General features: G+C 55.6%; 59 protein-coding genes and 1 tRNA gene (2 of these 60 only partly in view). 28 read left to right on the top strand and 32 right to left on the bottom strand.

The window, feature by feature from the left end:
* Positions 1-382 carry the 5' portion of a DUF1134 domain-containing protein gene (locus ACKVOS_RS10560; protein WP_409211972.1) on the bottom strand. It extends 290 nt beyond the left edge of the window, so only the first 382 of its 672 coding nucleotides appear in the window; it begins with the start codon at positions 380-382; its stop codon lies beyond the left edge, outside the window.
* Positions 383-657: 275 nt separating this feature from the next.
* On the opposite strand from ACKVOS_RS10560, the gene ACKVOS_RS10555 reads away from it, so the two are divergent.
* Together ACKVOS_RS10555 and ACKVOS_RS10550 are read left to right on the top strand one after the other, a co-directional pair.
* Positions 658-750: transfer RNA gene (locus ACKVOS_RS10555), tRNA-Ser, on the top strand.
* A gap of 38 nt (positions 751-788) precedes the next feature.
* Positions 789-2,057, top strand: coding sequence for a hypothetical protein (locus ACKVOS_RS10550; RefSeq protein WP_409211971.1), 1,269 nt, complete (start codon positions 789-791; stop codon positions 2,055-2,057).
* A 22-nt stretch (positions 2,058-2,079) separates the two neighbouring features.
* Here ACKVOS_RS10550 and ACKVOS_RS10545 read toward each other — a convergent pair whose 3' ends face one another.
* Genes ACKVOS_RS10545 through yghU form a run of 3 tightly spaced genes read right to left on the bottom strand, consistent with a single transcriptional unit; the run spans position 2,080 to position 3,812 of the window.
* Positions 2,080-2,481 carry a cupin gene (locus tag ACKVOS_RS10545; protein ID WP_409211970.1) on the bottom strand — a complete coding sequence of 134 codons (402 nt, stop codon included), beginning with the start codon at positions 2,479-2,481 and terminating at the stop codon, positions 2,080-2,082.
* Positions 2,482-2,509: 28 nt separating this feature from the next.
* A complete protein-coding gene (locus ACKVOS_RS10540) occupies positions 2,510-2,878 on the bottom strand; it encodes a VOC family protein (RefSeq protein ID WP_409211969.1) in 369 nt (122 codons plus the stop codon).
* A 55-nt stretch (positions 2,879-2,933) separates the two neighbouring features.
* The gene (yghU, locus tag ACKVOS_RS10535) at positions 2,934-3,812 is read right to left on the bottom strand and encodes a glutathione-dependent disulfide-bond oxidoreductase (RefSeq protein WP_409211997.1); all 879 of its coding nucleotides are present in this window, start codon (positions 3,810-3,812) and stop codon (positions 2,934-2,936) included.
* Between the two features lie 127 nt (positions 3,813-3,939).
* Here yghU and ACKVOS_RS10530 point away from each other — a divergent pair, with 127 nt between their 5' ends.
* Entirely contained in the window at positions 3,940-4,620 is a 681-nt protein-coding gene (locus ACKVOS_RS10530) for a crotonase/enoyl-CoA hydratase family protein (RefSeq protein WP_409211968.1), read from the top strand.
* Positions 4,621-4,670: 50 nt separating this feature from the next.
* On the opposite strand, the gene ACKVOS_RS10525 is transcribed toward ACKVOS_RS10530, so the two are convergent.
* Entirely contained in the window at positions 4,671-6,479 is a 1,809-nt protein-coding gene (locus tag ACKVOS_RS10525; protein ID WP_409211967.1) for an aminopeptidase P family protein, read from the bottom strand.
* A 125-nt stretch (positions 6,480-6,604) separates the two neighbouring features.
* Between ACKVOS_RS10525 and ACKVOS_RS10520 the strand changes: the two genes are divergently transcribed.
* From ACKVOS_RS10520 to ACKVOS_RS10505, 4 genes are all read left to right on the top strand, one after another.
* On the top strand, positions 6,605-8,680 hold the full coding sequence (locus ACKVOS_RS10520) for a S9 family peptidase (protein WP_409211996.1): 2,076 nt from the start codon (positions 6,605-6,607) through the stop codon (positions 8,678-8,680).
* 66 nt (positions 8,681-8,746) lie between these two features.
* Positions 8,747-8,947 carry a type II toxin-antitoxin system HicA family toxin gene (locus ACKVOS_RS10515; protein WP_409211966.1) on the top strand — a complete coding sequence of 67 codons (201 nt, stop codon included), beginning with the start codon at positions 8,747-8,749 and terminating at the stop codon, positions 8,945-8,947.
* On the top strand, positions 8,944-9,336 hold the full coding sequence (locus ACKVOS_RS10510; protein ID WP_409211965.1) for a type II toxin-antitoxin system HicB family antitoxin: 393 nt from the start codon (positions 8,944-8,946) through the stop codon (positions 9,334-9,336). Before ACKVOS_RS10515 ends, ACKVOS_RS10510 begins: the two co-directional genes overlap by 4 nt.
* The gene (locus ACKVOS_RS10505; RefSeq protein ID WP_409211964.1) at positions 9,333-9,725 is read left to right on the top strand and encodes an acyl-CoA thioesterase; all 393 of its coding nucleotides are present in this window, start codon (positions 9,333-9,335) and stop codon (positions 9,723-9,725) included. The genes ACKVOS_RS10510 and ACKVOS_RS10505 overlap by 4 nt, the downstream gene beginning before the upstream one ends.
* A gap of 617 nt (positions 9,726-10,342) precedes the next feature.
* Here ACKVOS_RS10505 and ACKVOS_RS10500 read toward each other — a convergent pair.
* The 5 genes from ACKVOS_RS10500 to ACKVOS_RS10480 form a co-directional block, all read right to left on the bottom strand.
* The gene (locus ACKVOS_RS10500; protein ID WP_409211963.1) at positions 10,343-11,089 is read right to left on the bottom strand and encodes a peptidase; all 747 of its coding nucleotides are present in this window, start codon (positions 11,087-11,089) and stop codon (positions 10,343-10,345) included.
* A gap of 37 nt (positions 11,090-11,126) precedes the next feature.
* Positions 11,127-11,927, bottom strand: coding sequence for a transglutaminase domain-containing protein (locus ACKVOS_RS10495; protein ID WP_409211962.1), 801 nt, complete (start codon positions 11,925-11,927; stop codon positions 11,127-11,129).
* Positions 11,927-12,868, bottom strand: a complete 942-nt coding sequence (locus tag ACKVOS_RS10490) for an alpha-E domain-containing protein (RefSeq protein WP_160354237.1) — start codon at positions 12,866-12,868, stop codon at positions 11,927-11,929. Before ACKVOS_RS10490 ends, ACKVOS_RS10495 begins: the two co-directional genes overlap by 1 nt.
* Before the next feature lie 3 nt (positions 12,869-12,871).
* Positions 12,872-14,302: a circularly permuted type 2 ATP-grasp protein gene (locus ACKVOS_RS10485; RefSeq protein ID WP_409211961.1), complete on the bottom strand. Its 1,431-nt coding sequence runs from the start codon at positions 14,300-14,302 to the stop codon at positions 12,872-12,874.
* An 88-nt stretch (positions 14,303-14,390) separates the two neighbouring features.
* Positions 14,391-14,555 carry a DUF1674 domain-containing protein gene (locus ACKVOS_RS10480; protein ID WP_158901641.1) on the bottom strand — a complete coding sequence of 55 codons (165 nt, stop codon included), beginning with the start codon at positions 14,553-14,555 and terminating at the stop codon, positions 14,391-14,393.
* A 104-nt stretch (positions 14,556-14,659) separates the two neighbouring features.
* Between ACKVOS_RS10480 and ACKVOS_RS10475 the strand changes: the two genes are divergently transcribed.
* Genes ACKVOS_RS10475 through ACKVOS_RS10450 form a run of 6 tightly spaced genes read left to right on the top strand, consistent with a single transcriptional unit; the run spans position 14,660 to position 20,911 of the window.
* Positions 14,660-15,937: an RsmB/NOP family class I SAM-dependent RNA methyltransferase gene (locus tag ACKVOS_RS10475; RefSeq protein ID WP_409211960.1), complete on the top strand. Its 1,278-nt coding sequence runs from the start codon at positions 14,660-14,662 to the stop codon at positions 15,935-15,937.
* A 5-nt stretch (positions 15,938-15,942) separates the two neighbouring features.
* Positions 15,943-16,476, top strand: coding sequence for a GNAT family N-acetyltransferase (locus ACKVOS_RS10470; protein WP_409211959.1), 534 nt, complete (start codon positions 15,943-15,945; stop codon positions 16,474-16,476).
* Between the two features lie 60 nt (positions 16,477-16,536).
* The gene (rpe, locus tag ACKVOS_RS10465; protein ID WP_409211958.1) at positions 16,537-17,199 is read left to right on the top strand and encodes a ribulose-phosphate 3-epimerase; all 663 of its coding nucleotides are present in this window, start codon (positions 16,537-16,539) and stop codon (positions 17,197-17,199) included.
* The gene (locus ACKVOS_RS10460; RefSeq protein ID WP_409211957.1) at positions 17,196-18,914 is read left to right on the top strand and encodes a heparinase II/III family protein; all 1,719 of its coding nucleotides are present in this window, start codon (positions 17,196-17,198) and stop codon (positions 18,912-18,914) included. Before rpe ends, ACKVOS_RS10460 begins: the two co-directional genes overlap by 4 nt.
* Before the next feature lie 4 nt (positions 18,915-18,918).
* Positions 18,919-20,508, top strand: a complete 1,590-nt coding sequence (gene purH, locus ACKVOS_RS10455) for a bifunctional phosphoribosylaminoimidazolecarboxamide formyltransferase/IMP cyclohydrolase (RefSeq protein WP_409211956.1) — start codon at positions 18,919-18,921, stop codon at positions 20,506-20,508.
* A gap of 25 nt (positions 20,509-20,533) precedes the next feature.
* The gene (locus ACKVOS_RS10450; RefSeq protein ID WP_409211955.1) at positions 20,534-20,911 is read left to right on the top strand and encodes a VOC family protein; all 378 of its coding nucleotides are present in this window, start codon (positions 20,534-20,536) and stop codon (positions 20,909-20,911) included.
* A gap of 2 nt (positions 20,912-20,913) precedes the next feature.
* Here ACKVOS_RS10450 and ACKVOS_RS10445 read toward each other — a convergent pair whose 3' ends face one another.
* Positions 20,914-22,455: a DEAD/DEAH box helicase gene (locus ACKVOS_RS10445; RefSeq protein ID WP_409211954.1), complete on the bottom strand. Its 1,542-nt coding sequence runs from the start codon at positions 22,453-22,455 to the stop codon at positions 20,914-20,916.
* A gap of 388 nt (positions 22,456-22,843) precedes the next feature.
* Between ACKVOS_RS10445 and ACKVOS_RS10440 the strand changes: the two genes are divergently transcribed.
* From ACKVOS_RS10440 to ACKVOS_RS10425, 4 genes are read left to right on the top strand one after another with little or no spacing between them, the layout of a single operon-like run.
* Positions 22,844-24,436, top strand: a complete 1,593-nt coding sequence (locus ACKVOS_RS10440) for an NAD(P)/FAD-dependent oxidoreductase (protein ID WP_409211953.1) — start codon at positions 22,844-22,846, stop codon at positions 24,434-24,436.
* A gap of 17 nt (positions 24,437-24,453) precedes the next feature.
* The gene (locus tag ACKVOS_RS10435; protein WP_409211952.1) at positions 24,454-24,852 is read left to right on the top strand and encodes a GtrA family protein; all 399 of its coding nucleotides are present in this window, start codon (positions 24,454-24,456) and stop codon (positions 24,850-24,852) included.
* Positions 24,849-26,231 carry a sulfatase-like hydrolase/transferase gene (locus ACKVOS_RS10430; protein ID WP_409211951.1) on the top strand — a complete coding sequence of 461 codons (1,383 nt, stop codon included), beginning with the start codon at positions 24,849-24,851 and terminating at the stop codon, positions 26,229-26,231. Before ACKVOS_RS10435 ends, ACKVOS_RS10430 begins: the two co-directional genes overlap by 4 nt.
* A gap of 23 nt (positions 26,232-26,254) precedes the next feature.
* Positions 26,255-28,024, top strand: a complete 1,770-nt coding sequence (locus ACKVOS_RS10425) for a hypothetical protein (RefSeq protein ID WP_409211950.1) — start codon at positions 26,255-26,257, stop codon at positions 28,022-28,024.
* 26 nt (positions 28,025-28,050) lie between these two features.
* On the opposite strand, the gene ACKVOS_RS10420 is transcribed toward ACKVOS_RS10425, so the two are convergent.
* From ACKVOS_RS10420 to pyrE, 18 genes are all read right to left on the bottom strand, one after another.
* On the bottom strand, positions 28,051-28,812 hold the full coding sequence (locus ACKVOS_RS10420; RefSeq protein WP_409211949.1) for an SDR family oxidoreductase: 762 nt from the start codon (positions 28,810-28,812) through the stop codon (positions 28,051-28,053).
* Positions 28,809-29,177 carry a dihydroneopterin aldolase gene (locus ACKVOS_RS10415; RefSeq protein WP_409211948.1) on the bottom strand — a complete coding sequence of 123 codons (369 nt, stop codon included), beginning with the start codon at positions 29,175-29,177 and terminating at the stop codon, positions 28,809-28,811. The genes ACKVOS_RS10420 and ACKVOS_RS10415 overlap by 4 nt, the downstream gene beginning before the upstream one ends.
* Positions 29,178-29,185: 8 nt before the next feature.
* Complete coding sequence (locus tag ACKVOS_RS10410) at positions 29,186-30,064, bottom strand: class I SAM-dependent methyltransferase (protein ID WP_409211947.1); 879 nt, start codon at positions 30,062-30,064, stop codon at positions 29,186-29,188.
* Positions 30,065-30,094: 30 nt separating this feature from the next.
* Entirely contained in the window at positions 30,095-31,501 is a 1,407-nt protein-coding gene (thrC, locus tag ACKVOS_RS10405) for a threonine synthase (protein WP_409211946.1), read from the bottom strand.
* Positions 31,502-31,542: 41 nt separating this feature from the next.
* Positions 31,543-33,129 carry a GMC family oxidoreductase gene (locus ACKVOS_RS10400; RefSeq protein ID WP_409211945.1) on the bottom strand — a complete coding sequence of 529 codons (1,587 nt, stop codon included), beginning with the start codon at positions 33,127-33,129 and terminating at the stop codon, positions 31,543-31,545.
* A 64-nt stretch (positions 33,130-33,193) separates the two neighbouring features.
* Entirely contained in the window at positions 33,194-34,096 is a 903-nt protein-coding gene (locus ACKVOS_RS10395) for a sterol desaturase family protein (RefSeq protein ID WP_409211944.1), read from the bottom strand.
* Positions 34,093-34,503 (bottom strand): hypothetical protein, encoded by a 411-nt coding sequence (locus ACKVOS_RS10390; RefSeq protein ID WP_409211943.1) that lies wholly within the window; start codon positions 34,501-34,503, stop codon positions 34,093-34,095. Before ACKVOS_RS10390 ends, ACKVOS_RS10395 begins: the two co-directional genes overlap by 4 nt.
* Positions 34,500-34,931, bottom strand: a complete 432-nt coding sequence (locus ACKVOS_RS10385) for a TIGR01244 family sulfur transferase (RefSeq protein ID WP_409211942.1) — start codon at positions 34,929-34,931, stop codon at positions 34,500-34,502. Before ACKVOS_RS10385 ends, ACKVOS_RS10390 begins: the two co-directional genes overlap by 4 nt.
* Before the next feature lie 46 nt (positions 34,932-34,977).
* Entirely contained in the window at positions 34,978-36,756 is a 1,779-nt protein-coding gene (gene recQ / locus ACKVOS_RS10380) for a DNA helicase RecQ (RefSeq protein WP_409211995.1), read from the bottom strand.
* A gap of 190 nt (positions 36,757-36,946) precedes the next feature.
* Positions 36,947-37,720, bottom strand: coding sequence for a hypothetical protein (locus ACKVOS_RS10375; protein ID WP_409211941.1), 774 nt, complete (start codon positions 37,718-37,720; stop codon positions 36,947-36,949).
* A 138-nt stretch (positions 37,721-37,858) separates the two neighbouring features.
* Positions 37,859-38,116, bottom strand: a complete 258-nt coding sequence (locus ACKVOS_RS10370; protein ID WP_409211940.1) for a hypothetical protein — start codon at positions 38,114-38,116, stop codon at positions 37,859-37,861.
* 292 nt (positions 38,117-38,408) lie between these two features.
* Positions 38,409-40,235 carry an ABCB family ABC transporter ATP-binding protein/permease gene (locus ACKVOS_RS10365; RefSeq protein ID WP_409211939.1) on the bottom strand — a complete coding sequence of 609 codons (1,827 nt, stop codon included), beginning with the start codon at positions 40,233-40,235 and terminating at the stop codon, positions 38,409-38,411.
* 32 nt (positions 40,236-40,267) lie between these two features.
* The gene (locus ACKVOS_RS10360) at positions 40,268-40,492 is read right to left on the bottom strand and encodes a hypothetical protein (protein ID WP_409211938.1); all 225 of its coding nucleotides are present in this window, start codon (positions 40,490-40,492) and stop codon (positions 40,268-40,270) included.
* A gap of 55 nt (positions 40,493-40,547) precedes the next feature.
* A complete protein-coding gene (locus ACKVOS_RS10355) occupies positions 40,548-41,672 on the bottom strand; it encodes an AI-2E family transporter (RefSeq protein WP_409211937.1) in 1,125 nt (374 codons plus the stop codon).
* Positions 41,669-42,625 carry a signal peptidase I gene (gene lepB / locus ACKVOS_RS10350; protein WP_409211936.1) on the bottom strand — a complete coding sequence of 319 codons (957 nt, stop codon included), beginning with the start codon at positions 42,623-42,625 and terminating at the stop codon, positions 41,669-41,671. Before lepB ends, ACKVOS_RS10355 begins: the two co-directional genes overlap by 4 nt.
* Positions 42,622-43,032: a holo-ACP synthase gene (gene acpS, locus ACKVOS_RS10345; protein WP_409211935.1), complete on the bottom strand. Its 411-nt coding sequence runs from the start codon at positions 43,030-43,032 to the stop codon at positions 42,622-42,624. Before acpS ends, lepB begins: the two co-directional genes overlap by 4 nt.
* On the bottom strand, positions 43,029-43,769 hold the full coding sequence (locus tag ACKVOS_RS10340; RefSeq protein WP_409211934.1) for a pyridoxine 5'-phosphate synthase: 741 nt from the start codon (positions 43,767-43,769) through the stop codon (positions 43,029-43,031). The genes acpS and ACKVOS_RS10340 overlap by 4 nt, the downstream gene beginning before the upstream one ends.
* Positions 43,766-44,350: an orotate phosphoribosyltransferase gene (pyrE, locus tag ACKVOS_RS10335; protein WP_409211933.1), complete on the bottom strand. Its 585-nt coding sequence runs from the start codon at positions 44,348-44,350 to the stop codon at positions 43,766-43,768. Before pyrE ends, ACKVOS_RS10340 begins: the two co-directional genes overlap by 4 nt.
* A 228-nt stretch (positions 44,351-44,578) precedes the next feature.
* On the opposite strand from pyrE, the gene coxB reads away from it, so the two are divergent.
* The 9 genes from coxB (at position 44,579) to ACKVOS_RS10290 (ending at position 51,665) form a co-directional block, all read left to right on the top strand.
* Positions 44,579-45,640 (top strand): cytochrome c oxidase subunit II, encoded by a 1,062-nt coding sequence (gene coxB / locus ACKVOS_RS10330; protein ID WP_409211932.1) that lies wholly within the window; start codon positions 44,579-44,581, stop codon positions 45,638-45,640.
* A 12-nt stretch (positions 45,641-45,652) separates the two neighbouring features.
* The gene (gene ctaD / locus ACKVOS_RS10325; protein ID WP_409211931.1) at positions 45,653-47,320 is read left to right on the top strand and encodes a cytochrome c oxidase subunit I; all 1,668 of its coding nucleotides are present in this window, start codon (positions 45,653-45,655) and stop codon (positions 47,318-47,320) included.
* A 70-nt stretch (positions 47,321-47,390) separates the two neighbouring features.
* Complete coding sequence (locus tag ACKVOS_RS10320) at positions 47,391-48,299, top strand: heme o synthase (RefSeq protein ID WP_409211930.1); 909 nt, start codon at positions 47,391-47,393, stop codon at positions 48,297-48,299.
* A complete protein-coding gene (locus ACKVOS_RS10315) occupies positions 48,296-48,451 on the top strand; it encodes a hypothetical protein (RefSeq protein ID WP_409211929.1) in 156 nt (51 codons plus the stop codon). Before ACKVOS_RS10320 ends, ACKVOS_RS10315 begins: the two co-directional genes overlap by 4 nt.
* A complete protein-coding gene (locus ACKVOS_RS10310; RefSeq protein WP_409211928.1) occupies positions 48,451-49,017 on the top strand; it encodes a cytochrome c oxidase assembly protein in 567 nt (188 codons plus the stop codon). The genes ACKVOS_RS10315 and ACKVOS_RS10310 overlap by 1 nt, the downstream gene beginning before the upstream one ends.
* Before the next feature lie 37 nt (positions 49,018-49,054).
* Complete coding sequence (locus tag ACKVOS_RS10305; protein ID WP_409211927.1) at positions 49,055-49,942, top strand: cytochrome c oxidase subunit 3; 888 nt, start codon at positions 49,055-49,057, stop codon at positions 49,940-49,942.
* Between the two features lie 9 nt (positions 49,943-49,951).
* A complete protein-coding gene (locus ACKVOS_RS10300; protein ID WP_409211926.1) occupies positions 49,952-50,338 on the top strand; it encodes a DUF983 domain-containing protein in 387 nt (128 codons plus the stop codon).
* Complete coding sequence (locus tag ACKVOS_RS10295) at positions 50,335-50,913, top strand: SURF1 family cytochrome oxidase biogenesis protein (protein WP_409211925.1); 579 nt, start codon at positions 50,335-50,337, stop codon at positions 50,911-50,913. Before ACKVOS_RS10300 ends, ACKVOS_RS10295 begins: the two co-directional genes overlap by 4 nt.
* Positions 50,910-51,665 carry a sulfite exporter TauE/SafE family protein gene (locus tag ACKVOS_RS10290; protein ID WP_409211924.1) on the top strand — a complete coding sequence of 252 codons (756 nt, stop codon included), beginning with the start codon at positions 50,910-50,912 and terminating at the stop codon, positions 51,663-51,665. The genes ACKVOS_RS10295 and ACKVOS_RS10290 overlap by 4 nt, the downstream gene beginning before the upstream one ends.
* Before the next feature lie 12 nt (positions 51,666-51,677).
* On the opposite strand, the gene infC is transcribed toward ACKVOS_RS10290, so the two are convergent.
* Positions 51,678-52,196 carry a translation initiation factor IF-3 gene (gene infC / locus ACKVOS_RS10285; protein WP_158901707.1) on the bottom strand — a complete coding sequence of 173 codons (519 nt, stop codon included), beginning with the start codon at positions 52,194-52,196 and terminating at the stop codon, positions 51,678-51,680.
* On the opposite strand from infC, the gene ACKVOS_RS10280 reads away from it, so the two are divergent.
* A complete protein-coding gene (locus ACKVOS_RS10280) occupies positions 52,195-52,545 on the top strand; it encodes a hypothetical protein (RefSeq protein WP_409211923.1) in 351 nt (116 codons plus the stop codon). The two genes, infC and ACKVOS_RS10280, sit on opposite strands and share 2 nt — an antisense overlap.
* Positions 52,546-52,601: 56 nt before the next feature.
* Positions 52,602-52,961, top strand: coding sequence for a hypothetical protein (locus ACKVOS_RS10275; RefSeq protein ID WP_409211922.1), 360 nt, complete (start codon positions 52,602-52,604; stop codon positions 52,959-52,961).
* 74 nt (positions 52,962-53,035) lie between these two features.
* Here the strand turns inward: ACKVOS_RS10275 and ACKVOS_RS10270 are convergent, their stop codons facing one another.
* Together ACKVOS_RS10270 and ACKVOS_RS10265 are read right to left on the bottom strand one after the other, a co-directional pair.
* The gene (locus tag ACKVOS_RS10270) at positions 53,036-55,093 is read right to left on the bottom strand and encodes a protein-disulfide reductase DsbD family protein (protein ID WP_409211921.1); all 2,058 of its coding nucleotides are present in this window, start codon (positions 55,091-55,093) and stop codon (positions 53,036-53,038) included.
* 69 nt (positions 55,094-55,162) lie between these two features.
* Positions 55,163-56,161 carry the end of a valine--tRNA ligase gene (locus ACKVOS_RS10265; protein ID WP_409211920.1) on the bottom strand. The gene runs 1,812 nt beyond the window's last position, so 999 of the gene's 2,811 nt are visible here — the last part of the coding sequence; its start codon lies beyond the right edge, outside the window; its stop codon occupies positions 55,163-55,165.

Genomic DNA, 56,161 nt, shown 5'->3' with positions numbered 1-56,161 from the left:
CCTTATGGTTCAAAGTGCCTGAACCATAACGCAGCCCGACAACAAATGCGCCGCCACCTTCGCGTCCGACAATATATCCGTTTGGCCGACCCTGCTTTTTAAGAATGTCTTCGATCAATTTCCCCAATCCTTGGGCGCCTTTGCCAAACACCCCTTCAGCCGCGCCGATCAAATCATCTTCTTGGAATGTGGTTTGATCGGACGCCGCAGTTGGCGTGATCATCTTGTCCGAAGGCGCCGGTATCGGGTTTTCGGTAGGGATACCATCCTGCACCGTCACATTTGACTCAGACGGAGAGGCGGGTGGCGGCGTTCCTAGGTCTGCATCAATCGCTGTGTTGGGATCAACGGACGTAATTTGTGCAGTCGATGGGGTGTTCATGAAAAGGACCATTGCGACTATGAGCAAAGCCTGTTTCATGGTTTTTGCAATTCCCTGCTTATGTGCTTTCCTGTGCATCACGCACGTCTCCCATCAAATCTGACGCAAGCATATGAATCTTCAAGATGAGCGCACAATGAACGGGCGACCACCCGAGTCTTATTTGCGCCAGAGCGAATCCCGTCGGGCAATTTTCCGGCGGCTGCTCTTCTTCCATCAATAACCATTGCAGGGCTGAAGTTGCAACGCTATAGGCCCCCGATGCCAAGCGCGCAGGAGACGTGGGTGAGTGGCTGAAACCAACGGTTTGCTAAACCGTCGTACTGGTAAATCCGGTACCGAGGGTTCGAATCCCTCCGTCTCCGCCAATCTGTGGGTCTTTCAATAGGCGAATTCGCGCGAAATTATGTCCAGAAAACGAAAAGCCCCGCCGCGATTTTCCGCCCTTCGGGCCAAGCCGCCTTTGTTTTGGGTGAAACTACTCGGAATAATGTCGGTTACCGGTTATCTTGCTTGGCTTTCGTTCATACATGCGGTGGCCAATATAACGTGGCAGCAAAATCCCGACATGGCGTTGCGATTCGTGCCGGATCATCCCCTCGCCCTTTCACGGAAAGCCGATGAGCTTTTTGCGGCAAAGCAGGATCCGGCGACGCTTACAAAAGTAGAGGCTATGGCAAAGCAATCGTTACGCGGCGGTGCGTTGAATCCCGTTGCGATACGGCTATTGGGATATGTTGCCGATGTTCGCGGGGATCGTAAACGGGCGCGTCAATTGATGCTGCTTTCACAAAAGGTTTCGCGCCGCGACTTCGGTACGCAATTATGGCTGATCGAGGATGCTGTCGCGCGCAATGACAAGAAACAGGCGCTGTATCATTATGATATCGCAATGCGAACGACGCCCAGCAGTTTCCCTGTGCTTTTTCCGACGCTGGCAGGTGCCTTGAGCGATCCGGAGGTTCGAACGGGTCTGGTGCCTTTTGTTAAGCAGGCGCCGGAATGGCTGCTCTCATTTTTACCTTATGCAATCGGTACAATGGAAAGCCATGAATATTTGGTCGATCTTTTGTTGCTGTCTGGTTCGCTACCAGATCGTCCAGAATATAAAGGGCAATCAAATTATTTGCTGAACACGTTAGCTGCTAAAAACAATTTTTCTTCGTTTGAACGTTATTATCTCAGCCTTCGAAATGCATCCCCTTTGGCATTGTCGACAGCTTCGATGACTAAAGACACGGTTAGCATTGCTTACCCCGCCGCCGGTTGGCAATTAACCGAAAGCCCGTCGATCGGCGGTGGATTTTCTGAACCAAATAAAAATGGTAGATTTACCCTCTCTGCTTTTGCCGGCTCTGGTGAGCGCGGCGAAGTGATGCGAAAATATCTTTTCCTGAAACCGGGAAATTATCGTTTTTCGGCACAATATGAAGCGCAGCAAAGTGCGGCGGATTCAGACATTAGGTGGGATCTTATTTGCGCGTCGCAAAAAACGCCCATCTCCAAATGGTTTACCAACAAAGCCGTAAAATCCGGACGGAGCGGTGACACAAAAGCTTTCACTCTCACCCCGGATTGTCCACACCAGTTGCTCTTGCTCCAGGTCGCCGGAGGAAGCGGCCAATTGGGGGCAGAGTTTGTCCTGCGTTCAGTGGATATCGTTCGCACGCCCTAAAACATAGTTTGTGTAGCCGTTGTTAACGTGGCTTATGCTTCGTGCCTGCACCAGCTGTGATAAACAAGGCCACCGTCTCCTCTTCCACATCCGCCGTGTGCCATGTACCGGGCGGATTGACGGCATATTCGTAAGGGGAAAGCGTCACAGTTGCCGTCGAGCCATTGGAATGCTCTTGATGCAGAATCATTTGTCCGCTGAGGCAGAGCACAACTTCGTCGCCGCACGGATGCATTTCCCAACTGTCCCAGTTTTTGAAGAAGCGATACATCGAGACCAATCGCCCTTCGCCTCCGTCCGGCGCGGTGCGCACGGCATAGCTTTCATACCACTCCATGTTGGTAAAAGGCGGTTGCGGAAGCGCCTGTGCACCCAGCCCAAGATGCAGGGGGTATATCTCTAGGCTATATCCATCTTGGGCCAAGGCGCTTTCCTCCAAGTAGAGGATGAATTCAGGTCATGATAAAGGCGTTAAGCTTGTTGCCATCGGGATCACGGAAATAGCCAGCGTAAAATGAATCGCCGCGTGGACCGGGAGGGCCTTCGCAGGTTCCGCCATTGGCCAGCGCGATATCATAAAGCCTTTGAACCTGATCCTTGTCCTTGGCGGCAAGCGCGACCATTACGCCATTGCCAACGCTGGCTGCATTGCCGTCAAAGGGTTTGGTAAGTCCGATGCCGGCCGCGTCGCCGGGCTTGCCCCAAGCAATAAAGCCGTCAAATTCCATCATGCGCGGTGTGCCCAATTCGGCCGCAACTGCATCATAAAATACTGCCGCCCTTGCAAGGTCATTTGTACCTAATGTTACGTAACCAATCATCGAAATTCTCCTCATTTGAGAATAGAACATTGCATGAACAAACGTGCGTTGTCAATTACGTTGCGGTAGTAAGCTTATCTTGCGTTTTTGTTTCGAAATCGCTGGCATCGTGCCGCTCGTGCAACTGACTGGCGGGGTCGCCCATCACGCGATTGACCATTCGCCCGCGTTTTACTGCTGGCCGTTCCGCAATCTGGTCCGTCCAGCGAATCACATTTTTATAGTCGTGGACACTCAGAAATTCGCCGGCTTCATAAATCAGGCCTTTGACTAACGCGCCGTACCAGGGCCAAATGGCAATATCGGCGATGCTATATTCGTCACCCGCCATGTACTCCCGCGTGGACAAATTGCGGTCAAGTACATCCAATTGACGCTTCACTTCCATCGCAAAGCGATCGATCGCATATTCGATCTTGAAGGGGGCATATGCGTAAAAGTGCCCGAAACCGCCACCTAAATAGGGGGCGCTACCCATTTGCCACATTAACCAATTGATTGCTTCGGTGCGCTTATGATGCTCGTTCGGCAAAAACGCCCCAAATTTTTCAGCCAGATAAAGCAGGATCGACCCAGATTCGAATACGCGAGTAGGTTCGGCGGTAGTCTGGTCGAACAGGGCAGGAATTTTCGAATTGGGGTTAGCGTCGACAAAGCCGCTCGAAAACTGGTTGCCGTCACGAATGTTGACGAGCCATGCATCATATTCGGCACCAACATGCCCCATCGCGAGCAACTCTTCGAGCATGACGGTTACTTTTACACCATTGGGCGTGGCGAGTGAGTAAAGTTGGAGCGGATGTTTTCCGATTGGGCGTTCCTTGTCATGGGTGGCGCCGGCAATAGGCCGATTTATGGCGGCGAATTGGCCGCCATTTTCGGTATTCCATTCCCATACCGTTGCTGGCGAATATTCGGAAAATGTCTGGGTCATCATGCTCTCCTGATTCTATCTCGAATCCCAACATAGTCGAGCGCGACGGCCCCGCCACCGGAAATAGTAATTGACGTTTACGTAAAGCACTGCTTTAATCGCATGATTAAATCAAGGGAGAGCAAATATGTCCGCCACCGTCGAAATCGCCAATGACATTGCCCTGATCCGCATGGATGACGGAAAGGCCAACGCCATCAACTGCGAGATGATTGCCGCGCTGAACACGGCGCTCGACACGGCCGAGGCCGAGGCGAAGGCGATTGTGCTGTCGGGGCGCGAAGGGCGGTTTTCAGGCGGGTTCGACTTGAATGCTTTCGCCACATTGGGTGCCGATGGAGCATATAAGCTGTTAGACGCAGGCGCAGAATTGTTGTTGCGACTTTATGGAGGGCCATTGCCCGTCGTCGCAGCTTGCACAGGCCACGCCATCGCAATGGGTGTGTTCATTTTGCACGCCTGCGACACGCGAGTGGGCGCATCGGGCGAATATAAAATTGGCGCGAATGAAGCGATAACCGGGATGCAACTGCCAATATTCGCCATGGAACTGGCAAGGGACCGGTTAAGCCCCGCCCATCTTACGCGCGCTATGATCCAAGGTTTCATCTATAATCCGCAAAGCGCTTTAGAAGCGGGATATTTTGATATGCTGGCCGATCTGGACCAGGTTGAAACAAAGGCAATCGCTGTTGCAGGACAATTGGCGCAGCTTCCCGGCAAAACCTATGCATGGAACAAAAAGGCAATCCGCAAGGCGACACTAGATCGGATCAGGGCGAGCTTAGGGGCGCATCATAAGGTTTGAAAAATCTCCTCTCCTTTGGGAGAGGCGGTATTTTTGCCTTCTTGGAGGCCTTACCCCTTCGCCAAAGGTGCACAAGCCTCCGTCACCCAAGCCAGCGCATCGCCGTCCAGTTGCGGGCCGACTATTTCAAGCACCTGGGCGTGATAGTCATCCCACCAACGTAATTCGTCTCGGGTTAATAGGCTTGTATCGACCAATGCCTTGTCAATCGGCGCGAAGGTGAGGGTTTCGAACCCGAAATAGCGCCCTTCCGCGCCCGTAATCGCGCGCTCCTCAACCAGAATCAAATTCTCGATCCGGATGCCATATTCGCCTTGCTTGTAATAGCCGGGCTCGTTCGACAAAATCATGCCTGCATGCAACGGCTCGTCTGCGCCGGCTTGCCCGCCCGAAAATTTCGCGATGCGCTGTGGACCTTCGTGCACAGCCAAAAAACTGCCCACGCCATGCCCGGTGCCATGGGCGTAATCGACCCCGGCCTGCCAGAGCGCGGCGCGCGCCAATGTGTCGAGTTGTGCCCCGCGGGTGCCTTCTGGGAATACGGCAAGCGCGAGCGCTATATGGCCCTTGAGAACGCGGGTGTAGCGGTCCTTCATTTCTGCTGTCGGCTCGCCCGGCCCGACCCAGATGGTGCGGGTGACGTCGGTGGTCCCGTCGAGATACTGGCCGCCGCTGTCGACCAGATAGATGCTGTTGGGGTCAATACGCCGGTTCGATTCCTCGTCGACCTTATAATGCGGGCTGGCCCCATTTGGCCCGGCGGCCGAGATGGTATCGAAGCTCAGATCCTTCAGCATGCCGGTCGCCTCGCGGAAGGCGCGCAGCTGGGCGGCTGCCGACAATTCCGTCAGTTCGCCCTTATGCGCCTCCTGGGCAAGCCAGTGCAGATAGCGGCTCAAGGCTGCGCCATCGCGCGCCTGCGCTGCGCGATGTCCTGCCTGTTCGACAGGGTTTTTGATGGCCTTGGGCAAGATGGTAGGGTCGCGCGCCTCCACAATTGTTGCGCCGCCATCTGTCAGCGCGCCGAATATGGCGGCAACAGCGCGATCGGGGTCGACGGCAATACGCTTGCCATTCATGGCCTTGAGCGCGGGAACAAATTCCTTCGGTGTCCGCAACCGGACCGCGTTGCCCAGATGGGCCTGCACAGCCTCGTCCACTTTTTCCGGCGCGACAAACAGGTCCGCTGTGCCGTCGGCATGTGCGAGCACAAAGCTCAGCGCGACAGGTGTGTTCGACACGTCCGACCCGCGCACATTCAGCAGCCACGCGACCGAATCCAGCGCCGAGATCACCGTGCTATCCACGTCATTGTCGGCCAACCACTCCGCCACCGCCGCGCGCTTTTCGGCGCTGTTCTGGCCGGCGTAGCGGTCTTCATGCACCATCAGCTTGGCGTCGCTTTTCTCCGGCTGGTCGGCCCATACCGCATCAATCGGATTGCTTTTGACAGCGACCAGTTCGGCGCCTTTGGCTTTGAGTGCACGGCTGGCGCTTTCGACCCAGCCCTTGGTATGGACCCATGGGTCATAGCCGATACGAGCGCCCGCGGGTGCATGTTCCTTCAGCCAGTCCGCGATGCTGGTTTGTGGCACCCCGACATATTGCCAATTATGTCCGTCGACCTGTTCGCGCACCTGCAGCGTGTACCGGCCGTCGGTGAAGATGGCTGCTTCCTCGCTCAATACAACTGCCGATCCCGCCGACCCGCCAAAGCCCGTGAGCCATCCAAGGCGCTGTGCATATTCACCGACATATTCGGACATATGCTCATCACAAATCGGAACGACAAAGCCGTCCAGCCGGTCTTTCTTCAATTGTTCGCGCAATGCGCTTAGGCGGGCTTCATAGGTGGACATATCGGACTTCCGTTCATATGGTTTGAATATCCTATAAGCGAGGAAATGTTCTCATGAAAGCATTGCTCCCCCTATTTGTCGTGATCGGTGCCCTTTCTTCGCCCGCTTTTGCCCAGAAAGACATTATGACCGAAAAATCCGCCGCCGATATTGAGCCGCCTGTCGCGGCCAAGCGTCCACACAGCGCGACCTATCATGGTGTGACGCTGATCGATGAATATCACTGGCTGAAAGATCAAAGCTATCCCAAGATCGATGACACCGAGATTTTGGACCATCTGAAAGCGGAAAACGCCTATTTCGAAGGGCAGATGGCCCCGCAGGCCGCCCTATCCGAAACGATTTTTCAGGAGATGAAAGGCCGCGTCAAAGAGGACGATAGCTCGGTGCCGCAAAAGGATGGCGATTATATCTACTGGTCCAAATTCGAAGAAGGTGCGCAGTATCGCAAACATTATCGCAAGCCCGTGGCGGGTGGACCGGACCAGTTGATCCTGGACGAAAATATGCTTGCCAAAGGCAAGGATTATTTCCGTCTTGGTGCCGCAGAGGTCAGCCCCGACGGCACGATTTTGGCCTATGCCTATGACGACAATGGATCGGAACGGTTCGACCTGCACTTCCGGAATCTGGCGACCGGCGAAAATCTGAAGGATGTGATTCCCGGCACCTTGTCGGGTATCGTCTGGTCATCCGATAGCAAGGGTGTGGTCTATGGCCTCGCCAATGAAAACTGGCGCACGGATAATGCCTGGTATCACCGCTTGGGCGAAGAACTGACGGCGGCCAAGCTGCTCTACAAGGAACAGGATATTGGCTTTGGCGTTGGCGTCGGACTGACCGCACAGGAAGACTGGATCGTTATCGCAACGGGCGACAATGTGACCAGTGAAGTTCGTCTGGTTCCCGCCAACAACCCCACGGCGACGCCGATCATGGTGAGCCCGCGCAAAGTCGGGCGCGAGTACAGCGTCGACGTCCGCGACGGCATGCTCTACATCCATACCAATGATAACCATGTGAATTTCCGAATTGCAACGGCAAGCCTGAAATCGCCGGGGGAATGGAGCACGCTGATCGCTGGGTCGGATCGGCATTATCTGACCGGCCTTGCGCTGTTCAAGAATTTCTATGTCACCGAAGGACGGATCGATGGCCTCGATCAGGTCGAAATCCGGGATTATGCGGATGCAAAAAAGATACAGCCGATCACCTTTCCGGAGGCGAGCTATGAAGCAGGACTCGGCGATAATCCTGAATATGACGTGACAAAATTGCGCCTCGGTTATGAATCGATGGTCACGCCGGGCACGGTTTTTGATTATCACATCGCTGAAAAACGGCTCGAAATTCTGAAGGTTCAGGAAATCCCCAGCGGTTATGATCCGGCCCAATATGTAACCGAGCGGGTCTTGATCGCCGCCCGCGACGGTACGAAGGTTCCGGTGTCGGTGCTGTACAAGAAAGGTTTCAAAAAAGACGGCAGCCAGCCGCTGCATCTCTATGCCTATGGCGCTTACGGCTATGCCGTGCCGCCCGGGTTTAGCGCGAACCGCCTGAGTATGGTGGATCGCGGATTTGCCTACGCCATCGCGCATATCCGCGGCGGCGATGATCTGGGCTACCAATGGTATCTCGACGGAAAGCTGACCAAGCGGACCAACACCTTCAACGATTTTGTGGATGCGGCAAAGGGCCTGATCCAGTTGGGCTTCACCGGCAAGGGCAAGGTAACCGCCAGCGGCGGTTCGGCTGGCGGTGAATTGATGGGTGCGGTGGTCAATCAGGCGCCTGAATTATTTGGCGCGGTGGTCAGCCATGTTGCCTTTGTCGACGTGCTCAACACGATGCTCGACAAGGACCTGCCGCTGACGCCGGGCGAGTGGCCCGAATGGGGCAATCCGATCACCGACAAGGCCGCGTTTGACTATATCCGCAGCTATTCGCCTTATGACAATGTCGCAGCCAAGGCCTACCCGCCGATGTTGTGGACCGCAGGCCTCAATGACCCGCGCGTGACCTATTGGGAGCCTGCGAAAATGGTCGCCAAGCTGCGGGCGATGAAGACCGACGACAATGTGCTTTTGCTCAAGACCAATATGGGCGCAGGGCATGGCGGCAAGTCGGGGCGCTTTGAACGCTTACGTGAAAATGCCGAGGAAGCGGCGTTTATTCTTTGGCAGATGGGGATGGCGGAGTGAGATTTAATGTGTAGATATATACACACAATAATTGACTCTGCCCTGTAAATCTGCCATTCACTGAAGATGGAACGCGATAGTAAGCGCATTGTCAAACGGTTGCTGGCCGACGGCTTTGAGCGAGTTGCGGTAAAGGGATCGCATCACAAGTTTCGCAAAGGCGGGCGTGTAGTGGTGGTACCTCACCCGAAGAAAGATCTGCCGTTCCCGACAGCGCGCAGCATTGCGCGGATGGCGGGGTGGCTCGACAAGGAACCCGACTTATGATTGTCTATCATGCCATCGTTCACAAGGAAGATGATAGCGCTTGGGGTGTGCAATTCCCCGATCTGCCTGGCTGTTTTTCGGCGGCGGACGAATTGGACGACGTGCTTGCCAACGCGAGCGAAGCGGTCAGCCTGTATCTGGAGGGGGCGTCTCCCCCCAAGCCTTCGTTGATCGAGTCCATCCGCCAATTGGCGGCGGAAGATTTGGCGCAAGGAGCGTTCCTGCTCGCGGTCCCCTATTTGTCGACATACAATCGACCGCAACGGATCAATATTTCGATTGATCAGGGTATGTTGGCCGCTATTGACAGTGCCGCGTCCGAGCGCAAGCTTACCCGCAGCGCATTTCTTGCCGAAGCCGCACGTAATGAAATCGAGGGACGGCATTGAAGCAGTTTGAACGAACCTTCACCGCTACACCCGCCGACATTGACGAGCTTTGCCACGTCAACAATGCGGTGTGGGTCCAATGGATTCAAGAAATGGCGACCTCGCACTGGCAAGCGGTTGCCGCGCCCGAGCATATCGCGGCCTATATATGGGTCGTGACGCGGCACGAGATTGATTATCGCGGAAATATCGCGGCGGGTGAAAGAGTCACGGGCCGGACGTGGATAGAGAGTGTGCCCAAAGGCGCGCAGTTTGACCGTCGGGTCGATTTTGTCGATGCCGCCGGCAAGGTTATCGTGCGCGCGAACACGACCTGGGCAATGATCGATAAAGCGAGCGGGCGGCTGGCACGGGTGCGGCCGGAAATTTCCGGACCATTTATCATTTAGCCGTAACTAAATCAGACTTTTGTTCGAATATCTTTTGAACTAAACAATCAGGCATGAAGAGCGGCATGGCACATCGGCTGAGACTGATTTTAATAATGGCATTTGCCATCGCCCAGTTTGGAATGGTCAATGGGACGCCTTCTTATGCCTCGCCTATGGATATGATGGGAAATTGCAGTGCGTTGGGCGATCAATGCTGTGATCTGATTGTGCTGGACCATTGCACCAGTTGTGCTAACTGTGTTGGAGACATCAGTCGGCCAAGTCGCTTGCTGGAGCGAAAGAATGTTCAATTCTACGGAGTGTTCGCGCCGATAATTCTGTCTCCGATTGTCTGGAGCATCGATCCGCCTCCTCCACGATATTGAGCGTGAATTCCGCATCATGCGGAGAATTTCTTACATCATTATATGGAGTTAAACTATGATTCGTATAGCAAAAATGGCCTTTGTAAGCCTGTCTTTCACTGCAACATCCGCTTACGCGGCTGCGCCCGCTACATTTGCGGCCGCATGCTGCGCCATCGGTGCGTGCTGTGGCCTAGGCATGGGTTGCTGCCCCTAAAAAAGACCTAAGTTAAGGGAGGCGCGCTCGGGCTTTTGCTTGAGCGCGCCTTTTTAAGCGTCCAGCTCATAATCCGGCAACGAGTGGAACGCATCGCGCAGTGCCTGACTCCACCCTTGTGAAATGCTGTCGAAATAGGGGTCGTCGTCGGTGATACGGCGTTCGTGGAACGGTGCAAAATCGTCGTTGCGGTAGAGCATCAGGTCGAGCGGCAGACCCACCGACAGGTTTGCCTTCAGCGTGGAATCGAACGAGACCATCAGCAGCTTGGTGATGTCGGCAAAGGACATGTGCGATTCAAAACCGCGCACCAATATGGGCCGGCCATATTTGGTTTCGCCGATCTGGAAAAAGGGCGTTTCGGGGCTCGCCTCGATGAAGTTGCCCTCGGGGTAGATGAGGTAGAGGCGCGGCTCCATGCCTGCGATCTGGCCGCCCAATATTACGCTGGCGTTGAAATTGGGGGCGGGGCTGGCCGCGACGGGTCCGGTGAGGGCGCGCGCAGCGATCGTGTCGCGCAGGGTGGTGCCGATGATATTGGCCACCTGGAACATGGTCGGCGCTTCCAATATCGACGGCTTGCGCTCGCTCGGGGCCTTGGTGCGTTCCTCCAGCTGGCTGATCAGCGCCTGTGTGGTGGCGAGGTTGCCCGCGGTCATCATGGTGATGAAACGTTCACCGGGGACGGACCAGCTGAACATCTTGCGGAAGGTCGATATGTTGTCGACACCTGAATTGGTGCGCGTGTCGGACATGAACGCCATGCCCTTATCCAGCAACATTCCCACGCAATATGTCATTATTCGGAAAGTCCCCCGACCCTTGATACTGATTCGCTTACTGTTCCACCCGCAAGCTGACAACCATGCTTTTATCCCGCGCGCCAAAGGACATGCCCGAAATTGGCGCGGCGTCGCGATAGTCGAAGCCGGTGGCGACGCGGACATAGCGGCCATCGGGGCTGATGCCGTTCGAGATATCGAACCCGACCCAGCCAATCGCATCGACATGCGCCTCGGCCCAGGCATGGCTTGCGGATTGTTCCACTTGCCCGTCCATCATCAGATATCCCGACACATAGCGGGCGGGAATACCCATGGACCGGCAAGCGGCGATGAAGATATGGGCGTGGTCCTGGCACACCCCTGCCCCTGCGGCGATGGCATTTTCCGCGCTGCTGTCAACGCCCGTCGCCCCGCCCTGATAGGTGACCGAGCCTAGAATATGCGCGGATAACTGATGCAGCAAAGCGAGTTTGTCTGACTGTTCGCGGTCGATGCCGGTGATCAGTTTCTGCACACCCCGCCCCGCCGTGGTCAGCTTTGTAGGCCGGCAATAGGCCCAGAGCGGCACATGGCTGCGGTGGCGGCCCAATATGCCGTGGTTGTCGGTGGTTTCGACCTGGCCATGGCAGCTGATGGTGATGGACGTTCGGCCTTCTTCCACCGAAATCAGCGTCACATGATTATTGTGCGGATCATCATGCTCGGCCTCGACCTTGCCGCCGTCTACGGTCAGGGTCCAATCGATGATCTGCTGCCCCGCCCCATCTTTGGGACGCAGCTTCAGCCGTTGCAGCGCGTAATGGACCGGCTGGTCAAACTGATATTCGGTGAGGTGGTGGATGGACAAAAGCATCAGGAGTTGAACCTATATTCCTGCTCCACCATCGCCGCCAGCCTGCGGTTCTGCGTCAGAAAATCGACCAGAAATTCGTGCAGTCCGTCCTCCAGTATCGATGCGGCCGTCATCGACGCGAACCCTGCATAGATGCGCTCGGCTTCGGTCAGGCTGTCCGACTGGACACCATAGGACATGGCAAGGTGGCGCAGATTGTCGGTCAGCTTGCCATAGCAGAAGGCAAGACTGCGCGGGAAACGGCGGTCGAGAATGAGAAAATCGGCAATGCCGAGCGCACTTGCCCGGCCGGGATAGAGCCAACGATAGGCGCTATAGGCCGATGTTGACCGCAGGATCGTTTCCCACTGGATATTGTCGAGCGAGGAACCGACAAAGGATACCGACGGCAAAAGCACATAATATTTGACGTCAAGCAGTCGCGCCATGCTGTCCGCACGCTCGATAAAGTTGCCGACGCGGCTGAAATTATACCCGTCGTTGCGCAGCATCGTATTTTCTAGCGCACCGCGCACCTGCGCCGTCTGCCGTTCGATCAGATCGATGGTGGCTGGAAGTTCGGCCTCGCGCACTTGCCGTTTCAGGGCATCATTGACGCAGATCCAGCATTCGTTGACGGCTTCCCACAATTCACGGGTTATCGCGGTGCGGGTGGTCCGCGCATTTTGCCGCGCGCTGTCGATCAGGTTGCGCAAATTGCCGGGGTTGGCCTTGTCGCGCAGCAGATAGTCGACGACCTGCGCCGCGTTATATTCCTCATGATTGGCGCGATAGGTGGCATCCATGCCCAGCGCCGAGAGAATCGAACGCCATTCGTCCTGCCGCCCGCGGTTGCGGGTTAGGGTGAAGCGGTGTCCGGTCTCGATCAGCCGTGCAATATTCTCCGCCCGCTCCAGATAGCGGAACATCCAGAATATACCGGAAGCGGTCTTGCCTAGCATGGCTCAATCATCCTCGATCACCCAGCTATCCTTGGTGCCGCCGCCCTGGCTTGAATTGACCACCAGCGATCCCTTGCGCGAGGCCACGCGGGTCAGGCCACCGGGCGTGATGTCGATCTTGTCGGGTGATACCAGCACGAAAGGCCGCAGGTCCACATGGCGGGGGGCAAGGCCGCTGTTTGCGAAAATGGGGATGGTCGACAAAGCGAGCGTCGGTTGCGCAATATAATTGGCCGGTTTGGCTTTCAGCTTCGCCGTAAAGGCAGCCAGTTCCTTCTTGCTGGCGGCCGGCCCGATCAACATTCCGTAGCCGCCCGATCCATGCACTTCCTTGACGACCAGTTCGGACAGATGGTCGAGTACATAGGCGAGGGAATCGGGCTCTGAACACCGCCAGGTATCGACATTTTTCAAAATGGGTTTTTCGCCGGTATAAAATTCGACGATGTCGGGCATGTAGCTGTAAATCGCCTTGTCGTCGGCAATCCCTGTGCCGGGAGCATTGGCGATAGTGATCTTGCCCGCCCGGTAAAGGTCGAAAACACCCGGAATGCCAAGCACCGAATCCGGCTTGAAAATCAATGGATCGAGATAGTCATCATCCAGCCGCCGGTAGAGCACATCAATCGGCTGGTAACCGCGGGTCGTCCGCATGGCGACCCGGCCATTGACGATACGAATGTCATGGCCTTCGACCAGTTCGGCGCCCATCTGGTCGGCCAGAAAGGCATGTTCGAAATAGGCGCTGTTATGGATACCGGGCGTCAGCACCGCGACAACAGGATCGCCGGTGCAGGCCGGCGGCGCGACGCGGCTGAGCGAGGCGCGCAGGTTTTTGGGGTAATCGCTGACGTTACGGACGCGGATGGTGCTGAACAGTTCGGGAAACATGTTCATCATCGTTTCGCGGTTTTCGAGCATGTAGGACACGCCCGACGGGGTGCGGGCGTTGTCTTCCAGCACCATGAATTCATCCGGCCCGGTGCGCACAAGGTCGATGCCGACGATATGGGTGTAAACCCCGCCCGGGGGTGTGAAGCCAATCATCTGCGATACAAAGGCTTCGTTCTTGACCAGCAAATCAATCGGCAAGCGACCGGCGCGGACGATTTCCTGCCGGTGGTAGATATCCTGCAAAAAGGCGTTGATGGCGCGGACACGCTGTTCGATTCCGCGCGATAATTTGGTCCATTGCCGAGCCGTGACGATGCGCGGGATGATGTCGAACGGGATCAGCCGTTCTTCGGCCTCGTCATCGCCATAGACTGCAAAGGTGATGCCGGTGCGGCGGAAAAACTCCTCCGCATCGCGGGCCTTTTGCTTCAAATGGGTGCTGTCCTGTTCGGTGAACCATTTATGATAGGCTGCATAAGCCGCGCGCGGCGTGCCGTCCTCATTTAGCATTTCATCAAAGCAGGGCGGATTTGTTGCCATTACCTAATGTCTGCACAAAAATAATGCAGAGAACAAGTAACTTCGCATATGCACAAATTTTGGGCAGATTTCGGCCCGGCGGCGCGGTTCAGAAGTCGATAGCGACGCCTTTAAGTTCCCAATCGCCGTAGCGCACAGGGTCCGGCCGTTCCGAATCCGGCTCCGGCTCGCGTGCGACGGCTTTGGGTTCGGGCACCGGCGGGCTTTTCGACAGATAAGCGGGCGCTTTCACGTGGGGTGGGCGCTGGCCCATGGCGGATGCTCCTCAAATAAAAATAGCTTTCCCTATATCGGACTTGGAGGGCGCATTTGCAAGACGGGTGACTTTGTTCACGGATTTGCTTAAGCGACCTAGCCATGTCCAATGAAGAAGAAGTTTCCGGCCTCCCAACCCGCCGCGCTGCCTTGCGCCTGCTTGATGCGGTTATGCGCATGGGCACGCCCATGGACCAGGCGACGGCGAATGCGACCAAGGGCCTCTCGCCGCCAGACCGCGCCTTGGCAATCGCCATTGCACAGGAAAGCCTGCGCTGGTCGGTCGATCTTGATGTCCTGATCGACAGCAAGACGAAGCAGGCGCTGCCCGACGATAGCAAGGCGCGGATGGTTTTGCGGCTGGCACTGGCGCAGATTTTGCGGCTGGGCACGCCGCCCCATGCCGTGATTGCGACGGCCCTGCCACTGTTGGACAAAGGCCCACGCCGTTTGGTGCATGGCGTGCTGGGATCCTTGTTGCGGGCCAATGCGGCCCTACCCGAACTGCCGTCCTTGCCCGAATCTGTAATAATGCGGTGGCATCCGGCATGGGGCGATGACATGGTTGCAGGTGCGCAAGCCGCTCTATCGGAGCCACCACCACTGGATCTTGCGTTGCGCGATCCCGCATCGACCGCGCATTGGGCCGATATATTGGGCGGGGAAAGCCTGATGCCGGGCCATGTCCGTCTGCCGCGCGGCACGGCGGTCGAAGAATTGCAGGGCTATGATGAAGGCGCGTGGTGGGTGCAGGATCTGGCCGCCAGCCTGCCCGGGCGGCTTTTGGGCGATGGTTCGGACAAGCGGGCGCTTGATCTGTGTGCGGCACCAGGTGGCAAGACGATGCAGCTTTCGGCTGCCGGCTTTACCGTCACCGCGCTGGACAACAGCGCGCGCCGTATGGACCGGTTGATGGCCAATCTGGAACGGACACAGCTCAACGCCGATCGGGTCACGGCCGACGTGATGGAATGGGAGCCTTCGGGCACTTATGATGCCATTTTGCTCGACGCGCCGTGCAGCGCGACCGGCACCATGCGCCGCCATCCCGATGTGTTGCAGCGTATCGATATCAAGCAGATCAACAATCTGGCCGCGCTCCAATGCGCCATGCTCGACCGCGCGGCGGCCTGGGTGAAGCCCGGCGGCATGCTGGTCTATGCCACCTGTTCGCTGGAACCGCAGGAAGGCGAGGCGCAGGCGGAGTTGTTTCTGTCCAAACATCCCGATTTTTCGACCCTCCCCGCGACCGAAGGTGAACTACCCCAAGGGGTCACCGCCAATGCGCAGGGTGATGTCCGGACCATGCCGCACATGCTTGCGGACAAGGGCGGTATGGACGGATTTTTCATTGCGCGGTTCATTCGAAAGGGTGCCTGAAATTTATGATTGCACCAACGCTGACAACCGAACGGCTCCGCATCGAACCCATGGCGCTGTCGCATTGGGAGGCATATGCCGCCGCATGGGCCGATCCACGCATGACCGAATTTATCGGCGGCGAGCCGCGAAGCCGCAACACCAGTTGGGGGAAATTTCTGGGCGGGATCGGTTTATGGTCCCTTTTGGGCTATGGCTATTGGTCTTTTGTAGAAAGAGAGACCGGCGCCTTTGTGGGCAATGGCGGCCTAGCCCGATTTGAACGGGGCTTGACCGAGCTGGAGGATTACCCGGAAGCGGGCTGGGCATTTGTGCCGGACGCTTGGGGTAAAGGCTATGCAACCGAAGCCTTGGCCGCTATTTTATATTGGGCCGATCACGATGCCCGCGTGGGTGAAATCCGGTGCATCATTGATCGGGGCAACATTGCGTCGCACAATGTGGCGGCGAAATTGGGCTTTACGAAATTTGCCGAATCACACGATGTTATCGGTGACCTGTTCATTTACCGCCGCGAACCGAGTCCCACGTTGCGATAAGCTGTGCATAACGCACTGGCTCACCTTGCCGCTGGCGTTTTCGGCGGCTAAGCGCCTATTATGACCCGCGCCATCCGCATCGCGCCCTCCATCCTCTCAGCCGATTTTGCACGGTTGGGTGAAGACGTGCGCGCAATTGATGCAGCCGGTTGTGACTGGATCCATGTTGATGTCATGGACGGGCATTTTGTTCCCAACATCACCATCGGCCCCGCCGTCGTAAAGGCGTTGCGTCCGCACAGCAGCAAGCCATTTGATGTGCATTTGATGATTTCGCCTGTCGACCAATATGTCAAAGATTTTGCCGACGCAGGCGCTGACATCATCTCGTTCCACCCCGAAGCTGGGCCGCATCCGCACCGGACAGTACAGCTGATAAAATCGCTGGGCAAGCAGGCCGGTGTCGTTTTGAATCCCGCGACACCTGCCAAAATGCTGGACTATCTAATTGACGATGTTGACCTTGTTCTGGTGATGAGCGTCAACCCGGGATTTGGCGGACAGAGCTTTATTTCAAGCCAGTTGCGAAAAATCGAAGCGATCCGCAAGATGATAGACAAGACCGGCCGCGACATTCGGCTGGAGGTCGATGGAGGCATAACGACCGAGACCGCGCCGCTGGCGATCTCTGCCGGGGCCGATACGTTGGTTGCGGGCACGGCAACTTTCAAAGGTGGGCCAGAATTTTATGCCTCCAACATCCTTGCGTTGAGGGGTGGATGACGGACCATGAGGCACGCGGCGAGGGGATAAGGCAGGCGGCATTGATCGTCCGGCCAACGGGTGTGGGCCAGAATATTTTCGAACGCCTGTCCCTGCAATTTTACAAGCTGACTTGGCGGACGCCTCTGCACAGTGGACGATTGCGGGGCAAAGTGCCCTTGCGCCTCATCACAATTCCGCAAGACGTGCTGAAAGGTGATGTTGCCCGGGGCCAGGCCCTTAGAATGGGCAAATTCCATTACCAGGGCGCTGAACAGTCTTTCACGGGTGTCGACTATCAAAAACTGGCGCTGCCGCCGGCGATGACGGACTATATCCACCGTTTCGGCTGGCTGCGTGATCTGGCGGCGGCCACGAACAGGGGAGAAGGCGCGCCGATTGCGGCGGCGATTGCCGATGAATGGTTGATCGCAAACGGCATGAAGATCCGCGAACCAGCGTGGCGCGTGGACAATTGTGCATGGCGCTTACTTAACATGGCGGCCGGCTCACCTTTGCTGTTGAGCAGCGCCGACCCGGTTTACCGGTCCCGCGTCATCAATCATTTCGCACGGGTTGCGCGCCATCTCGATCAATCTGCTCCGCGCGCTCAGAGTCATTTCGCAAAAAGCTTGGGCTGGGCGGGTGTAGTGGCGGCTTCGTTGTTATTGCCCGAAGGCAAAGCGAGGCGTGCCGTTGGCGAAGACGGCTTGGCGGCGGCGTTGCAGGTCGCGATTTTTCCAGATGGCGGCGTCGTGTCGCGTTCTCCGGTTCAGCTTATAGAATTGATCGGCCTGCTTAGCCTTCTGAAGCAATGTTACAACGCCCGTAACGAAATGGTGCCGGCATTTTTGTCCGATGCGATTGGACGTGCCGTCCCGGCCTTACTTGGGCTGACCCACTCGGATGGCGGTTTGGGGGCGTGGCAAGGTTCGGCCAATATGACCGCCCAAAGCGTTGAGGCGCTGGTGCAGGCAAGTGAAGTGCGCGCCCGGCCGCATCGTCAAGCGCTTGATTGGGGATATCAAAGAGTATCCGCCGGTAAGTCGGTGCTTTTGCTGGATGCGGGGCCACCGCCTCTGGCGCGACAATCGGCTTCGGGCTGCGCCTCTACTTTGGCGTTTGAATTATCCCACGGTAGCCAGCGTTTGATTGTAAATTGTGGCGGCGCGGCTTTGGTCGGTGCTACAATTCCTGTGGCCTTGGCGCGTGGCTTGCGGACCACCGCGGCCCATTCGACGCTGTGTATAAACGACACCAATTCTACAGCAATTTTGCAAGGTGGCCAATTGGGCAAGGGTGTTGCCGAAGTTGGACTGGAGCGGCGCGACGTAGATCAGGCTACACGAATTGAAGCGAGCCATGACGGTTATGTGCGCGGTTTCGGCTATGTGCACTCGCGCTTGTTGATCTTGCGTTCGGACGGGCAGGAACTGCGCGGTGAAGATACGCTGTTGCCTAAAGGTAAGCCCAAGGACGGGACACCGGTGCATGTGCGGTTCCATTTGGGCCCGGATATAGAGATTATGCCGACTGACAATGGTCAAACAGCTTTGCTCCGCATGGCCGATGGCAGCAACTGGGCGTTTGCGGCTGCGGGCGGCGCATTGTCTATCGATGAAAGCCTTTGGGTCGATGAAGACGGTCGCCCGCATCCTTCCCGCCAGCTTATTATAGAAGCGCCGACCGGTAAAGGCGGCCTCACCTTCAGCTGGCAATTGCGCCATTTAGGATAAGTACATGGAAGACGTCGTAATCAAACGGGCCCTTTTGTCGGTTTCGGATAAAACCGGCCTTGTCGAATTGGGCCATGCCCTCGCGGCGCGGCATGTCGAACTGGTGTCGACAGGCGGCACGGCAAAGACCCTGCGCGAAGCCGGTCTGGCGGTGAAGGATATCAGCGAGTTGACGGGCTTTCCGGAAATGATGGACGGCCGGGTCAAAACGCTACACCCCAAGGTGCATGGCGGCCTGCTGGCCGTGCGCGACAATCCGGAACATGCGGCGTCGATGAAAGAACATGACATCGGCGCGATCGATCTGGTCGTCGTCAACCTCTACCCCTTTGCACAAACCGTCATGAAGGGCGCAAGCCGCGACGAGATTATCGAAAATATCGATATTGGCGGCCCTTCGATGGTGCGCAGCGCGGCCAAGAACCACGCCTATGTCACCATCGTCACCGACCCTGCCGACTATGACAATCTGGTAGCCGAGCTTGAGGAAAGCAACGGCAAGACCAGCTATGATTTCCGCCGCAAATGCGCGGCCAAGGCCTATTCGGCGACCGCTGCCTATGACAGCATGATCAGCCAGTGGTTCGCCTTTGCCGACCAGCAGCAGCTGTTTCCCGATATGTTGGCGGTCAACGGGAACCGCATCGAAGAATTGCGCTATGGCGAAAACCCGCATCAGCGTGCCGCGCTTTATGTGCCGGTCGGCCCCCATGGTTCCGGCATTGCGCAGGCCGAGCAGGTGCAGGGTAAAGAGCTGTCCTATAATAATTACAACGACGCCGATGCCGCGCTCGAACTTGTCAGCGAATTTCGCGATGGTCCGCCGACGGTGGTAATCGTAAAGCACGCCAACCCCTGCGGCGTTGCCAGCGGAGACACCCTGATTGACGCCTATCGTGCCGCACTGGAATGCGACAGCGTGTCGGCCTTTGGCGGGATTGTGGCGGTCAACCGTCCGCTGGACGGCGCGACAGCCGAGGCCATAACCGAGATTTTCACCGAAGTTGTTGCCGCCCCGTTTGCCGACGATGCGGCCAAGGCGGTGTTTGCGAAGAAAAAGAATCTGCGCCTTCTGCTGACAGGCGATTTGCCCGATCCCAAACGCGGAGGCCTAGCGATCAAGCCGATCACCGGTGGGTTGCTGGTCCAGTCGCGGGACAATGGCCATGTCGCGGATAGCGAATTCAAGGTGGTGACCAAGCGCACCCCGACGGCGCAGGAACTGGCCGATTGCCGCTTTGCCTGGACCGTTGCCAAGCATGTCAAATCCAACGCGATTGTCTATGCCAAGGATGGTGCGACCGCGGGCATTGGCGCAGGCCAGATGAACCGGCGCGACAGTGCGCGGATTGCGGCCATCAAGGCGCGCGAAGCTGCGCAAACCTATGGATGGGAAAGCCCACGGACCGTTGGCTCTGCGGTCGCATCGGACGCCTTTTTCCCCTTTGCAGATGGCTTGCTTGCCGCGGCTGAAGCAGGGGCCACAGCGGTGATCCAGCCGGGCGGTTCGATGCGCGACGATGAAGTGATTGCCGCCGCAGACGAAGCTGGCCTGGCGATGGTCTTTACAGGAATGCGCCATTTCAGACACTAGCTCTAGGCGCCAGCGATTGCGGCATGTGGCATTGATTGTCCGTGACTATGACGAGGCCATTCGCTTTTTTGTAGACGTGTTGAATTTCGAATTGGTTGCTGATGAGCAACTTGCCGAGCAAGGCAAGAGATGGGTTTTAGTTGCGCCACCCGGTTCGGGACCGGATGATACCACTATTTTATTGGCGCAGGCACGCAACGACGAACAAGCGATTTCAATTGGAAACCAGTCAGGCGGTCGCGTTTTTCTATTTCTTGAGACCGACGATCTCGATCGAGACTATGTCGACATGATCAAGCAAGGGATACGATTTGTTCGCGAACCCGCCACACATGCCTATGGCAAGGTGGCGGTGTTCGAAGACCTAAACGGCAATCATTGGGACTTGATCGAATATAGCTGAAATTAGCCGGCGCGCTTCACCGCACCGCGGAATTTGCCCGGGCCGGATTTTTTCGGGCCATAATTGCGTGCCGGTGCACCGGGATCGCGGCGGCTTTCCTTGCGGGCAGCAAATGCGCGATCGGCGGTCGGACGACGGTCACCCGATCCGGCATTGTCGTTGCGCGGGCGGGCATCTGCACCGCCTTCACGACTGCCATCCTTGGGACCGATGGCCGGTTGCCAGCCACCTTGGGGGGCATGGGTACGCTGGCGGGTTTCGCCATTGCGTCCGATACCGCCATTATTTCCACCCAGCTTTTTGCCAGCATAGTTGGTACGACCACCACCGGGTTGTCCGCCACCACGGCCACCACGTGACTGCTGTGGTTTCTTGTCGGCGACGGGCGGCGGCAATGCCGCAACGGCTGCGCGAAAGCCTTCGGGCAAGCCCAAGGTCATCGCGCGCACACCGGTCAAACGCTCAATATCCTTCATATAGCCGCGCTCATCGCCAGCAACGAAGCTCATCGCGACGCCTTCGCGGCCCGCACGTGCGGTCCGGCCGATGCGGTGGACATATTGTTCCGGCACATTGGGCAGTTCGAAGTTGAACACATGGCTGACACCGGGAACATCGATACCGCGTGCGGCGATGTCGGTCGCAACCAGAATCTTGATCTTGCCGTCGCGAAATGCCTGAAGCGCCGCGGTACGTTGGCCCTGGCTCTTGTTGCCGTGAATGGCAGCGGCCTGTATGCCAGCACCCGCAAGACCGCGTACGACCCGGTCGGCACCATGTTTGGTGCGCGTAAAGACCAGTGCACGGTCAATCTCTTCGCTTTGCAGCTTCAGAGTCAGCAGCGTCTGCTTTTCGCGCTGTTCGACAAAGGTTACAAACTGTTCAACGCGTTCCGCCGTGGTGGCTGCGGGGGCAACCGATACTCGGACAGGGTTGTTCAGGAAGCGGTTGCCAAGCTCGGCAATGGCCTTTGGCATCGTGGCCGAGAAAAACAGCGTCTGGCGCTGCTTCGGCAACAGCTGGTCAATCCGCTTGAGCGCGTGAATGAAACCAAGATCCATCATCTGGTCGGCTTCGTCGAGAACGAAGATTTCGACATCCTTCAGGGTGATTGCGCGCTGTTCGATCAGATCGATCAAACGGCCCGGCGTCGCAACGAGGATATCAACACCGCCTGCAAGGCGCTTTTTCTGGCTGAAAATCGGCATTCCGCCAAAGACACAATCGATCTTGAGACCAAGGAATTTGCCATAGGTGCGGAAGCTGTCGGCGATCTGCGCTGCCAGTTCGCGTGTCGGCGACAACACAAGCATGCGGCAGCTATATTGCTGGCGCGCCTTGGGCTTGGTTGCAAAATGGTGGAGCGACGGTAGCGCAAACGCCGCTGTCTTGCCGGTACCGGTTTGTGCGATACCACACAGATCGCGGCCTTGAAGCAGCGGCGGGATCGATTGCTGCTGGATCGGCGTGGGGGTATCATATCCAGCGGCTTCAAGCGCTTTCAGAATAGGTTGGGCAAGGCCCAGGTCTTGGAAAAAAGACATAAATTTACTTTCAATTGGGCGTCGCTGCCCAAAGCACGCACCCTTAGAACAGGGGAATGCAGGCGCAACAGCAGGTGTTCGGGAGCAGCACATGCTGACCCGTTGGAAACAACCCTGCGTGATATGGGAAGCCTCTAAGCTTTACGCATCTTGTTCGATTGGCGGAGCCGGTTCAACCAGGCCCTCACGCTGCCAATACTGCGGCGGAATTGTCCGCTCGCCTTATGCGTTCGACGCGGCTTATGCGCGCATAAACAGAAAGAAGCAAGATAATATTGCGTTGCCGCAATTTTCGAAAATCCATGAGCTACAAATAACCACTCGTTAACTATCTATTAGGGCATTTCCTTCACAGATTTCCCCGATAGATTTCTACGGGGGATTATAAGTGATTGCTCAGGGCCCAAACTCAGTTGACGTTGCAATTATCGGCGCCGGTCCGGCGGGATTGACCGCGGCTTATTTGCTGACCCAAAAGGGTTACAGCGTTACCGTGATTGAAAAAGATGAACGCTATGTCGGCGGTATCAGCCGCACTGTAGAGGTTGACGGTTACCGCTTTGACATTGGCGGTCACCGCTTCTTTTCAAAATCGAAAGAGGTTGTCGATCTTTGGAATGAAATTCTGCCCAATGACTTCATTCAACGCCCGCGAATGAGCCGCATTTATTATGAAGGCAAGTTCTACAGCTACCCTTTGCGTGCGTTCGAAGCTTTGTTCAATCTCGGGATAATCCGTTCGACCCAGTGCATGATCAGCTATGCCAAGGCTAAGCTAAACCCTAACACAAATGTCCGCAGTTTTCAGGATTGGACGATCAACCAGTTCGGCGAAAAGCTGTTTTCCATCTTTTTCAAAACCTACACGGAAAAAGTATGGGGCATGCCCTGCGACGAAATGTCGGCCGATTGGGCGGCGCAGCGGATCAAGGGATTAAGCCTTGGCGCGGCCGTGCTTGATGGCCTGAAACGTTCATTCGGATTTAACAAAAAACCCAATGACGGCATGGAAACCAAGACCTTGCTGGAAACATTCCGCTATCCCCGGTTAGGACCGGGCATGATGTGGGATGCCGCACGCGATTATGTCGTTGCCAACGGCAATCATGTGCTGATGGGCCACCGCTTCAAACAACTGGCGCAGGATAGCAATGGTAATTGGCGTTTGTCCGCCACAGCTTCCGACGGTAACGAGACCGTCATTGCTGCCAAACATGTCATAAGCAGCGCGCCGATGCGTGAATTGTCAGCACGGATCCATCCTTTGCCGCAATGCTCGATGCCCGCGATGAACCTGCGCTATCGAGATTTTCTGACGGTTGCCTTGATGATAAAATCGGATGACTTGTTTCCTGATAACTGGATTTATATCCATGATAGCAAGGTACAAGTTGGCCGCGTACAGAATTTCCGGAGCTGGTCGCCCGAAATGGTGCCTGATCCCTCGATTGCATGCGTTGGCCTCGAATATTTTTGCTTTGAAAATGACGGGCTTTGGTCATCCAGCGACGCCGATCTGATAGAGTTGGCCAAAAGCGAAATGGCGATCCTTGGCCTGTGCAAGGCCGAAGATGTCGTTGGCGGCGCAGTTGTTCGTCAGGAAAAAGCCTATCCTGTCTATGACGATGAATATGCCGCCAATGTCGAAGTGATGCGGACCGAACTGGAATCGCTCTATCCGACACTGCATATGGTCGGCCGCAATGGTATGCATCGGTATAACAATCAGGACCATGCGATGATGACCGCCATGCTCACGGTTGAAAATATCGTCGCCGGTTCCCGCGTTTATAACATCTGGAACGTAAACGAAGACGCCGAATATCATGAAGCTGGCGATGAAGGTTCCAAGCAGGCCATTTCTGCAAGGGTCAGCGAAGATCAGGCAGCTGCGCTCGAATCCGAACGCGAAGTTCCGCGCCGGATTGCCAAAGGTACGCAATCCGACGACCAAGGTCGCAAGATCGGCCGGGCTGCTTAATCAAGATGGATCGTGCCGTGACCTCCGCACTGGTGCTGTGGCACCGGTTTACAATCACGCGCTATCTGGTCGCCAGCGTCATCGCACTGGCCTTTGATGTCGCCCTGTTTTCTGCACTGGTCGCAATCGCCACTGACCCTACGCTGGCGTCAGCGACAGGATATTGCATCGGTATTGTCATTCACTGGATGGTCAGTGCCAATATTGTCTTTGCCGGCAAAACCCGTGACGGAGCGGCTTTGCAGATCCAGAGGGTGTTGTTCGCCGGTTCGGCGCTGGTCGGGCTGGGCATAACAGTTGTTACCGTTGAAATGCTGGGGCGTTTTGGCTTTGACCCGATTGCATCGAAGGCTGTGGCAATCGGGCTTAGCTTCGTGACAGTGTATGCGATGCGAAAGTGGGGTGTATTCCGGTGACCACACTGACAGCAAATGTAAATCACGCTCCCGCATGGCGGGTTGATGACGAATTGAAGAAATTCGGCAACTGGCTGCTCATTTGGGTGCTTCTTGCGAATATCGGTTTTGTCGCAATGTGGTTTTCAGGCGCCCCCCCGCGTCACATGGATATCGTATATGCAGGTTTGATCGGTCTTGTTGTTAAACGCATGCCTTTCATCGTCCGGTATTTGTCGTTCGTTGGCATTTTGACATTTTCGTCGCTGAAATTCGTGGGCGGACTGTTCAATCTCGATATGTCGTCGTTGCTGTACTCCCTGCAATTTTTTGCAGAGATCAAACCGGCCAATTCGGTTGACTATATAGCCGGGGCCATTGCCATATTGTTCGTGATGATATTGGCATGGAAGCTATTGCGCCGTGACAGTAATTTTGCGCGGCCGATGCTCATCGTCGGTGCCGCTATCATGGTGATTTCCCTTGCGGCTGTCGATATGTGGATGGGGCAAGATATGCGGGGACATTATTTCCGCGCGGCGCCGGAAGGGGCCGTTTTCGGTTCCGCGACGGGAGACAGTGGCTTTGCCGCCCGTGCGAATGGCAAAAGGCATCTGGTGCTGATTGTTGTCGAGGCTATGGGCGTCCCCAAAGATAATCCCGATATGTCTAAGCTGCTCTTTGCGCCATTGTTGGATAATCCTGCGGTTCAATCCCGTTATGAATTCAAGCGCGGCACAGCGCCTTATTACAACAGCACCACGGCGGGCGAAATCCGCGAATTGTGCGGGCGTTGGGGGGATTATTACGAACTTCTCGATCGTAAAGACGAAAAGTGCCTCCCCGCAGCTTTGGGCCGCAAAGGCTATGACACGCTCGCGATGCACAGCTTCACGGCATCCTTTTTCAAACGCGAAAAATGGTATCCCAATATCGGCTTCGCCAAGCGGGAATTTGGCCCCGACATGATGAAGGCAGGGGCGGAAAAATGCGGCGGCGTATTTCCCGGTGCCTGTGACCGGCAGATCCCCAAACAAATCGCGGCAAAGCTTAAGGCAGCGAAACAGCCTACATTCCTGTACTGGCTTACGCTAAATTCGCATCTTCCGGTGCCATCCGGTTTGAACCTGAATGTCGACAATTGTGAGCGTGTGTCGGTCCTACTCAAGACCGAGTTTCCACAGATATGCCGTCAGTTTGCAATTTACCATGATATTCAGACCGCACTTGCATCCGAAATAGCGGGCGCGGATTTTCCCGATGCCGACATTTTGCTCGTCGGTGATCATATGCCTCCATATTTTGACCGGCATCACCGCACCCAATTCGACCCGGGCCATGTGCCTTGGCTCTATTTGCGCCGCAAAGATGAAGCAGACAAAGGCGTTGCGCCGCGCTAAGTCGATCCGGCGGGGGGCGTGACATGAATTATGGGGTAAAAACAAGTCGCGAAGCGGTGCCGTTCGGGCTGCTGTTTTCATTGTGGCTGCTGGTGAGCGCGGCCCTTGTCTGGACGGGCTGGCCGAATATCGAAACTTTGGCCGGATGGGATCCGGATGATGCGCTGCGGTTGGTCCAATTGCGCGATTTCCTGAATGGACAAAGTTGGTTTGATACCACGCAATATCGCATGAACCCGCCCGAAGGTGCGCCGATGCATTGGTCGCGGCTGATCGAATTACCGCTTGCTCTTATCATCCTGATTTTACGTCCGCTATTTGGGCAACATTTTGCTGAAATAGCGGCGGGCGTGGCTGTGCCTTTGCTGCTGCTGGGCTGGATAACCTATATGATCTCGCGTATCGCAACCCATATCGCATCGCGTGAGGCCGGGGTCGCGGCCGCGTTGATAACATTGTCATCAGGGGCTTTGTTGATCCAATTGCGGCCCATGCGGATTGACCATCACGGCTGGCAATTGGCGATGGCAGTTTTGGCTTTGACGACCATTTTCTGGACTGAAATACGCCGCGCAGGAACGGTTCTGGGGTTTGCGCTGGCGATATGGCTCCATATTTCCCTGGAAGGTGCGCCCATGTCGGCAGCCTTTTTCCTCTTGCTCGGCATCAGGTGGGTCATGGATCCACGTGAAGGAACACGGCTTTTCTGGACGATAATCAGCTTCTCGCTTTGTTCAGCACTGTTGTTTTTGGGGACGCAATCTGCAGGACTCTACGCGGCAACATATTGCGATACAGTTTCTCCTCCCCATTTGGCAGCAATCGCATGTGCCGCTGCGGTCATGTTACCCGCGATCCATTTCCAATTTGAAAACAGGAATATCCGCCTGATTTTTGCCGGGATTGCGGGTGCAGGTGCGCTCATATTTCTGCTATCGATGGCGCCGCAATGTACAGGCGGGGCCTTTGGCGAGCTTGACCCCGTGGTTCGCGAATATTGGTACAGCCGGGTCACCGAAGGCTTGCCCGTCTGGCATCAGCCTTGGCGCGTTATAGTTACCTTGGGTGCCGGGCTCCTCGCTGGTGCGATCAGCTGGGGAATATTGAACGCAAGATTCGGCGGTTCAAAGCGCCAGCAACTTGCCACGATTGGCTATTTTCTATTTGTTGGAATCTTTTTGTCGGTCCTTGTCATCCGAACAATTTCTGTTGCAACCGCCTTTGCAATTCCCGTGACCGCAACGTTGGTGGCGTTGCTTTTTCGTCAATATCGTCAAGCGAAACATGCACGGCAAAGGATCGGACTTGTTGTCACGATCCTCCTTTTACTGGTTCCCGGTGCAGCGGTTTCGTCTCTCGTCCGGTTGGTGCCGGAAGTTACTGTACAGGGCAGTAAATCAACGAAGGTAGCTGGCGACAGCTGCCAATCAGCCATATCGGTCCGTGCGCTCTCCGCGCTTCCCAAAAGCACTCTATTCACAACATTTGATATGGGGCCAATGATTTTGGCGCAAACGCCGCATAAAATTCTGGCCAGCAGCCATCACCGCAATGCACCGGCTATGCGCGATCATATCCAGATATTCCGGTCAAATCCCGACATGTCGCGCCAATTGATGAAAGCCCGTGCTATTCGCTATCTGGCGTTGTGCCCTGCGGAAACGGAATTGCAATTATACGCCCGAAAAGACCCGGCGGGATTATGGGCGCAAATCGCAAAGGGTAACGTCCCGGCATGGCTTGAACCTGTCGGCGATATGGGTCAGGGTATCAAAATATGGCGGGTGCGTTAGGTTCCGAACCCGGCCAAAGCATATTTTCAAAGATGCATGAAATCGCGGTCAAAACTTTTCAAATGGGCGCCACCGTCGACGAATATGGTCTGTCCGGTCACATCTGTTGCTTGTGCAAGATAAAGTACCGCTTCGGCGACAGCTGACGGAGATGGCAGTTTTCCAAGCGGCATGATGTCGGCAAGACGCGCCTGCAGTCCGGCATCATAGTCTTCGGTCGCAATTACAAGGCCGGGGGCTACACCGTTCACGCGCGCCAATGATCCAAAAGATGTTGCCATTGTTCGCACGGATGCGGCCAGGGCCTGTTTGGACAATGTATAGCTGACTTGGTCGCAATGCGGGTTTGCGATGCGCTGGTCGAGGACGTGGACGACGGCAGGCCGCCTGACGCCCTTGGCGGCCTGAACAATTTCCTTGGCCAGCAGCAAGGGCGTAAATAAGTTCAGCCGGAAATGGGCTTCAAGGGTATGAATATCCATCGCGCGCCAATCGTCCTGCCCGAACATGGCCGCGTTGTTGACCAGCAGGTCTACGGGGCGGCCAAAATGCGATGCAACGTCGGTTATCAGCGTCGCCGCATTTGCAGGATCCGAAAGATCGCAGGTGAATGCCTTCCAGTCACTGCCCTGTTCCCCAAGAACCAATTGCAAGTCGGCATCAGGTGCCTTGTCGACATGGCTGACAAGCGCAAGGGCATAGCCCGCCTTCGCCAGTGTTTTGGCAATTTCCGCGCCCAAGCGGCGCTTGCCGCCCGTGACCAGTGCGAGCGCCGCCGGTGTTGTCACTTGCGGCTCCGTGCCATGGTAATACCGATGGCTTCACCGTCTTCGGCAATCGCCAGCTTCACGATTTTGACGCTGATATGGCTGATGCGCGCGTCATCATCGAACAGTTTTTCGATGATGTGATCGGCCACGGCCTCGATCAAGGTGAAATGGACACCTTCGGGAAGGTGCGTCGCCGACTCCTTCAACGTCATATAGTTTTTGGACGCATCAAGTGGTGTATCCGCTGTGTAGCGATCTGCAATATCGAGCGTCGCGCTGATCGAGATTTTCAGCGGCTGCGGCAAATGCGTTTCCTGACTGTAAATGCCTGTCAGGACATTGACGACAAGATCATGCACTTCAAGAATGAGGGAGTCGGCCATAATGCTCCTTATTGCGACCAGCGCGCGAATATTGCAGTGGGCAGCAACAGGCCGCGGGCCTGTTCCCGGACAGCGAGTTCCCCGAATTCGACCTTGCCACCCAAATCCGCGTAATGGGAATTCAACAAACCGCCCAGTGCCAACGCCGACATGCGTACCGCGTAGACCGTCAGGAACAGGAATCGCGAATTGTGGTCGAGCAGTTTGCGGCAATTGGCGATGAGGCCGGGCAAATCTTCCTCAAGCCGCCAGACTTCTCCTTCGGGTCCGCGTCCATATTTGGGCGGGTCCAGCAATATGCCATCATAACGCTTTTCCCGCCGGACCTCGCGTGCCACGAACTTTGCTGCATCATCGACAATCCAGCGGATCGGACGATCGCTCATACCCGACATTTCCGCATTGGCGCGGGCTTGCGCGACGGACTTCTTCGATGCATCGACATGCACCATTTGGGCACCTGCGGCGGATAATGCCAATGTTCCGACACCAGTATAGCCGAACAGATTCATCGCCACCGGATCCGCAACGCCAGCAATCTCGCCCCGCATCCAGCGCCACACAGGGTCCATATCGGGGAAGAACCCAAGGTGCCGAAAGGGCGTGCATTGTGCGTTGAAGGTGACTTCGTCATTCCACACGAGCGGCCAGCCGTCCATGGGAACAGGGCGGTTATTATACCAACGTCCGCCGCCATCTTCGTCGGAGCCGGGTACAAATTCGGCGTCCGCATTCCAGTCCTCCATCGCTGGGCCCCACATGGCCTGTGGTTCCGGACGGATGAAGCGGCGGTCGCCATAGCTTTCATATTTCCGGCCGCTACCGCTGTCGATCAGGGTATAATCGCTGCGCGGTTCACTGATCAGCGTTACGAAATGCGGTTCCATGGGGAGTCTATATGTCGTTCTGGCTAAAGATTATCTGACGGCTCTGGCCAAAACATAGTCGCGAACCGCGTCATATTCGCCCGGCAAAATGTCAAACCACTCTTCGCGCTCGAACAGATTGACGAGACGCTGGGGCAAAGTGGGGCGGATACCGGTGGCGCGTTCTACCGCATTGCGGAACTTGGCGGGATGCGCGGTGGCGAGAGTTACCACAGGTACCTCGGCGGGAATGGATCCAGCACGGGCGGCGTGCAACGCGATACCGGTATGCGGATCGAGCACTTCCCCGCAATGTTCATAAGCCCAGCGCATTGCCAGCGCCATATCATCCGCATCGGCCCGTGCGCTGACGAAAATATCCGCTCCAGCCCGCATTTCGGGACCGATCTGCATATGGCCGCTGGCTTCAAACGCCTTCATACGGGCCAATGTGGCAGCGCCATTGCGGCCTTCGAGATCGAACAGCAGGCGTTCGAAATTGCTCGACACCTGAATGTCCATGGAAGGAGCGGCGGTCGGCGTGACGCCCGAAACCGAATAATCGCCGTTGGCCAGGGCGCGGTGCAATATGTCGTTTACATTGGTGGCAACGATCAGCCGTTCGATCGGCAAACCCATTTGCGCAGCGACATAGCCCGCAAAGACGTCCCCGAAGTTTCCGGTTGGAACCGAGAAGGCAACCGTCCGGTCGGGCGAACCGAGGCGTAAGGCGGCGGCGAAATAATAGACCACTTGCGCCATCAACCGGGCCCAGTTGATCGAGTTAACCGCCGATAACGTCAGCGGCCCGTTGACGTCGCGGTCACCGAACATGCGTTTGACCATGGCCTGTGCATCGTCAAAGCTGCCTTCAATGGCGATGTTATGCACATTGGGGGCAAGGATGGTCGTCATCTGTCGCCGTTGCACATCCGATACCCTGTCGTGCGGGTGCAGCATGAAAATCTCGATCTGGTCGCGTCCGGCCACGGCATCAATGGCCGCGGAGCCGGTATCGCCCGACGTCGCCCCGACAATCGTCAGCTTCTTGTCAGTACCCGACAGGAATCGTGCGAACAATTGGCCCAGCAACTGCAGCGCAACATCCTTGAACGCCAATGTGGGGCCGTGAAAAAGTTCGAGCAGGAAATGCTGGCTATCAAGCTGTTTCAGGGGGACAATCGCGCTGTGCGCGAAACTCCCATAGGCGGCCTTGCACAGGCCCTGCAGTTCATCTTCGCTTAAGACGCCTTGGGTGAACGGGGCCATGACACGCGCGGCGAGCGCCACATAGTCCAGCCCGCGCATGGCTTTAATCTGCTCCGGCGTGAAACGTGGCCAGTGCGTTGGCACATAGAGCCCGCCGTCGCCCGCAAGGCCGGTGAGAGTGACGCCTGCGAAATCCAGGATATCCGCATTTCCGCGTGTGCTGAAATATTCTGTGCTGTTGTTGCCCATAGCGCGCCCGCAGTTAGCGGTGCGGGCGGCTTTCCGCAAGATTATTGCAAATCGGCACGGATAAATTCGGCGGTGCGCTCTCCGATCATGATGCTGGGCGCATTGGTATTGCCCGAAACCAGGCGCGGCATGATGCTGGCGTCGGCAACATAGAGACCATCGAGTCCCCGATATTTCAGCCGTGGATCAACTACGGCATCGGCATCAGGGCCCATGCGGCAGGTGCCGACGGGGTGGTAAACGGTGTCGGCGCGGCTGCGGATCAGGGTATCGAGTTCGGCATCATTATTGATATTGACGGGGTGCCTGTCCTTGCCGCCATAGGCCGAAAGTGACGGCGCGCTGAATATGCGGTGCATCTCGCGGACACCACGGCGCAAGGTTGCCATATCGCGTTCGTCGGTCAGAAACGCAGGATCGATCAATGGTGCCTTGCGCGCATCGGGCGAGGCAAGGCGCACCGTCCCGCGGCTTTCGGGGCGAAGGACACAGGCGTGGCAGCTATAGCCGTGGCCTTTTACCTTGGTGCGCCCATGGTCTTCGAGCATTGCAGGCACAAAATGATATTGGATGTCGGGAGCAGGCGCTTCGGGTGTGGAGCGCCAGAATCCGCCGGCTTCTGCAAAGCAGGTGGTCAGGATGCCGGTCCGCTTGCGCCGGTGTTCGAAAAAGGCTTTCGCCATGCGGACGGTGCCGCTCAGTGAGTCGCCGAAGAAATCCTCTTTCGACGTGGTTTCGAAACTGGATACATAATCGATATGGTCCTGCAAATCCGCACCGACCGCAGCTTTGTCGTGGACAACGTCAATGCCGAGGCGTTGCAGATGTGCCGCCGGGCCGATGCCCGAAAGTTGCAATATCTGCGGACTGCCAAAGGCACCCGCCGAAATGACCACTGCGCCGCGCGCGCGGACCGTGCGCTTGCGGCCCCAGCCTTGCGCGATGACGACGCCGGTGGCGCGACCATTTTCGACTAGGATCTTTTCAGTAAGGGCGCCTGTGATGATTTCCATCCGGTCGCGCGCCGGTTCCACATATGCGCGGGCTGCGGTCCAGCGCTCGCCGCCTTTCTGCGTCACCTGATACAGGCCGAAGCCGTCCTGGCTCGCGCCGTTAAAGTCGGAATTGCGCGGCAACTGCATTTCGGCCGCCGCCTCTACAAAGGCAAGGCTGCCCGCCTGTGGCCAATGCTGGTCCATGACAGACAGAGGTCCGCCTGCGCCATGAAAGGGGTTGGCGCCACGGGCATTGTCTTCGCACCGTTTAAAGACGGGCAGAACATCATCATAGGACCAACCGTCACAGCCGAGCTCGGCCCAATTGTCATAGTCCCATTTATGTCCGCGAATATAGACCATCGCGTTGATGGCGCTGGACCCGCCAAGGCCCCGGCCACGCGGTTGGTAACCGGTGCGTCCGTTCAGTCCCTTTTGAGGTACAGTTTCATATTTCCAGTTAGACGCGCCGCGAATGAAGGGCATGAATCCCGGCGTTTTGACCAGCATATTGTTATTGGTCCCGCCGGCTTCGATCAGGCAGACGGTGTAGCGACCCCCTTCGGACAGACGTCCCGCCGCTGCGCTACCAGCCGATCCGCCGCCAACCACGATGATGTCAAATTCGTCCATAGCATTTCCTCTTCACAAGAGGGTTTAATCGGACGATTAACTACTGGCAAGAGAGTAAATAACGCTATTCCGCAGGCTGCTCTGTTTGCCGGTCCAGCCAGCGCTGGCGAATCATATCCGATGTATCCCGGCTGTTGTCGTGGCTCCAACCCGGCGGGCGCCACGCGTAAGACAATTTGTGCTTCCACGGTGCGGACCAGATGTCGCGTGCGATGCCAACCCATTCATGGAATACCGACCACAGTAGATTGAATGTGCCGAGCTGCTTGACGATGCCGAAGCGGATTTTCTCGCCTTCGACCTCTTCGGTAAAGGTGCCGAACATCCGGTCCCAGATGATGAAAACCCCGGCATAGTTACGGTCCAGATAGCGCGGATTGGTCGCGTGGTGGACGCGGTGATGGCTGGGGGTGTTCATGATGAATTCGAACCAGCGCGGAAATTTGTAGATGGCCTCGGTGTGAATCCAAAATTGGTAGATCAGGTTGATCGCCCCCACAAACAGGATCATCGCCGGATGGAATCCGATAAAGACCAGGGGTAGGCGAAAGAGGAATGTGAAGGCGAAAAAGCCGGTCCATGTCTGCCGCAGCGCGGTCGACAGATTATAATGCTGGCTGCTGTGATGGTTGACATGCGCCGCCCAGAACCAGCGGACGCGATGCGCGGATCTGTGAAAGACATAATAGAAAAAGTCATCCAGAACAAAGCAGGCTATCCATGCCCACCAGACCCACGGGATGGTTGTGATGCGATAATCATATCCCCAATAGGCAATCGCGAGCATAGTGCCGCCAAACAGCGCACCCGCCACCGTGCTGCCCGTTCCCAGCGCGAGCGACGTCAGTGTATCGCGGGGTTCATATTTTTCGGGGGCATAGTGACGCACCCACAGCATTTCCAAAATGATCAACAGGATGAATGCAGGCACCGCATAATCGACGGGGTTGAACAGTTTTTCGGTCATATATTCAGATGCCTTAAGCCCGATGCCCAATATTGCGCCTCCTTACCCAGGTTCAAGGTAACGCGGCCAAAAGTCCGCTCGCCGGTTCCCACGGTCAGGAAATTCTGGTCCAGCCTTGTTTCACTGTGGTTGTCGAGCAATCGACCGGCAAAATGTGCGCCGTGGCGACGGATAAGAAGGTGGCGACCCTGGGCATCACGCATCAAGGCACCCATGCCAGCCCTATCGATGGCGATGCCGACCGGATCAAATCCACCAATGATTTCATCTGCGATGGCGCGTGCCTGTTCCTCGCTGCGGATACGGACATCACCGCCCAGCCCGAGCGCGCGGGTTAACCATGCCAAAAACAGGATCGCCAAAATGGAACCGCCAAGTTTTAAAAGGGTGACGATCAAAGGCGTCATGATGCGCGCCCGCGGACCAAGTCCATCATGGCGATAATTGGCGACAGGTCATAGCCGGCGTCGGCCGCCTGTTCGGCCAAAACCGCGGGATGATCGCCGCGCGATGCCCGGGCCAGTGCCCACAAAAGTGTCGAACGGGTGCCCGATCGGCAATAAGCCAGCACCTTGCCGTCTGCGGCATTGAGTGCATCCGCCATGGCCTTGACCTGCCATTCGGCAAATCCGGCGTGCGTCACCGGGATGGCTATATAAGAAAGTCCCGCCGCTTTGGCAGCGGCTTCGATGTCGGCACCGGCTGTTTGATCGGCGGACTCATCCTCCGGCCGGTTGTTGATAATAAGCGTGACGCCCAATTCTGCCGCCTCGGCAACATTGGCGCTACCGATTTGAGGGGCGACATAGATTTTATCGGTCAATTTTCTAAACATGCCATGACCCATATTTTAATCGCGCATTTAGCACAAGCGGCGCGCATTATGTGACACCCTGAAACTGGCGCACCACATCCAGAAAGGCATTGCCATAAGCATCCAGTTTGCGCGCGCCGACCCCATTGACCAGGGCCATATCGGCAAGGTTTCGCGGTTTCAGCATCGCCATGTCGCGCAACGTGGAATCGTGGAATATGACATAGGGCGGCACACCCGCTGCGTCTGCCAGTTCGCGTCGCTTCGCGCGCAGGGCGTCAAACAGGGGATCGCCGAGCGGGTTGCCGCCACCGCGTTCGCGCCGCTTGCGACCCGACGGCACCAGTGCAATCTCGACCTTTTTTTCGCCGCGCATGATCTGGCGCGCATCACCCGCCAGCTTGAGCCCGCCATGTTCATTGGCAACGAGGCTTCCACGGGCCTGAAGCGCACGCGCCAAGGGCTTGAGCGAACCTGCTTCTTGATCATCGACAATGCCGAACACAGACAATTGGTCATGCGCAAATTTCAGCACCCGCTCATCGCTTTTGCCGGTCAACACCTTTTCGAGATGGCCGACGCCGAACAACTGCCCGGTACGAAAGACTGCCGAAAGAAGCTTTTGCGCCAACTCGGTAGCGTCTTTAACTGCGGGAGCCTCCAGACAATTGTCGCAATTGCCGCAGGTCTCCGGCGGATATTCGCCAAAATGCCGCAGCAAGATCGCGCGACGGCAGCCATAGGTTTCGACGAGGCGCGACAGTGCATCGATACGCACCCGCTCCGCATCGCGCCGCTCTTCGGGCAGCTCGGCCAAGCGTTCGCGCGCGCGCGTAAAATCGCTGGCCGACCACAGCATATGTGCAACCGCCGGGTCGCCATCCCGCCCAGCCCTGCCGCTTTCCTGATAATAGGATTCGATGGATTTGGGCAGCCCTGCATGAACGACAAAGCGCACGTCGGGCTTGTCGATGCCCATGCCAAAGGCGACGGTTGCGACCATCACCATATCCTCCGATGCGACGAAATCCGCCTGTGCCTTGGCCCGCACGCGCGGCTCCATTCCAGCGTGGTAGAAACGTGCGGTTCGTCCGGTCGCCGCAATCTGTGCCGCGATCTTTTCGGTCCGGTCCCGCGTTTGCGCATAGACAATGCCCGCTCCGTTCAGGGAACGCACCAGCGACGCGACCCCGCCTTTGCCTCCGCCGTTCATGGCATAGCGAATATTGGGCCGGTCAAAGCCGGAGACGATGATCCCGTCGGGCGCAATGCCAAGCTGTTCGGCAATGTCCGCACGCGTATGGGCATCGGCGGTGGCGGTCAGGGCGAGGCGGGGGACTTTTAGAAAATCATCCATCAACGGCCGCAGTAGTCGGTAGTCGGGACGGAAATCATGCCCCCATTCGGACACGCAATGCGCCTCATCAATCGCAAAAAGCGTGATCTTGCTTTCGCGCAGGAGTCCGCGAAATTCAAAGCTATTGGCGCGTTCGGGCGCGACATAGAGCAGATCTAGCTGGCCACCACGGAACCGCTCCATTGTTTCAGCGCGATTATCGTCCGCCGATGTCAGCGTCGCTGCCCTGATGCCGACTGCATCGGCCGCCCGCATCTGGTCATGCATCAGGGCGATCAACGGAGAAATAACAATCGTTGTCCCGTCCATCATCACCGCGGGCAACTGGTAACACAGCGACTTTCCCGCGCCTGTCGGCATGACGGCCAGACTGTTCCGGCCGGCAAGTACGCGACCGACAACATCTTCCTGCACCCCGCGAAAGGCAGGGAAACCGAACACACGGTGCAATATGTCGGCGGCTTCGAGTGGTTTTGGGGCGGTGGCCATTGCGCCAGGCTCTAACCGCGATATCTCTTCCAGGATAGACCGTGCTTCAACCATGCGCGACTCCGCTGTGGATAGTTGGGTCGCGGGGGAACATTTAAGGAACAATGTTGGGCTTGTAAAGTAATCCGATCTTCAGGCTGTCAATGATTTGCCCAAAACCGGCAACATGGTTGCGTTTATCAAAGGATTATTAAAATGACAGACGGAGTGTAGCACCTGCACTGATGTCCTTACCCCATGAACCGCTGTAGCGGCCCGCATAAATGGCGACTCTTTTTCCTTTGCCAATTGCCTTACTATATTCTGTAGAGATGGATTGTTCGCGTTTTAGATAAGTTGCCCGCTTTTGGGTCGACACAAAATCTACACGAACGTCTGAGGATGAGTTCAGCCGAACATTCACGCCAGCATAAGCTTCATTAACATCTTTTCCAGGCGACCATGTCGTTTTGACGTTTACCTTCTTCGCGCCGCCCATCCAGAGGCTGAATTTTCCGATTTCTGCACGAACACCAAGATCTGCCATGAATTCAGTTCGCCCTCGTCCCAGTCCAGCCTGCACATTGCCCGTTGGAAATTCAGCTCGGACGAGCGTGTCCACAAATAGCTTCGGGTTTATTGCAAAGCTGCGCCTCGCTGTAAGGCGTATGTCTGTCACACGAGCAGCGCGGGAACCGGATTTGCCTTCGCTCAGTGTCGACACCGGCAACAATGCAACCGACGGCGTGAGCGCATTCGGTCCGCGCATTTCGCGCACAATGGAAGAATCCGCCTCCAAACTGAAGCCTGCGAGGCTGACATCTATCCGAACAGGCGTGAGTAATAGGCCGTCGACAATTCGCTCGTCGGCTTCCAAATTGGGGTGATCGGGTGAAAATACACTTTCTGACGCATTTGCCGCATTTATCCCGGCAAATGCTACAAAACACCATATAATGGCCCAAAGCACGACAAAGCGCCTCACTCCAATGCCCCCACTTCAATTATTCCAGTTGGAACGGAAAAAATCATCTTGGTCTAGCTTCCGTTAAAATCAAACGATGCGCTATTCCAATGATTCCGCGTTTGAACGCGCCGGCGGTCCGCCGGCGCTCTCAAACATTTACCGCCGACGAACGCCGTCGCGTGACTTATCCGGCACCTTGGCACTACCTGGGTCCCGCACATCACCTGACTGAGCCGTGTTACCGTTTATCGTTGTTTGGGTCGTCACTGTTGCGGTCGGCGAAGCGGGTTTGTCGCGGGCTTTGTCAGCACGCGGCAAACGACCCGGATCACGCACGTCTGCGGCAAACGAAGCAATGGGCGCAATCAGCATTGCGGCGGCTATGCCAATGCCGACAAAGTTCCTAGTTTTCATAAATATCTCCCCTTCGAACCATAATAATTGTAAATCAACGGGGCGTTCCTGTTGAGTTAGGTCGCTAATCCCGCATCAAACACTAAACTTGGGCGAAAATTGCACAATGTCCTTAACCATAAGTCGTGATGGAACGGGGCGCCCGCTTCAGCCGAGTATTAAGTTTATGTTTTCGCTGATTATTTATCATGATCCTAGCGGGCATGCCTTCAAAAGGCGGTTGTAAAGAGGAAAAGTGTCCCGAAACGGTACAGAAACGCAGACACGACACAAATAAAGTGTCCGCTATCGCTTAGTTTACTTCCACTTCAAAGGCTTGTGCGTCGCTTTCGTTCTGCTGCCGGGACCACATTTCTGCGTATAGACCTTCCTTGGCCAACAGCTCGGCATGGGTTCCCTGCTCGGCGACTTCGCCTGCCTCCAATACCAGAATGCGGTCTGCATCGACGATGGTTGATAGCCTGTGGGCAATAATGATCGTTGTCCGGCGTTCGGAGATCCGGTCGAGCGTCGACTGGATCTCTGCTTCGGTTCGGCTATCGAGTGCGCTTGTCGCTTCGTCCAGAATCAGGATTGGCGGATTTTTCAGCAGCGTTCGGGCAATGGCCACCCGTTGCTTTTCGCCACCTGATAGTTTCAACCCGCGCTCGCCAACCTTGGCGTCATAACCTTCGGGCAGGGACGTGATGAAATTGTGGATTGCCGCACCGCGCGCGGCGTCCTCGATTGCCATCTGGTCCGCACCTTCGCGGCCATAACCGATGTTATAGCCGATGGTATCGTTGAACAATACCGTGTCCTGCGGCACGATGCCGATTTGGGATCGCAAGGAACTTTGCGCGATGTGCCGGATATCTTGCCCATCAATCAAGATGCGTCCACCTGTGACATCGTAAAATCGATAGATCAGTCGCGCGATGGTCGATTTACCGGCACCCGAAGGTCCGACAACAGCAAGCCGCCCACCCGGAGGAATTTCAAAGCTGATGCCTTTCAGGATCGCACGGTTTTCATCATAGCCGAACTTCACATTTTCGAAGGCGAGGGCGCCGCCTCTGACAACAAGCGCCGGTGCGCCTGGTACGTCGACAATTTCGGGTTCGGTATCTATCAGATCGAACATTGCCGCCATATCGGTCAAGCCTTGGCGGATGGTGCGATACACCATGCCCAGCATGTCGAGCGGACGGAACAGCTGCGCCAATAAGGTATTGACGGTCACGACATGGCCGGTCGTAAACTGCCCCTGTGACCATCCCCAGACGACATAGCCCATTGCGCCTGCCATCATCAGGTTGGTGATCAATGATTGCCCGACATTGAGAATTGCCAGCGAATTTTCAGATTTGACAGCCGCGTCCGACCATTGGCTGACGACTTGGTTGTAACGGGTGGCTTCGCGCTTTTCGGCGTTGAAATATTTTACCGTTTCATAATTGAGCAGGCTGTCGACCGATTTGGCGACGGTTTGGGTATCCAGCTCATTCATTTCTTCGCGCAATTTGTTGCGCCAATTGGTAATAATGGCGGTAAAGCTGATATAGGCGACGACCATGATCCAGGTTGCGGCAACGATGCTCCAACCAAATTCGATCTGAAAATAGACGGATACCAACACCAGTTCGAGCACCGTTGGTGCGATATTGAACAGCAGGAAATAGAGCATGATATCAATGCTCTTGGTGCCGCGCTCTATGACCTTGGTCACGGCACCTGTGCGCCTGTTCATATGGAACCGCATCGACAAATTATGCAAATGGCCAAAGACATTTTCTGCAAGACGGCGGGTTGCATCCTGCCCCACCCGTTCGAATACGACATTACGCAAATTGTCGAACAGGACACCGCCAAAGCGCGCGCCGGCATAAGCCGCGACAAGTGCAATGGCGATGGCGACACCGCCTTCCATGCCCGGAACCATCCGGTCCACCGCTTGCCCATAGAGCCACGCCATGCTGAGCTGGATCAGCTTCGACAGCACAACAAGCAGGAGCGCGCAAACTATCCGGACCCGAAGGCCGAATTGGTCCTTTGGCCACAGATATGGCAAAAAGCGCCGCATTACGGCAAAATCGACACGGCTATCAATTGGGGTTTCTAAAGGCGGCACTTGCGCCATATAGGCAAGCGGCGTACAATAACAAAGGGTGTTTAGGTCTTGCCCGTGAGCAACATCCAAGTCGCAATGGCGTTCATTCCAGTATAAGCGAGATAGAATAAGCTTACCAACACCGAGCCTTCATTGGCCAGCCACAACGCACCAATCAACAAGGCCAGTTCGATCGCATAACTTCCGTAAGGCCCCAGAAATCGACCGAAATAGCGTTTGGTATCTTCAACAAATGGGTGCCGGGATTCGATGACAGCCTTGTGCATCGCAAAATTGGCTACGCCCAGGAGAAAGGAGAATATCAACAACATTTCTGGTGCGTCATGGACCCGTGTTGTGGGATCGCGCTTCGTTCCGTTCCGACTGACGCTCCAGCGCTACTTTTATCATCGCGATGATAGGATCGGCGAGCGCGAGGCCCAATATGCCAAATAATGCACCAAACAGGATTTGCGCGCCTAGGACGAGTGCTGGTGCCAAATCGACGGCGCGTTTCGCAACCATGGGAACGATCAGATATCCGTCGACCATCTGCACAACAAAATATACAAAAACTGCATATAGCCCAACATCAACTCCGGCAGAAAATCCGACGAGAATGATAAGCGCGCCCGATACAATCGCGCCAATGTTGGGCAGGAATGCGAGTAAGCCGGTTAATATACCCAGCAAAGCGGCCATAGGGACGCCGCCAAGGCTGAGCAATATCCATGTGCCAAAGCCTTCGACCGCCATGCCGAGCAGGCGACCGGCCATAAGACGGCGGAGCACATGGCCGATTTTTTCTGCAGTGCCGTAAAAATGGGTTCGTTCGGCCAAAGGCAGCATCCATGCAACGCCGCGTTCATACATCCGCGGTTCGGCGGCGATAAAGATAGCCAGAACGAGCATCATCGCCATATTGGTTACCGTACCGACGACCGAAGAAACGGCTGCTGTAACGCGTCCGACCGAATTCAGGATCTGCGAACCGAAGCCTTTGACATCATCGGCCGAGATGTTGAAACCAGAGGCGGCGATCTGGTTGCCGAATGTTTCGACCTGCGCTTCGATGATCGCCTGCAAGCTGGCGGCCTGCGCGGCGAGCTCGGAACCTGTGAAGACAAAGGTCCAGTAAATAAAGCCAAATACTGCCAGCACCACAATCGTCAAACGAAAGCCACGCGGAATGGGAAGGATTCTGCCCAAAAGGCGGGCGCCCCCGTCGAACATGGCGGCCAGCACAAGTCCTCCGATAATCAGCAATATCGGCTGCGCCAGCCAGATCAGCGCCACCACAAATGTTGCCATGCCGATCCAGACCGCTGCTTTTTTCAGTTCGCTGCGGATGATGGGATCGTAAAACTCGGTTGGTCCTACCTCTTCACGAAATATATCCGCAACTGGTTCAGCCTGTTTCCGGGAAACACGCGCCTTACGGGGCTTCGCGGCCGCGACATCATTCATTCGCTCTTCCCTTTGGGCGCGCTCATCTTTTTGGGCCGCAGACTGGTACCTGCACGATCACCGCGCAACGAACTGAACCATGTTGCAGGGTTTAATCCCGTGCTGCCGTCGACCGAGAAGGTAATGATTTCGGCCCTTCCACCCAAGCGGTCCCACGATACCGGTCCACCCAAGCCACCCAGTTCGGAGGCGACGCGGCTGTCTGAGCTATTGTCGCGGTTATCCCCCATCAGGAAAACATGACCCGCCGGAATTTTGACGGGTTCCATGTCGTCTGTGTCACGCCGGCGAGCGTCGATGGTGTCATATTGCACGCCATTCGGCAGGGTTTCACGGATGATGGGGAGATGGCACGTCAATTTGCCATCCGCGTCGCGGTTCAAAGCGCCCGGAAAGTCATAGTCATTGCAGGGGCTGTTTGCATCGACCGAAAGTATCAGATTGGGCTGTGTTTCTTGCTTTACCGGTTTGCCGTTCAGAAATATCTGCCCCTCGCGCAGTTCGATCACATCGCCGGGCAGTCCGATAACGCGCTTGATCCAATCCTGGTATTTGCCTTTTGGCGTGAGAATTACGATGTCACCACGTTCCGGTAATTTCCCCCACACCCGCGTTTCGCTTTCGGGTAACGGCACGGCAAGCGCCTCAACTTCTTCGCGCAGCACCAGCCAGCGATAGATCGCCACCGGATTCGGAATGGTTGGTGAAACATGGCTCCAGCCATAGGGATATTTCGACACAAATAGTCGGTCGCCCACCAGCAATGTGGGCATCATCGAGATGGAAGGAATGTAAAATGGCTTGGCGATAAAGCTGTGAAACGCGAGCACTGCCAACAAAAGCCAAAACATGCCCTTGATTTCGGCCCAAGCCGACGCCGCCCAACTGCGTTTTTCCGGCGCTTCTGCCGGTGGAGGGGAAGGGTTGCTGTTTTCCGTGGTCAAACTTGTCATATCTTTTGTGCTGGAAGCGCCTCAATAATTACAAATGCCTGCGCCCATGGATGATCGTCGGTGAGCGTTAGATGAATATGCGCTTCATAGCCCGAAGGAATCATCGCGTCGAGCCGCGCTTTTGCACCGCCTGTCAGAGCCAAGCCGGGGGCACCCGAGGGAGCATTCACAACCCCGATATCCTTCATGAAGACGCCACGTTTGAACCCTGTGCCGACGGCCTTGCTGAAGGCTTCTTTGGCGGCAAAGCGTTTGGCATAAGTGCCGGCGCGGGTGAATGGGCGCTTCGCAGCTTTGGCGCGTTCTTTTTCGGTGAACACGCGGTTTTCGAACCGTTCGCCGAACCGCTCCAGCGATTTCGCAATACGATCGATATTGCACAAGTCAGAACCAAGACCGATAATCAACGCGCCATATCCATCAACATGCGCATTTTACGCACACTTTCCTCAAGCCCGATGAAAATGGCTTCACCGATCAGATAATGGCCGATATTTAATTCTGCGATCTGCGGGATCGCAGCTACCGGCTGGACATTATCAAACGTCAGGCCGTGACCGGCATGCGGTTCTATTCCGTTTTTGGCCGCCAGCGCAGCTGCATCCGAAATGCGACGAAGCTCCGTTTCGGCACCTTCATGGTCGCCGTCGAGCAAAAGATGGGCGTATTTGCCGGTATGAAATTCGACGACAGGCGCCTTGAGCCGGATGGCGGCTTCAATTTGACGCGCATCTGGTTCGATAAACAGGCTCACCCTGATATTTGCATCTGCCAATTGGGAAACAATCGGGGCAAGCTGGTTGTGCAAACCTGCGGCATCCAACCCACCTTCTGTCGTCCGCTCTTTGCGTTTTTCAGGGACGATACAGGCGGCATGCGGCCGGTGGCGAAGCGCGATTGCCAGCATTTCTTCGGTTGCGGCCATTTCAAGGTTTAGCGGAAGATTGGTTGCCGCCATAATCCGTTCGATATCCGCATCGCGAATATGGCGCCTGTCTTCACGCAAATGGGCCGTAATGCCGTCGCCTCCGACATGGGCGATTATTTCGGCAGCGCGGACAGGGTCCGGATGATCGCCACCGCGTGCGTTACGGATGGTCGCGACATGATCGATGTTGACCCCAAGGCGAAGCCGCGTGGTCATTCCGCGACCCGGCTTCCCGGCTTGATCGCAGCTATTGCCGCAAGTTCGGCAGGAATATCTTCCGGGGCATAGGTTGGGAAACTCAACTCGATAAGTGGAAAGAAGGGAACGCCGATTTCAGCAGTTCCTGCCGAACGGTCAACAACCGCGCCAGCGGCGATGACCACACCGCCTGCCTCTTCAATAGCTCTTATCGCCTCTTTTGAAGACAGGCCGGTTGTCACGACATCTTCCATCATCAGAATTTTGGTGCCCGGTTCAATCGAAAAACCGCGCCGCAGGCTGAAGACACCATCGGGCCGTTCGACGAACATGGCGTCAACGCCCAAAGCACGGCCCATTTCATGCCCGATGATGATTCCGCCCATGGCTGGTGAAATCACCGCCTTGATTTCATTTCTGATCTCGCGCGGTATTTTTTGGGCAATCGCCAGTGCAATACGCGAAGCACGATCGGGGTTCATCAGCAATCGCGCGCATTGCAAATAATGCGCGCTGTGCCGACCCGACGAGAGCAAAAAATGCCCCTCTAGCAATGCTTCGACGTTACGGAATTCTGATAAAATTTCATCTTCGGTCATATCGGGAAAAACTGTCCTCGTGGAATTATGTTGTTATTTGCAACTTATGTCTAGCGGATTGCAACGCAAATAGGTGGAAACACGCGGCAAATAAATGCTAAAAATCTGCAATCGACAGCTTGAGGCTTCCGACAAGCGCGCCTATAGGTCGCGCGAGTCCGGCAGGCTTAAGCCAAGTCGGAACCGCGCGATGTTCCTGCGCCGCACCAAGAATACGGGGCCAAGTTGATGAATATGTTGAAGAAAATTCTGATTGTCCTTGCTGCGATGACAATGCCGTCATTGGGCACGGCACAGGCGGCGAATCCCGCGCCTGCGCCCCTTACCAAGGAAATTGCAGCACCAGTTGTTGCCAATCCTGCTGCAGCGGCTCCAGAGGCTGCCGCGACGGACAAGGCAGTTGCGCCGAAATCCATGGATGGTTCATTGCCGGGTTACACGCCCATGAAACCAACCCAGGGTATCGGGATGCCGAAACCCAAGGAAATCGATTTTCAGGAACAATTCAGCGATAATGGCCAATATGCAAAGTGGATAAACAATGCCATTTTGCTTCCGATCATTACAATAATCTCGCTTTTCGTTCTCGGATTGCTGCTTTGGGTGATTGTCCGGTTCAACCGCCGTGCCAATCCAGTTCCATCCAAAACAACGCACAATACCTTTATCGAAATCGTCTGGACGCTGGTTCCTGTGCTCATTCTGTTGGGCATTGCCTATCCTTCGCTCGATCTGCTCGCAAAGCAGTTCAAGCCTGCGCCGGCTGAGGCCGTGACCGTGAAGGTTACCGGCTATCAATGGTATTGGGGCTACACTTATCCCGACCATGGCGGTTTCGAAGTCGTTTCCAATATGCTCAAGGAAAAGGGCGACGTTGCCGCAGGCGAGCGCTTCCGCACTGACAATGATGGTCCTGGCCAGCTTGCTGTCGACAATCGCATGGTTGTACCTGCAGGTGTTCCGTTGCGGATCCAGACGACGGCTGCCGATGTTATTCACGCATTCGCTGTGCCGTCATTATGGTTCAAGCTCGATGCCGTACCGGGCCGTTTGAACGAGAAATCACTGACGATTACAAAGCCGGGTGTTTATTTCGGCCAATGTTCCGAGCTTTGCGGCGCGCGCCATGGTTTCATGCCCATCGCTGTCGAGGCATTGCCGCCCGAGAAATTCGCGGCATGGGTCAAAGCGCAAGGCGGCAAAATGCCCGGCGACGTGTCTGCTGAAGCTGCCCCTGCGGCCGCACCTGCTCCAACCACTGCTGCGCCTGCCGCAGCTGCAACCAAGTAAAAGGCCAGACTGATGACAAGCATTGCTGCTACGGGCGCCGACCTTCACGCACATGACCATCATGATGCGGATCACAAGCCAGCATTTTTTGCGCGCTGGTTCATGTCCACCAACCATAAAGATATCGGTACACTCTACCTGATCTTCGCTATCTTTGCGGGGATAATCGGCGGGGCGATATCCGGGTTGATGCGTCTCGAACTCGCAGAACCCGGCATTCAGTATCTGCAAAGCTGGGCATCGATGATGGCCGGCAAAGAAGCTTCGATGGACGAAGCTTACCATATGTGGAACGTGCTGATTACCGCGCATGGCCTGATCATGGTGTTTTTCATGGTCATGCCCGCGATCATTGGCGGTTTCGGCAACTGGTTTGTACCGTTGATGATCGGTGCGCCTGATATGGCGTTTCCGCGTATGAACAATATCAGCTTCTGGCTGACTGTGGTGGCATTCATCATGTTACTTGGTTCAAGCTTTGTGCCGGGCGGTACGGGTCTGGGGGCCGGGACAGGCTGGACGGTGTATGCGCCGCTTTCGACCTCGGGTTCCGTTGGTCCGGCGGTCGACATGGCGATCTTCTCGCTTCACCTTGCCGGTGCTGCGTCGATTTTGGGTGCTATCAATTTTATCACCACCATTTTCAACATGCGCGCGCCGGGAATGACCCTTCACAAAATGCCGCTGTTCGTATGGTCGGTGCTGGTCACTGCATTCCTGCTTCTTCTGGCATTGCCGGTATTGGCCGCTGCTATCACCATGTTGCTGGTTGACCGTAACTTTGGCGGTGCATTTTTTGATGCCGCGGCTGGCGGAGATCCTGTTCTGTATCAGCATCTTTTCTGGTTCTTCGGCCATCCCGAAGTGTATATTATGATCTTGCCGGGCTTTGGCATCATCAGCCAGATCGTTGCAACTTTCAGCCGCAAGCCTGTGTTTGGTTATCTTGGCATGGCATATGCGATGGTCGCCATTGGCGTTGTCGGTTTCGTAGTATGGGCGCACCACATGTTCACCACGGGCATGAGCGTTGATATGAAGATGTATTTTACGGCAGCGACCATGGTTATTGCGGTGCCAACCGGCATCAAGATATTCAGCTGGATCGCAACCATGTGGGGCGGTTCGGTCAGCTTCAAAACCCCGATGGTTTGGGCAATGGGCTTCATTTTCATGTTCACTGTGGGTGGCGTAACGGGCGTTGTGTTGGCCAATGGCGGTCTGGATGACAATTTGCACGACACATATTATGTGGTTGCCCACTTCCATTATGTGCTGTCGCTAGGCGCGGTATTCTCGCTCTTTGCCGGCTTCTATTACTGGTTTGCGAAAATGTCGGGTCGTCATCTCAACGAGTTTTTGGGACACCTGCACTTCTGGATTTTCTTTATCGGTGTGAACGTACTGTTCTTCCCGATGCACTTTCTGGGCAATTCGGGTATGCCGCGTCGTTACCCCGACTATCCAGAGGCGTTTGCCTATTGGAACGGCGTGGCGTCGATGGGATATGCGATCATGGGCGTGGGCGTGATTATCTTCTTCATCAACGTTTTCTGGTCGTTGGCCGCTGGCCGTCGTGCCGAGGAAAATTACTGGGGTGAAGGCGCGACCACGCTTGAATGGACGCTTACCAGCCCTCCACCTTATCACCAGTTTGAAACCCTTCCGGTCATTAAGTAACGGCCAACCTCCTCGTTTCCTCCTTCCTTGAAATTCAGGACTGAAATTCAAGGAAGGGGGCAGGAAACACATGATGACGACTGCAACGCGTAATATATCCTTGCCAGCGGAATGGCGCGATTTCTGGGCGTTAACCAAGCCTCGGGTCATGTCACTCGTTGTGTTTACTGCGCTGTGCGGTCTTTTGGCGGCACCTGGTCACATTCATCCGGTTATCGGTTTTACCGCAATTTTGTGTATCGCCCTTGGCGCCGGGGCGTGCGGCGCCCTTAACCAGTGGTACGAAGCCGACGTAGATGCCAAAATGGCGCGGACATCAAAGCGTCCCTTGCCTGCGGGTCGGATGGACCGGGAAGCTGCCCTGCATTTCGGTGTTGGGCTTGCGGCATTTTCGGTCGGGATCATGGGCGTGGCCGTGAATTGGCTTTCGGCTGGATTGCTTGCTTTTTCCATTTTCTTCTATGCAGTCGTATATACGGTTTGGCTCAAGCCCAACACACCCCAAAATATCGTCATCGGCGGTGCTGCTGGCGCATTCCCGCCTGTCATCGGCTGGGCGGCCGTAACAGGCGATGTGACCTTGCTTCCGGCTTTGCTTTTTTCGATCATCTTCCTTTGGACGCCACCCCATTTTTGGGCGTTGGCTCTGTTTATGAAGACCGATTATGGGGCCGCAGGAATTCCGATGTTGCCCAATGTCGCGGGGCAGCGGGTGACGCGGAATCAGATTTTTGCATATTGTTTTCCAATGGCAGCAACGGCGATTGCGCCGTTTGCGTTGGGGGAAACCGGCTGGCTTTACGGCATGGCCGCAATATTGTTGAATGTGATTTTTCTGGCACTTGCCTTCCAGGTTTGGCGCAACGAAGCCGTTGATGCCGCATCCATGAAGCCGGAAAAGAGATTGTTTGCTTTCTCGATCCTGTATCTATTTCTGCTTTTCGCGATTTTTGCTTTTGACCGGATGATGTTTGTATGACGCTGCCTGAAAGCAATGGATTCTCTGAAGAAGAAACGCGCATTATCCGTCAGCGGCAGGCCGCCAGGTCGCGCATTATGGGTGTCGTTCTGGTGGCATTATGTGTCCTCTTTTTTATGATAACGGTCGCGAAAATCGGGGTTTGGGGCTGATGGCAGTATCAAATCTTCGCGTGGGCATGATGGCCGGCGCTCTTGCCGTTTCGATGGTGGGCGTTGGCTTTGCAGCCGTGCCTTTGTACCGGATTTTCTGTGAGGTTACCGGCTTTGGCGGAACCACGATGCGTGTGGACGCAGCGCAGGCGGCAACGGTCGTTGCCACGAATAAAACCATAGTCATCCGTTTCGACGCCAATCAACGCAACGGTCTGCCTTGGGAGTTCAAGCCCGAACGTCCAACCGACACCATTTCTATCGGTGCGAAAGACATGTCGATTTTTATCGCCAAAAATCTTTCAAACGAGGTGGTAACGGGAACAGCCACGTTTAATGTATCTCCTGCTCTTGCCGGCAAATATTTTAACAAGATCCAATGCTTCTGTTTTACCGAACAGAAGCTTCAGCCGGGTCAACAAGTGCGAATGCCGGTGCTTTATTATGTAGATCCAAAGATCATGACCGACCCGGAAACCAAAGATATCGAAGAAATTACGCTTAGCTATACTTTCTATCCCGTCGAAAATCCAAAGACAGTGGACCCGACGGGCAAGGGAAGCTAAGAGCAATCAAAACGCGTTAGACTACAGGGAATTGACAATGGCCGGTGCCAAGAACCACGATTATCATATTTTACCTCCAAGCATTACGCCGATTCTCGGTTCATTTTCGGCGCTGACCATGTTTTTTGGTTTGGTGATGTGGATGCATCCCGAACAGTTCGGTTATGGCAGTCTGGTTTTCGGGCTTGGTTTCCTAGGTGTTTTGTACACGTTTTTCACCTGGTGGTCTGATGTAATCAATGAAGCACATGCTGGAGATCACACACCTGTAGTGCAGCTGCATTTGCGCTATGGTATGATTATGTTCATCGCTTCAGAAGTGATGTTCTTTGTCGGCTGGTTCTGGGCCTGGTTCGACTTCTCTCTTTTTCCGGCCCCGCTTGAGCTCGTAAAAGACGCAGAAACGCATGCTTTCACGGTCTCTAATCTGATCGGTCAAGAAGGCGCAGCCGCATTGCTTCAATGGCCACCTAAAGGTCTTGAAGTGCTCGACGCTATGAAATTACCGTTGCTGAACACAATGATTTTGCTGTGCTCGGGTACCACGGTAACATGGGCGCATCACTCTTTGATTCATGGCGATCGCGAAGGTTTGCAAAAGGGCCTGTGGCTGACTATTCTTCTTGGCCTGCTGTTCAGCGCTATCCAGGCTTATGAATATTCAGTTGCCCCATTCCCGTTTGGTGGACTCAATTATGGCACCGCCTTTTACATGGCGACCGGTTTCCACGGTTTCCACGTTGTCGTCGGCACAATCTTCCTGATTGTTTGCCTTGTGCGTTCGTACAAAGGACATTTCACGCCGCAACAGCATTTCGGTTTTGAAGCCGCAGCCTGGTATTGGCATTTTGTGGACGTTGTATGGCTGTTCCTTTTCATCGCAATCTACATTTGGGGAGGATGGGGCGCACCCGTCCACGCATAAGGCATATTGGTGCCTGATTTACAAAAACCAGAAGGGCAGCCGGGCATCGCCAAGGCTGCCCTTTTTGGGCTTTGCCCTCAATGCGGAGCAAAAACCCTGTTTGCCGGCCCAGCGCGTTTTTCTGACCGCTGTTCCGCCTGTAATTTAGATTTTTCCCGCTTCAACGTCGGTGACGGCCCGGCTGCGCTTTTGACGTTGGTCATCGGCGCGTTGATCATCATATTTGCCGTGATCCTCGATTCCGCAGTGCGCCCACCTTTTTGGGTTCATGCAGTAGTCTGGGTTCCCATCACGATCGCGATGACCGTCTATGCATTGCGCGTGTCCAAAGGCGCCCTGTTGGCGGCCGAACATTATAACCGGGCGCATGAAGCGGGACGGGATGACGTCCAATGAAATGGCCGGTGGTTCCATCAATTTTGGTCTCTGCTGCTGTGGTCACCATGATCGGATTGGGGGTTTGGCAACTTCAGCGCAGAGAGCAGAAGGAGCTGCTTCTCGCGCGCTATGAAGCAGCCGTCGATTTGAAGCCCGTCACATGGCCTGCAGTTCCGGATAAGGCGAACCTCCCCTTATTTCGAAAATCCACACTGATGTGTATCAAGGCTGTGCGCATTGAATCGGTGTCCGGAACTAACCGTGAAGGAAAGGCCGGATTTGCGCATGTAGCGTCCTGCTCGACCGGCGGCGCGGAGGGTCCTGGCGCAAAGGTGGCCATTGGTTGGTCTGAACGGCCTGAATCCCCCAAATGGGATGGTGGACCGGTAAATGGAGTTATTGCGCCGGATAATGTGCAACTGATCAAACTCGTCGTAACGGATAAGGTCGAAGGTCTGGACCAACTCTCATTACCTTCGCCAGAACATATCCCCAACAACCATCTGCTTTACGCCATCCAATGGTTCATCTTTGCGACAGCTGCCGCGGTCATTTATGTTTTGGCGCTGCGTAAGCGCATGCAATCGGCTTGAGCCTTCCGGCAGACGTTACTTTCTACCTAGTCGCCTCCGCCGCAGTCATCTTGGTGGGTCTGGCGAAAGGTGGATTTGCCGGCTTGGGTGCGGCGGCGATTCCTCTGCTGGCTCTTGTCATGGATCCCGTATCGGCTGCAGGCATGTTGCTGCCCATATTGATGGCGCAAGATATTGTCAGCCTATGGGCTTTTCGCAGGAGCTTTGACGCACGCACTTTGAAACTTACCTTGCCAGGGGCAGTCTGCGGTATCTTTCTAGGTTGGTGGTTTGCGGCGGTTGTGAATGCGGACGCTGTGCGAGGATTGGTCGGCGTCATCGCGCTCGCCTTCGGGACGTATAGGCTATCCCCGCAAATCAGCCGACTTGCACAAATGAAAGGATCTGCGCCTGAATGGGTCGGTACCCTCATGGGTGGTGTATCCGGATTTACCAGCCAGATCGCGCATGCGGGCGGGCCTCCATTTCAGATTTGGGCATTGTCTCGCAACTTCCCCCATTTGGTTTTTGTCGGGACATCGTCGATATTCTTTGCGATCATCAACTGGATGAAGGTCCCGGCCTATGCCGCGCTGGGTCAATTCAATAGCCAGAATATGACGTTGACCGCACTATTCATGCCTCTCGCACTGGCCAGTACCTTTGCCGGGGTCTGGTTGGTAAAAAGGGTATCGCCTGCCCGGTTCAACGCGATCATCAACCTGTTGATGATCGGCGTTGGACTAGAACTGATCCGGCAAGCCGTCTGGTGACAGCGCGGCCGATTATTTCGGTGAAAGCACCATCAGCATCTGGCGACCTTCCATCCGGGGATGGGCCTCGATCTTTGCGGTTTCGGCCGTATCGGCCTGAACACGCTGCAAAAGCTGCATCCCCAACTGTTGGTGGGCCAACTCACGGCCACGGAAACGGAGCGTTATCTTGACCTTGTCGCCCTCTTCGATGAATTCCGCCACCTTCTTCATCTTCACCATATAGTCATGGTCGTCGATGTTCGGACGCATCTTGATCTCTTTGATTTCCTGCGTCTTTTGGCTCTTGCGGGCAAGGTTGGCCTTTTTCTGGGCCTCATATTTGAACTTGCCGATGTCGAGGAATTTACAAACAGGCGGATCAGCGTTCGGAGAAACTTCGACCAGATCAAGGCCAACTTCAGCTGCTTGTGCTATCGCTTCTCGGGTATACAACACCCCAAGATTTTCACCGTCATCATCAATGACGCGTACTTTTTCTGCGGTGATCAAATTGTTGTAGCGCGGTCCACTTTTAACAGGTGGGGTCATGGCGCGCCGGGTAGGCGGGGTTGCGATAGTGGATACTCCTGAAGTTATGAATCCGATACCAATACAGCCAATTGCCACGCAAATAAAGGGCTTAGGCTGTTTATGTGCAGAATTGTCGCATAATGTGGCCGTACCGCAACGTCTTAAGCCTCTTCCCTATCACAGACTGGCAGCCAATCCGATGATTCGCCAAGCCACCGGTTTTGGTGCTGATCGCAGCCATTTTAACCAATTGGATAAAAATTATTCAGAAGTGCTTTCAGCGCGATACACCTTGTTGGGAAATAACCGACCTTCGTTCACTTTACGTGCAGGTAAATTGATGTATATTTCCTCACAAAGTTGCTAGATGCGGTATTATTGTTGTTAAAATCTGGCATATAATTTCTCTAGATTGGACCAAAAATGAGTTTCTCCTCCACTGGTTCGCTTTCGAGCGTGCCAAATGGGCGGATCATTGACTTCGACATCGCTGAATTGCGTAAATTGCCTTTTCAAGACAGCCTGTATCTCTGGGTAAGGGGGAAACTCCCGGGAACTGGTTTCGAAGCCCGATTGGCCCCCCGTATATATCAGGAACAGCCCGATTATTGGGGTATCGAAGTGGCGATCGTCCACACGCGTTCTGCGAACGATAGCGAGCCTATGGCCGACGCTCTTGTTTTCGAACGATCTGTCCCCTTGACCGGTATAACGGGTATCAAAGGGATAACCGTGATCGGCGCCAATCAGGTCAAGCGCATCGACATTGCCCGCGAGTCCTAACCGGGTCGCAACTCGAAGGCATGGGTGGGGGCAAATATGTACATGATTTGCCCCCATTCCCAGAGATTCGGCCGTCATTGTGTCAGTTCCAGCATCGTATCCACCGTCAAAATCTGCGGCAAAACTATCGCCTCGCTCTTGGCTGGGAAATAGAGGTAAAGCGGTACGCCTGATCGTCCATATTGCGACAGAAACCGGGCGATTTCCGGATCGCGGCGCGTATAATCGCCCATGAGCGTAACGACACCGGCTTTTTCAAAGGCTGCGACAGTTTCGTCGCGGTTGATGGCAGTTGCCTCATTCACTTTACATGTAACGCACCAATCGGCGGTAAAATACAGAAAGACAGGTCGATTACCGGCGCGGTAGACAGCCAGTTTTTCGAGGGAGAAGCGTTCGGGATCAAGCTTGCTACCCGAATCGGCAATCGCTGTGGGAACATCAAGCTTTCCGATAGCCAGCACGCCTGACACACATATAAAGCCTGCCAATCCGATAATAGCATAAGTTGAAATCTTGTACCGGGAAATCGCAACGATACCGGTCACCAAAAAGGCAACGCCAACACCGCCGATCAGATATCCGGCCATGCCCAGCAATTGCGCCAGTAACCATAGCAATGCAAAAGTGGTCAGCGCCATGGGCACTGCCATCCATTTGCGGAACTTTTCCATCCACGCCCCGGGTTTGGGCATCATGGCGCGCACCGCGGGGATGAAAGCAATCAAGAGAAAAGGCAACGCAAGGCCAAAGCCTAGCCCCGCAAAGATAAGCAGCGCCTGACCAAAGGGAAGCAACAACGCCGCCCCGATCGCTGCCGCCATAAATGGTCCTGTGCAAGGTGTCGCCACAACCGCCGCCAAAACGCCGGTCCAGAACGAACCTGATATGCCATTTTGACGGGTAAGGTTATCGCCCAGCCCAATATTGCTTAAATTAAACAGGCCCGACAGGTTCGCGGTAATTGCCGTCATCAACAGCAACAGCAAGAATATTATATTTGGGTCCTGCAATTGGAATGCCCAACCAACTTCTTCGCCCGCGGCGCGCAAGGCCAACATTGTGGCACCCAAAGCAAGACAGCTCAAAACGATACCTGCTGTGTACGCAAGCGCATCTTTCCGCGCACGCCATTCATCGCCGCCCGATTTGGCGATGGCTATGGCCTTCAATCCCAAAATGGGGAAAACGCACGGCATCAGATTCAATATCAATCCGCCAAGAACAGACAGGCCCAATATCCAGAAAAGATTTCCTGACACAGCGGAATTCGGAGCGGTAGACGTATCGCCGAACACAGAAACCGCTGTTCCACCCGAAGGTACAGATCCTGGAGAGGCGCTTACGATCAACCCCTGTGCATCCCCGAAGCGAAGCACGCCGCCAATCGGGCCAGATCCCCGTTTGTCAATTTCGCCCGAAACTATAAGCCAATTGCCCGTCCGCCGGGCAGACTGTTTCGCGGCGTACCGGAACATATTTTCTGTCATGGGAAAGAACCACACGTCTTTGACATCGGCGCTTTGGGGGAAAGCTATCGCCAGAGAAATTTCTGTGCCGTTGATGGCATAAACCGCCTGCCGATCCAATGGCACGGGGAGGGCCGCGCGCCACATATCGAACTTTTCGCGCTGCGCTTCGGGGATATCTCCGCCGCGTAACGTCAAAGGGACAACAAAGCTGCCGCCTTCGGGAACACAGATTTCATCGGAGCAGGCAGACCATCGGGCATCGACTTTTAAATCGACTTTTTGACTCGGCTGAAGCTTGGGAGGCAGTTTGATGTCCACCAAAAAGGCATGCTTTTGCCGGTAAATATGGTTCATAAACCCGCCTATGACCAGCGTTTCCGGCACCGGCGCGCGGATAGGACCGGCGCTGACGCCTTCGGGCAACGTCCATTCAAGTTCGAGCGGCGTTCCGGCATCGCCGGGGTTAAGCCAATAATCATGCCAGCCCGGTTTTGGGTCCATGATGATGGCGACCGTTACGGTGTCGCCGGGGGCAGGCGTAGTCGTCTCTGCCTCGATTGTGGCCCGCACATTCTGCGGTGCCCCGGGCAATTGGGCGTGGACCGGTTCCAACAGAAACAGCCCAACACATAAAAATAAAAAAGCCGACAATTTCATCATGATTGACTTACCCGACTCGGGGGCCGGTAGGACAGTATTTTATTTGGTCTTATCCAGCCAAAGCGGTCGTTACCCCAACCGCTTGAGTGCTGCCGTAAGACGTTCCGCCTCGGCCGTCTTTTCGGCGAGGTCGGCGCGGGCTTTTTCGACGGCTTCGGGTTTGGCTCTTTCTACGAAAGAAGCGTTTGACAGACGGCCGGAAAGGGCCGCAGCTTCTTTGGTAGCGGCCTCGATTGCCTTGGTGATGCGTGCCCGTTCGGCGTCGAGATCGATCACCCCTTCGAGCGGGAGGACGAAGGTCGCTTCGTCTACTACAAGCTGGATCGAGCCGCCTTCAGGGGCATCGCCAGCGCCGATATTTTCTAAACGGGCGAGCCTTGCAATGACCGGCTTTTGGTTGGCAATGCGGGCCAATGTCGCAGGTGCCGCATCGCGGACAAAGGCATCCATCTTTCCACCCGGAGCAATGCCCAGTTCGTTCTTCGTGGTCCGCACTTCGCCAACCAGACGGATCAGCCATTCGACCTCCGCCTTGGCTTCGGCATCGACTTCGGCTTTGGGCTCCGGCCATTTGGCGTGGATCAGGTCATAGGCGCGTGGCGCTGCCGGATCGGCGAGCGCGTGCCATAATTCTTCGGTCACAAAGGGCATGAAAGGATGCAGCATCACCAATATCTGGTCGAGCACCCAACCTGCCACCTTTTGCGATTCCGCATCCATATCCTGCTTTTCGCCATCGACGAACGCAGGCTTGATAAGCTCCAGATACCAGTCGCAAAACTGGTCCCAGACGAAATGGTAGATGGCATCGGCCATTCCGTCGAAACGGAATTCGGCAAAAGCCTTGTTCAGCTTTTCAACAGTGTCGACGACTTCACCGATAATCCAGCGGTTGACGGCAAGCTCCGCCTTGGGCGCGCTGATGCTGTGTGATCCGCCGATGCCGTTTGATTGCGCAAAGCGGGCGGCGTTCCACAGCTTGGTTGCAAAATTGCGGTATCCGGCAACGCGGCTTTCATCCATCTTGATGTCGCGACCCTGGCTTTCCATCGCCGCCATGAAGAAGCG

Origin of the sequence: Sphingorhabdus sp., from assembly GCF_046154385.1 — a bacterium.
Lineage (GTDB): Bacteria > Pseudomonadota > Alphaproteobacteria > Sphingomonadales > Sphingomonadaceae > Sphingorhabdus_B.
This window is presented reverse-complemented; position numbering and strand designations above follow the sequence as displayed.

What these genes read in the sequence shown, in the direction of transcription:
- ACKVOS_RS10550 (WP_409211971.1), top strand. Translation starts at nt 789, where the DNA reads ATGTCCAGAAAACGAAAAGCCCCGCCGCGATTTTCCGCCCTTCGGGCC.
- ACKVOS_RS10540 (WP_409211969.1), bottom strand. Translation starts at nt 2,878, where the DNA reads ATGATTGGTTACGTAACATTAGGTACAAATGACCTTGCAAGGGCGGCA.
- yghU (WP_409211997.1), bottom strand. Translation starts at nt 3,812, where the DNA reads ATGACCCAGACATTTTCCGAATATTCGCCAGCAACGGTATGGGAATGG.
- ACKVOS_RS10530 (WP_409211968.1), top strand. Translation starts at nt 3,940, where the DNA reads ATGTCCGCCACCGTCGAAATCGCCAATGACATTGCCCTGATCCGCATG.
- ACKVOS_RS10525 (WP_409211967.1), bottom strand. Translation starts at nt 6,479, where the DNA reads ATGTCCACCTATGAAGCCCGCCTAAGCGCATTGCGCGAACAATTGAAG.
- ACKVOS_RS10520 (WP_409211996.1), top strand. Translation starts at nt 6,605, where the DNA reads ATGACCGAAAAATCCGCCGCCGATATTGAGCCGCCTGTCGCGGCCAAG.
- ACKVOS_RS10515 (WP_409211966.1), top strand. Translation starts at nt 8,747, where the DNA reads ATGGAACGCGATAGTAAGCGCATTGTCAAACGGTTGCTGGCCGACGGC.
- ACKVOS_RS10510 (WP_409211965.1), top strand. Translation starts at nt 8,944, where the DNA reads ATGATTGTCTATCATGCCATCGTTCACAAGGAAGATGATAGCGCTTGG.
- ACKVOS_RS10500 (WP_409211963.1), bottom strand. Translation starts at nt 11,089, where the DNA reads ATGACATATTGCGTGGGAATGTTGCTGGATAAGGGCATGGCGTTCATG.
- ACKVOS_RS10495 (WP_409211962.1), bottom strand. Translation starts at nt 11,927, where the DNA reads ATGCTTTTGTCCATCCACCACCTCACCGAATATCAGTTTGACCAGCCG.
- ACKVOS_RS10490 (WP_160354237.1), bottom strand. Translation starts at nt 12,868, where the DNA reads ATGCTAGGCAAGACCGCTTCCGGTATATTCTGGATGTTCCGCTATCTG.
- ACKVOS_RS10485 (WP_409211961.1), bottom strand. Translation starts at nt 14,302, where the DNA reads ATGGCAACAAATCCGCCCTGCTTTGATGAAATGCTAAATGAGGACGGC.
- ACKVOS_RS10480 (WP_158901641.1), bottom strand. Translation starts at nt 14,555, where the DNA reads ATGGGCCAGCGCCCACCCCACGTGAAAGCGCCCGCTTATCTGTCGAAA.
- ACKVOS_RS10475 (WP_409211960.1), top strand. Translation starts at nt 14,660, where the DNA reads ATGTCCAATGAAGAAGAAGTTTCCGGCCTCCCAACCCGCCGCGCTGCC.
- ACKVOS_RS10470 (WP_409211959.1), top strand. Translation starts at nt 15,943, where the DNA reads ATGATTGCACCAACGCTGACAACCGAACGGCTCCGCATCGAACCCATG.
- rpe (WP_409211958.1), top strand. Translation starts at nt 16,537, where the DNA reads ATGACCCGCGCCATCCGCATCGCGCCCTCCATCCTCTCAGCCGATTTT.
- ACKVOS_RS10460 (WP_409211957.1), top strand. Translation starts at nt 17,196, where the DNA reads ATGACGGACCATGAGGCACGCGGCGAGGGGATAAGGCAGGCGGCATTG.
- purH (WP_409211956.1), top strand. Translation starts at nt 18,919, where the DNA reads ATGGAAGACGTCGTAATCAAACGGGCCCTTTTGTCGGTTTCGGATAAA.
- ACKVOS_RS10445 (WP_409211954.1), bottom strand. Translation starts at nt 22,455, where the DNA reads ATGTCTTTTTTCCAAGACCTGGGCCTTGCCCAACCTATTCTGAAAGCG.
- ACKVOS_RS10425 (WP_409211950.1), top strand. Translation starts at nt 26,255, where the DNA reads ATGAATTATGGGGTAAAAACAAGTCGCGAAGCGGTGCCGTTCGGGCTG.
- ACKVOS_RS10415 (WP_409211948.1), bottom strand. Translation starts at nt 29,177, where the DNA reads ATGGCCGACTCCCTCATTCTTGAAGTGCATGATCTTGTCGTCAATGTC.
- ACKVOS_RS10410 (WP_409211947.1), bottom strand. Translation starts at nt 30,064, where the DNA reads ATGGAACCGCATTTCGTAACGCTGATCAGTGAACCGCGCAGCGATTAT.
- thrC (WP_409211946.1), bottom strand. Translation starts at nt 31,501, where the DNA reads ATGGGCAACAACAGCACAGAATATTTCAGCACACGCGGAAATGCGGAT.
- ACKVOS_RS10400 (WP_409211945.1), bottom strand. Translation starts at nt 33,129, where the DNA reads ATGGACGAATTTGACATCATCGTGGTTGGCGGCGGATCGGCTGGTAGC.
- ACKVOS_RS10395 (WP_409211944.1), bottom strand. Translation starts at nt 34,096, where the DNA reads ATGACCGAAAAACTGTTCAACCCCGTCGATTATGCGGTGCCTGCATTC.
- ACKVOS_RS10390 (WP_409211943.1), bottom strand. Translation starts at nt 34,503, where the DNA reads ATGACGCCTTTGATCGTCACCCTTTTAAAACTTGGCGGTTCCATTTTG.
- ACKVOS_RS10385 (WP_409211942.1), bottom strand. Translation starts at nt 34,931, where the DNA reads ATGTTTAGAAAATTGACCGATAAAATCTATGTCGCCCCTCAAATCGGT.
- recQ (WP_409211995.1), bottom strand. Translation starts at nt 36,756, where the DNA reads ATGGCCACCGCCCCAAAACCACTCGAAGCCGCCGACATATTGCACCGT.
- ACKVOS_RS10370 (WP_409211940.1), bottom strand. Translation starts at nt 38,116, where the DNA reads ATGAAAACTAGGAACTTTGTCGGCATTGGCATAGCCGCCGCAATGCTG.
- ACKVOS_RS10365 (WP_409211939.1), bottom strand. Translation starts at nt 40,235, where the DNA reads ATGGCGCAAGTGCCGCCTTTAGAAACCCCAATTGATAGCCGTGTCGAT.
- ACKVOS_RS10360 (WP_409211938.1), bottom strand. Translation starts at nt 40,492, where the DNA reads ATGCACAAGGCTGTCATCGAATCCCGGCACCCATTTGTTGAAGATACC.
- ACKVOS_RS10355 (WP_409211937.1), bottom strand. Translation starts at nt 41,672, where the DNA reads ATGAATGATGTCGCGGCCGCGAAGCCCCGTAAGGCGCGTGTTTCCCGG.
- lepB (WP_409211936.1), bottom strand. Translation starts at nt 42,625, where the DNA reads ATGACAAGTTTGACCACGGAAAACAGCAACCCTTCCCCTCCACCGGCA.
- ACKVOS_RS10340 (WP_409211934.1), bottom strand. Translation starts at nt 43,769, where the DNA reads ATGACCACGCGGCTTCGCCTTGGGGTCAACATCGATCATGTCGCGACC.
- pyrE (WP_409211933.1), bottom strand. Translation starts at nt 44,350, where the DNA reads ATGACCGAAGATGAAATTTTATCAGAATTCCGTAACGTCGAAGCATTG.
- coxB (WP_409211932.1), top strand. Translation starts at nt 44,579, where the DNA reads ATGAATATGTTGAAGAAAATTCTGATTGTCCTTGCTGCGATGACAATG.
- ctaD (WP_409211931.1), top strand. Translation starts at nt 45,653, where the DNA reads ATGACAAGCATTGCTGCTACGGGCGCCGACCTTCACGCACATGACCAT.
- ACKVOS_RS10320 (WP_409211930.1), top strand. Translation starts at nt 47,391, where the DNA reads ATGATGACGACTGCAACGCGTAATATATCCTTGCCAGCGGAATGGCGC.
- ACKVOS_RS10315 (WP_409211929.1), top strand. Translation starts at nt 48,296, where the DNA reads ATGACGCTGCCTGAAAGCAATGGATTCTCTGAAGAAGAAACGCGCATT.
- ACKVOS_RS10310 (WP_409211928.1), top strand. Translation starts at nt 48,451, where the DNA reads ATGGCAGTATCAAATCTTCGCGTGGGCATGATGGCCGGCGCTCTTGCC.
- ACKVOS_RS10305 (WP_409211927.1), top strand. Translation starts at nt 49,055, where the DNA reads ATGGCCGGTGCCAAGAACCACGATTATCATATTTTACCTCCAAGCATT.
- ACKVOS_RS10295 (WP_409211925.1), top strand. Translation starts at nt 50,335, where the DNA reads ATGAAATGGCCGGTGGTTCCATCAATTTTGGTCTCTGCTGCTGTGGTC.
- ACKVOS_RS10280 (WP_409211923.1), top strand. Translation starts at nt 52,195, where the DNA reads ATGGCGCGCCGGGTAGGCGGGGTTGCGATAGTGGATACTCCTGAAGTT.
- infC (WP_158901707.1), bottom strand. Translation starts at nt 52,196, where the DNA reads ATGACCCCACCTGTTAAAAGTGGACCGCGCTACAACAATTTGATCACC.
- ACKVOS_RS10275 (WP_409211922.1), top strand. Translation starts at nt 52,602, where the DNA reads ATGAGTTTCTCCTCCACTGGTTCGCTTTCGAGCGTGCCAAATGGGCGG.
- ACKVOS_RS10270 (WP_409211921.1), bottom strand. Translation starts at nt 55,093, where the DNA reads ATGATGAAATTGTCGGCTTTTTTATTTTTATGTGTTGGGCTGTTTCTG.